This window comes from Sphingobium aquiterrae, from assembly GCF_037154135.1.
In the GTDB taxonomy this organism is placed as follows: Bacteria; Pseudomonadota; Alphaproteobacteria; order Sphingomonadales; family Sphingomonadaceae; genus Sphingobium; species Sphingobium aquiterrae.
The window spans coordinates 52,143-109,813 of record NZ_JBANFL010000008.1 but is presented as its reverse complement, the minus strand read 5'-3'; the positions used below and the strand labels follow the sequence as shown (position 1 = coordinate 109,813).

The 57,671-nt window shown below is 66.6% G+C and carries 39 protein-coding genes, 1 tRNA gene and 1 riboswitch (1 of these 41 only partly in view); of the genes, 16 read left to right on the top strand and 24 right to left on the bottom strand.

The genetic code is table 11. The features are described from left to right. The 5 genes in view from cobO to WFP78_RS10435 are tightly spaced (each overlapping or abutting the next) and all read right to left on the bottom strand, a layout consistent with a single transcriptional unit that may run on beyond the window. A protein-coding gene (gene cobO, locus WFP78_RS10455) for a cob(I)yrinic acid a,c-diamide adenosyltransferase (protein ID WP_336961537.1) crosses the window boundary here: on the bottom strand, window positions 1–396 show its 5' portion. The gene continues 210 nt to the left of window position 1, outside the view; only the first 396 of its 606 coding nucleotides appear in the window; the start codon lies at window positions 394–396; its stop codon lies off the left edge, out of view. Then, window positions 393–4,151 (bottom strand): cobaltochelatase subunit CobN, encoded by a 3,759-nt coding sequence (cobN, locus tag WFP78_RS10450; protein ID WP_336961534.1) that lies wholly within the window; start codon window positions 4,149–4,151, stop codon window positions 393–395. Before cobN ends, cobO begins: the two co-directional genes overlap by 4 nt. Next, window positions 4,151–5,200: a cobalamin biosynthesis protein CobW gene (gene cobW, locus WFP78_RS10445; RefSeq protein WP_336961531.1), complete on the bottom strand. Its 1,050-nt coding sequence runs from the start codon at window positions 5,198–5,200 to the stop codon at window positions 4,151–4,153. The genes cobN and cobW overlap by 1 nt, the downstream gene beginning before the upstream one ends. Continuing rightward, window positions 5,197–5,994, bottom strand: a complete 798-nt coding sequence (locus WFP78_RS10440; RefSeq protein ID WP_336961528.1) for an ABC transporter ATP-binding protein — start codon at window positions 5,992–5,994, stop codon at window positions 5,197–5,199. Before WFP78_RS10440 ends, cobW begins: the two co-directional genes overlap by 4 nt. Beyond that, window positions 5,987–7,042: a HoxN/HupN/NixA family nickel/cobalt transporter gene (locus WFP78_RS10435; RefSeq protein WP_336961525.1), complete on the bottom strand. Its 1,056-nt coding sequence runs from the start codon at window positions 7,040–7,042 to the stop codon at window positions 5,987–5,989. Before WFP78_RS10435 ends, WFP78_RS10440 begins: the two co-directional genes overlap by 8 nt. Window positions 7,043–7,312: 270 nt before the next feature. After that, a riboswitch (cobalamin riboswitch) is annotated at window positions 7,313–7,556 on the bottom strand. A gap of 206 nt (window positions 7,557–7,762) precedes the next feature. Between WFP78_RS10435 and WFP78_RS10430 the strand changes: the two genes are divergently transcribed. Together WFP78_RS10430 and WFP78_RS10425 are read left to right on the top strand one after the other, a co-directional pair. Continuing rightward, window positions 7,763–10,033 carry a TonB-dependent hemoglobin/transferrin/lactoferrin family receptor gene (locus tag WFP78_RS10430; protein ID WP_336961522.1) on the top strand — a complete coding sequence of 757 codons (2,271 nt, stop codon included), beginning with the start codon at window positions 7,763–7,765 and terminating at the stop codon, window positions 10,031–10,033. 9 nt (window positions 10,034–10,042) lie between these two features. After that, window positions 10,043–11,041 carry a DUF6607 family protein gene (locus WFP78_RS10425; RefSeq protein ID WP_336961519.1) on the top strand — a complete coding sequence of 333 codons (999 nt, stop codon included), beginning with the start codon at window positions 10,043–10,045 and terminating at the stop codon, window positions 11,039–11,041. Window positions 11,042–11,144: 103 nt separating this feature from the next. Here WFP78_RS10425 and WFP78_RS10420 read toward each other — a convergent pair whose 3' ends face one another. Further along, the gene (locus tag WFP78_RS10420; protein WP_336961516.1) at window positions 11,145–13,217 is read right to left on the bottom strand and encodes a TonB-dependent receptor plug domain-containing protein; all 2,073 of its coding nucleotides are present in this window, start codon (window positions 13,215–13,217) and stop codon (window positions 11,145–11,147) included. Between the two features lie 89 nt (window positions 13,218–13,306). Between WFP78_RS10420 and WFP78_RS10415 the strand changes: the two genes are divergently transcribed. Next, window positions 13,307–13,834, top strand: coding sequence for a homogentisate 1,2-dioxygenase (locus WFP78_RS10415; RefSeq protein WP_336961775.1), 528 nt, complete (start codon window positions 13,307–13,309; stop codon window positions 13,832–13,834). Between the two features lie 10 nt (window positions 13,835–13,844). Continuing rightward, entirely contained in the window at window positions 13,845–14,852 is a 1,008-nt protein-coding gene (locus tag WFP78_RS10410) for a cytochrome-c peroxidase (RefSeq protein WP_336961513.1), read from the top strand. A gap of 112 nt (window positions 14,853–14,964) precedes the next feature. On the opposite strand, the gene WFP78_RS10405 is transcribed toward WFP78_RS10410, so the two are convergent. From WFP78_RS10405 to WFP78_RS10390, 4 genes are all read right to left on the bottom strand, one after another. Next, window positions 14,965–15,366, bottom strand: a complete 402-nt coding sequence (locus WFP78_RS10405) for a winged helix-turn-helix domain-containing protein (RefSeq protein ID WP_336961510.1) — start codon at window positions 15,364–15,366, stop codon at window positions 14,965–14,967. A gap of 176 nt (window positions 15,367–15,542) precedes the next feature. Continuing rightward, window positions 15,543–16,577 carry an alcohol dehydrogenase AdhP gene (gene adhP / locus WFP78_RS10400; RefSeq protein WP_336961507.1) on the bottom strand — a complete coding sequence of 345 codons (1,035 nt, stop codon included), beginning with the start codon at window positions 16,575–16,577 and terminating at the stop codon, window positions 15,543–15,545. A gap of 49 nt (window positions 16,578–16,626) precedes the next feature. Beyond that, window positions 16,627–18,018: an NAD-dependent succinate-semialdehyde dehydrogenase gene (locus WFP78_RS10395; protein ID WP_336961504.1), complete on the bottom strand. Its 1,392-nt coding sequence runs from the start codon at window positions 18,016–18,018 to the stop codon at window positions 16,627–16,629. A gap of 239 nt (window positions 18,019–18,257) precedes the next feature. Then, window positions 18,258–19,235, bottom strand: coding sequence for a LysR family transcriptional regulator (locus tag WFP78_RS10390; RefSeq protein WP_336961502.1), 978 nt, complete (start codon window positions 19,233–19,235; stop codon window positions 18,258–18,260). A gap of 393 nt (window positions 19,236–19,628) precedes the next feature. On the opposite strand from WFP78_RS10390, the gene WFP78_RS10385 reads away from it, so the two are divergent. Further along, a complete protein-coding gene (locus WFP78_RS10385) occupies window positions 19,629–21,818 on the top strand; it encodes an FUSC family protein (RefSeq protein ID WP_336961500.1) in 2,190 nt (729 codons plus the stop codon). Between the two features lie 17 nt (window positions 21,819–21,835). Here the strand turns inward: WFP78_RS10385 and WFP78_RS10380 are convergent, their stop codons facing one another. Then, on the bottom strand, window positions 21,836–22,732 hold the full coding sequence (locus WFP78_RS10380) for a LysR family transcriptional regulator (protein WP_336961498.1): 897 nt from the start codon (window positions 22,730–22,732) through the stop codon (window positions 21,836–21,838). 354 nt (window positions 22,733–23,086) lie between these two features. Here WFP78_RS10380 and WFP78_RS10375 point away from each other — a divergent pair, with 354 nt between their 5' ends. The 11 genes from WFP78_RS10375 (at window position 23,087) to WFP78_RS10325 (ending at window position 34,038) form a co-directional block, all read left to right on the top strand. Beyond that, the gene (locus WFP78_RS10375; protein ID WP_336961773.1) at window positions 23,087–24,754 is read left to right on the top strand and encodes an electron transfer flavoprotein-ubiquinone oxidoreductase; all 1,668 of its coding nucleotides are present in this window, start codon (window positions 23,087–23,089) and stop codon (window positions 24,752–24,754) included. A 16-nt stretch (window positions 24,755–24,770) separates the two neighbouring features. Continuing rightward, window positions 24,771–27,041, top strand: a complete 2,271-nt coding sequence (locus tag WFP78_RS10370; RefSeq protein WP_336961496.1) for a 3-hydroxyacyl-CoA dehydrogenase NAD-binding domain-containing protein — start codon at window positions 24,771–24,773, stop codon at window positions 27,039–27,041. A 45-nt stretch (window positions 27,042–27,086) separates the two neighbouring features. Continuing rightward, window positions 27,087–28,856 (top strand): acyl-CoA dehydrogenase C-terminal domain-containing protein, encoded by a 1,770-nt coding sequence (locus WFP78_RS10365; protein WP_336961494.1) that lies wholly within the window; start codon window positions 27,087–27,089, stop codon window positions 28,854–28,856. A gap of 103 nt (window positions 28,857–28,959) precedes the next feature. Beyond that, the gene (locus WFP78_RS10360) at window positions 28,960–29,706 is read left to right on the top strand and encodes an electron transfer flavoprotein subunit beta/FixA family protein (protein ID WP_336961491.1); all 747 of its coding nucleotides are present in this window, start codon (window positions 28,960–28,962) and stop codon (window positions 29,704–29,706) included. A 24-nt stretch (window positions 29,707–29,730) separates the two neighbouring features. Then, window positions 29,731–30,666, top strand: a complete 936-nt coding sequence (locus WFP78_RS10355; RefSeq protein WP_336961489.1) for an electron transfer flavoprotein subunit alpha/FixB family protein — start codon at window positions 29,731–29,733, stop codon at window positions 30,664–30,666. A 37-nt stretch (window positions 30,667–30,703) separates the two neighbouring features. Next, window positions 30,704–31,354, top strand: a complete 651-nt coding sequence (locus tag WFP78_RS10350) for a CoA transferase subunit A (RefSeq protein ID WP_336961486.1) — start codon at window positions 30,704–30,706, stop codon at window positions 31,352–31,354. Then, window positions 31,351–32,013 (top strand): 3-oxoacid CoA-transferase subunit B, encoded by a 663-nt coding sequence (locus tag WFP78_RS10345; protein ID WP_336961483.1) that lies wholly within the window; start codon window positions 31,351–31,353, stop codon window positions 32,011–32,013. The genes WFP78_RS10350 and WFP78_RS10345 overlap by 4 nt, the downstream gene beginning before the upstream one ends. A 19-nt stretch (window positions 32,014–32,032) precedes the next feature. Next, the gene (locus tag WFP78_RS10340; protein WP_336961480.1) at window positions 32,033–32,770 is read left to right on the top strand and encodes an acetoacetate decarboxylase; all 738 of its coding nucleotides are present in this window, start codon (window positions 32,033–32,035) and stop codon (window positions 32,768–32,770) included. A gap of 290 nt (window positions 32,771–33,060) precedes the next feature. Next, entirely contained in the window at window positions 33,061–33,234 is a 174-nt protein-coding gene (locus WFP78_RS10335; RefSeq protein WP_336961478.1) for a hypothetical protein, read from the top strand. Between the two features lie 35 nt (window positions 33,235–33,269). After that, window positions 33,270–33,617, top strand: a complete 348-nt coding sequence (locus tag WFP78_RS10330) for a hypothetical protein (RefSeq protein WP_336961476.1) — start codon at window positions 33,270–33,272, stop codon at window positions 33,615–33,617. Window positions 33,618–33,831: 214 nt separating this feature from the next. Beyond that, window positions 33,832–34,038, top strand: a complete 207-nt coding sequence (locus WFP78_RS10325; protein WP_336961474.1) for a hypothetical protein — start codon at window positions 33,832–33,834, stop codon at window positions 34,036–34,038. 131 nt (window positions 34,039–34,169) lie between these two features. Here WFP78_RS10325 and WFP78_RS10320 read toward each other — a convergent pair. The 13 genes from WFP78_RS10320 to WFP78_RS10260 form a co-directional block, all read right to left on the bottom strand. Then, a tRNA-Gly gene (locus WFP78_RS10320) sits at window positions 34,170–34,243 on the bottom strand. A gap of 249 nt (window positions 34,244–34,492) precedes the next feature. Beyond that, window positions 34,493–36,397, bottom strand: a complete 1,905-nt coding sequence (locus tag WFP78_RS10315) for an HAD-IIIC family phosphatase (RefSeq protein WP_336961472.1) — start codon at window positions 36,395–36,397, stop codon at window positions 34,493–34,495. 1 nt (window position 36,398) lies between these two features. Next, window positions 36,399–36,644 carry an acyl carrier protein gene (locus WFP78_RS10310; protein ID WP_336961469.1) on the bottom strand — a complete coding sequence of 82 codons (246 nt, stop codon included), beginning with the start codon at window positions 36,642–36,644 and terminating at the stop codon, window positions 36,399–36,401. Between the two features lie 33 nt (window positions 36,645–36,677). Continuing rightward, a complete protein-coding gene (locus WFP78_RS10305; RefSeq protein ID WP_336961467.1) occupies window positions 36,678–37,862 on the bottom strand; it encodes a hypothetical protein in 1,185 nt (394 codons plus the stop codon). Between the two features lies 1 nt (window position 37,863). Then, window positions 37,864–39,432: an MBOAT family O-acyltransferase gene (locus tag WFP78_RS10300; protein WP_336961464.1), complete on the bottom strand. Its 1,569-nt coding sequence runs from the start codon at window positions 39,430–39,432 to the stop codon at window positions 37,864–37,866. Between the two features lie 390 nt (window positions 39,433–39,822). After that, on the bottom strand, window positions 39,823–41,607 hold the full coding sequence (locus tag WFP78_RS10295) for a hypothetical protein (protein ID WP_336961462.1): 1,785 nt from the start codon (window positions 41,605–41,607) through the stop codon (window positions 39,823–39,825). After that, entirely contained in the window at window positions 41,604–42,563 is a 960-nt protein-coding gene (locus WFP78_RS10290; RefSeq protein WP_336961460.1) for an alpha/beta hydrolase, read from the bottom strand. Before WFP78_RS10290 ends, WFP78_RS10295 begins: the two co-directional genes overlap by 4 nt. Then, window positions 42,560–45,817, bottom strand: a complete 3,258-nt coding sequence (locus tag WFP78_RS10285) for an ATP-grasp domain-containing protein (protein WP_336961458.1) — start codon at window positions 45,815–45,817, stop codon at window positions 42,560–42,562. The genes WFP78_RS10290 and WFP78_RS10285 overlap by 4 nt, the downstream gene beginning before the upstream one ends. 15 nt (window positions 45,818–45,832) lie before the next feature. Then, entirely contained in the window at window positions 45,833–50,605 is a 4,773-nt protein-coding gene (locus tag WFP78_RS10280; RefSeq protein WP_336961455.1) for a CapA family protein, read from the bottom strand. Window positions 50,606–50,659: 54 nt separating this feature from the next. Then, window positions 50,660–51,874 carry a beta-barrel domain-containing protein gene (locus WFP78_RS10275; protein WP_336961452.1) on the bottom strand — a complete coding sequence of 405 codons (1,215 nt, stop codon included), beginning with the start codon at window positions 51,872–51,874 and terminating at the stop codon, window positions 50,660–50,662. A 55-nt stretch (window positions 51,875–51,929) separates the two neighbouring features. Next, the gene (locus WFP78_RS10270; protein WP_336961449.1) at window positions 51,930–54,140 is read right to left on the bottom strand and encodes a type I secretion system permease/ATPase; all 2,211 of its coding nucleotides are present in this window, start codon (window positions 54,138–54,140) and stop codon (window positions 51,930–51,932) included. Next, window positions 54,137–55,465 (bottom strand): TolC family outer membrane protein, encoded by a 1,329-nt coding sequence (locus tag WFP78_RS10265; RefSeq protein WP_336961446.1) that lies wholly within the window; start codon window positions 55,463–55,465, stop codon window positions 54,137–54,139. The genes WFP78_RS10270 and WFP78_RS10265 overlap by 4 nt, the downstream gene beginning before the upstream one ends. Before the next feature lie 112 nt (window positions 55,466–55,577). Then, the gene (locus WFP78_RS10260; RefSeq protein ID WP_336961443.1) at window positions 55,578–57,500 is read right to left on the bottom strand and encodes a BapA/Bap/LapF family large adhesin; all 1,923 of its coding nucleotides are present in this window, start codon (window positions 57,498–57,500) and stop codon (window positions 55,578–55,580) included. Between the last annotated feature and the right edge of the window lie 171 nt (window positions 57,501–57,671).

Here is a 57,671-nt window from a genome sequence, read left to right as displayed (position 1 = left end):
GTCGGCCAGCACCATGTCATAGGCCGGATCGGCGATCATGCGCTTCACCTCGTCCCAGGCGGCGCGGGCCGCCGCGATGTCGCGCGTGCGATCCTGCGTGTCCCAGGTGAAGCCCTCGCCCATCGGCCGGAAATCGACATTGTCGGGAAAGGCATCGAACACGGCCTTTTCGCCCGTGCTCATCGCGCCCTTCACGAACTGGACGACGCCCACCTTCTTGCCATGGCCGATGGCGCGCACGACCATGCCGAGGGCGGCGGTCGTCTTGCCCTTGCCCTTGCCGGTATGGACGATGAGCAGGCCCTTTTCGACCGTCTTGGTCGCCATGATCTTTTCATGCGCGGCCTGTTTCTTCTTCATCTTTTCATTGTGCTGCTCGGGCGTGCGGTCCTTCATGGGTGCGTCTCCTTGAGTTCGGCGAGCAACAGGCCCGCGCTGTTCGACCGGGGTTTCCACAGGCCCCGCTCCAGGGCTTCGAGCAGGCGCGCGGCGGTTTCGCGCAGCGCCGCCGGGTTCGCCTGCGCCATGAAGGCGCGCACGGCCTCGTCCTCGATGAAGGCGGCGTGGACGGCATCGAAATGATGGTCCTTCACCGCATGGGTGGTGGCGGCGAAGGCGAAGAGATAATCGACCGAGGCCGCGATCTCGAACGCGCCCTTGTAGCCATGGCGCATGACCCCCGCGATCCATTTGGGATTGGTGACGCGGGCGCGGACGACCCGGCCGATCTCATCCTCCAGCGTGCGGATCACCGGGCGTTCCGGGCGGCTGTGGTCATTATGGTAGGACAGCGGCCTGCGCCCGGACAGATGCTCGACCGCCGCGGCGATGCCGCCTTCGAACTGATAATAATCGTCGCTGTCGAGCAGGTCGTGCTCGCGATTGTCCTGATTCTGCACCAGCGCGTCGGCCTGTACCAGGCGACGGGCGAACAGGGCGCGCTCGGCATCGCCTTCCACGCCGCCGCCATAGGCATAGCCGCCCCAGTCGAGATAGATTTCCGCAAGGTCGCCGCGCCCATGCCACAGCCGCTCGTCGATCATCGCCTGAAGCCCCGCGCCATAGGCGCCCGGCTTCGACCCGAAGACCCGCGCGCCCGCCCTGCGGCCCGCTACCCCGGCCTCCACGCCGTCGGCGACCAGCACGGCGGCTTCCATGCGGTGGCGCGCGGCGGCGGGATTGTCCTCCTCCGGCTCGTCCAGCGCCATCACCGCGCGCGCGGCGCTGTCCACCAGGTCGATCTGCTCGGGAAAGGCATCGCGGAAGAAGCCCGAGACGCGCAGGGTCACATCCACGCGCGGGCGGCCAAGCTCGGCGATCTTCATCACCTCGAACCCGATCACCCGGCCCGAAGCCCATTCCCAGCGGGGCCGCACCCCCATCAGCGCCAGCGCCTGGGCGATGTCGTCGCCACCGGTCCGCATATTGGCCGTGCCCCATGCCGACAGCGCGATGGCGCGGGGATAGGCGCCCTCGCGCTGGAAATAATCCTCGACCAGCAGCGCCGCCGATTGCTGCCCCAGATTCCAGGCGGTGACGGTCGGGACGGCGCGGGTGTCGACCGAATAGAAATTGCGGCCGGTGGGCAGCACATCGGGCCGCCCCCGCGTCGGCGCGCCGGACGGGCCGGGCAGCACGAACCGCCCGTCCAGCGCGGCCAGCAACGCCGCCCGCTCCGCCCCTCCGCAGGCGACGACACGCGGCAGCAGATCGTCGCGCATCGCGGAGAGCACGGCGGTGCTGGCGGGGCCGGGCGGATCGAAGGCCGTGCGCGCGAGCATATGGTCGGTCAACCGGATGGCCAGCCCCTCCAGCCGCTCCACCGTATCGCCATGGGTGCGCCAGGGATCGGCACTCACGGCGAGCAGCGCTTCAGGCCGCGCGCCCTGCCAGCGATCGCCGAGCCGGCAGTCGAGCGGATCGACATCCAGCCCCAGATCGGCGGCCAGCGCCCGCAGCAGCGATGCCTGCCCCGCGCTGTCGATGCCCCTGGGGCAGCGGGCCAGCGCGATCAGCAGGTCGCGGAGCAGCCCGCCCTCGGGCGAGCGGGTGAAGACATGCAGCCCGTCGCGGATCTGCATTTCCTTGAGTTCGCACAGATAATTGTCGATCGCGGCCAGCGCGTCGTCGTCATCGCCCGATGCGCCGGCATCCTTGTCCAGCCCCTGCGACGCCGCGAGGTCCAGGATGCTTCGGCGCAGCCCGTCCAGCCGGCGCGGGTCCATCCCAGCGGCGAGATAATATTCGTCCACCAGCGCTTCCAGTTCGCGCAGCGGGCCATAGCTTTCCGCGCGGGTCAGCGGCGGCGTCAGATGGTCGACGATGCATGCGCCGATGCGCCGCTTGGCCTGCGTGCCCTCGCCCGGATCGTTGACGATGAAGGGGTAGATTTGCGGGATCGGCCCGGCGCAGATTTCCGGAAAGCAATCGCGCGACAGGGCGATCGCCTTGCCCGGCAGCCATTCCAGATTGCCATGCTTGCCGACATGCACGACGGCCTGCGCCCCGAATGTCCCCGCCAGCCAGAGATGGAAGGCCAGATAGCCATGGGGCGGCGGCAGCGCCGGATCATGATAGCTGGTCTTGGGATCGATATGATAGCCGCGCGCCGGCTGCACCGCGAGGACGACATGGCCGAAGCGGTGGACGGCAAGGCGGAAAGCGCCCCGCCGCACGAAGGGGTCGTCCTCCGGCGCGCCCCAGCGGGCCAGCACCATGTCGCGCGCCGCCTGCGGCAGGGCCGCGAAGGCCGCATGATAATCGGCCAGCGGCAGGGCGATCTCGCCCGGCCGCTGGTCTGACGAACGATCCGGCGAGGCGAGATCGTTGGTGACGCCGCCGGTCATGCATCGCATCAGCGCCGCCCCGTCGCGCGGCGCATCCCCCACCGCATAGCTCGCCTCGGCCAGCGCATCGAGGATGGCCGCCGCGCTCGCCGGCGTGTCCAGCCCCACGCCATTGCCGATCCGCCCGTCGCGATTGGGATAGTTGGCCAGCACCAGCGCGACCCGACGCTGCGCCACCGGGGTGCGCCGCAGCCGCGCCCAGTTGGCGGCGAGCTTCGCCACGAAGGCCACCCGGTCGTCCAGCGCAGTGGGCACGACGATCGCGCATTGCGTCCGCGCGTCGAACCGGGCCGCCGCCTTGAAGGCGACGGCCCGGGAAAAGAGCCGCCCGTCCACCTCCGGCAGGGCGACGTTCATGGCGAGGTCACGCGGGCCAAGGCCGCGCGCGCTGGCCTGCCAGGCGTCCCGCTCGACGCTGGCGAAGCTCGTCTGCAGGATCGGGCAGTCGGGCAGTTCCAATATGCTCGCGCTGCGCCGCTCGCCGGGCGCGGAGGCGGCAAAGGCGGTCGCGTTCAGGATGACGTCCGGCGCCACCTCCCCGGTCAGCGCGCGCAGGACATCGACGGCGAAGGGCTCGCGCAGGGCGCGGACATGGACGGGAAGGACATTCATCCCCTCCGCCTCCAGTCCCGCGATCACCGCGTCGACCGCCTCCAGCGTGCCGGCCATCACCAGCGCGCGGTAGAATGTGAACAGCGCGACCGGCCGCCCCGCGACCCAGCGCGCCTTCACCTGGTCCAGCGTCGGGCGCGGCTCTCCGGCCAGATAGAGGCCGGCGTCCGCAATCGGCACCGGCGCCTGCGGATCGCCCGCGTCCCCACCCGCCAGCCGGGCGGCCAGCCGCAGGAAGCCCGCCGCATTGGCGACACCGCCCTGCCGCAGATAATCGTGCAGCTGTCTGCCCGTCTCCGGCGGCACCGTGGACGCCGCCGTCAATCCGGGGTCGTCGTCATTGCCATCGGGGATCGCGGCAAAGGCGATCCCCTTCTCGCGCGCCACGGCGGCGATTTCGTCGATGCCATAGGGCCAGTAGGATTTGCCGCCCAGCAGCACGACGCACACGAAGCGCGCCTTCGCGATCACCTTTTCGACATAGAGGTCGACCGAATAGGGATGGCGTAGCTGCAACAGGTTGGCGAGCCGCAGCTCCACCCCTTCCAGTCCGGGCAGGGCCGCCGCCCGGGCAAAACAGGCAAGGCTGCTGTCGGCGGTGGTGAGGATGACGATGTCGCCCGGCGTCTGGCCAAGGTCGATCGCCTCCTCTCCGCTGGAAACGGTGCCGGGCGTGGCGGCCAGCAGGTGCATCAGGCGGCCTGCGCCCCGGCCGCGGCCTGCAGCGCCATTGCGATTCCCGCGCGATCCAGCCCCTTCTGCCCGATGACCACCAGCCGGGAGGCCCGCGCCTCGCCCGGCAACCATGCCCGGTCGAAATGATGCTGGATGCGCGGCCCGACCGTCTGGATCAGCAGCCGCGCGGGCCGCCCGGCGACCGCCACGAAGCCCTTGATGCGCAGGATGCCATGGGCGGCGATGACATCGCCAAGCGGCCCCAGCAGCCCGTCGATCGCCTCGACTTCGCCCAGGTCGAGCACGAAACTGTCGAAATCGTCATGGTCATGCTCTTCGCCCTCGGCGTCATGATGCGACGGGCGGCTGTCCAGATCGTCCTCCGCGCCGGCATCCAGGCCCAGGAACAGCGCCGGGTCCACCCGGCCATGGGCGCTGCGGACGATGGCGACGCCGGGCCGCACGCGCGCGGCCAGACCCTGCTCCAGCGCGTCCAGCAGCTGCGGATCGACAAGGTCGGTCTTGCCCAGCAGCACCAGGTCGGCACAGGCGAGCTGATCCTCGAACAGTTCCTCGATCGGGCTGTCATGGTCCAGCGTCGGGTCCGCCGCGCGCGCGGCGGCCAGCGCCGCCTCGTCGCTGGCGAAGCGGCCGGCGGCAAGCGCATCCGCGTCGACCAGCGCGATCACGCCATCCACGGTCGCGCGCGTGCGGATCGCGGGCCATTGGAACGCCTTGAGCAGCGGCTTGGGCAATGCCAGGCCGGATGTCTCGATGATGATCCGGTCCGGCGGCAGGGGCCGGTCCAACAGGCGCTGCATGGTGGGCAGGAAATCATCGGCGACGGTGCAGCAGATGCAGCCATTGGCCAGTTCCACGATGTCCTCTTCCGCGCAGGCTTCATCGCCACAGCCCTTCACCAGATCGCCGTCGATGCCGACATCGCCGAACTCGTTGATGATGAGCGCAAGGCGGCGTCCGCCCGCATTTTCCAGCAGATGGCGGATCAGCGTGGTCTTGCCGGCGCCCAGAAAGCCGGTGATGACGGTTGCAGGCACCTTGCTCATGCGAAAATTCCTTCGGACAGGGGGATGGGGTCGAGAAAAGAGATAGCGTCCGCCTCGACCCGCACCGGCAGGTCGAACAGGCGGGACAGCGTGTCGGCGCACAGCACCGTGTCGGCCGGGCCAGCCGCGAGGATGCGGCCGCCGCGCATGGCGACCACCGCATCGGCAAAGCGCCGCACCAGCGTCAGGTCATGGATCGCCACGACGATGACGGCCCCCAGTCCGGCGCGGGCGCGCAGGCGGTGCATGCAGGCCATGGCGTGCAGGGGGTCGAGCCCCGCCGTCGGCTCGTCCGCGATCAGGATTCGTGGATCGGCGACCAGCGCCCGGGCCAGCATGGCGCGGGCCAGCTCGCCCCCCGACAGCGCGGTCGCGGGCCGGTCACGCAGGGCCAGCAGGTCGCATTCGGCGAGCACGCGGTCGACAGCCTCCCGCATGGCCGGCGAAAGCAGGCCGAAGGACGGGAGCGAGGGCGTGAGGCCGATCGCCACCAGCCGCTCGACGCTGATCGGCCAGCTCACCGCCGCACGCTGCGGCAGATAGGCGCGCTGCAACGCCAACATGCGCGGATCGATGTCGGCCATCGGCCTGTCGCCCAGCCGCACCATGCCCGATACCGGCTTCAGCACCCCGGCGGCCGCTTCGATCAGGCTGCTCTTGCCCGCGCCATTGGGGCCGATGACGGCGGTCAGCCGGCCCGGCGCGAACAGCGTGCTGGCATCGCTGACCGCAACCGTGCGCCCGCGCCGGACGGTAACGCCCTCCAGCGTCAGCGACAGGTCGCGCTCAGGCACGACCGGCCACCTCGATCTCGTCAAAGCCCTTCCAGCGGTAGATCGCCCAGCTGATGATCCAGCACACAGCGAACAGGCCGATGATCGCGAAGCCCAGGCTGTTGAAATGCGTGCCCAGATTCGCCGCCAGCGACCAGATGCCGCCGGAAAGGCCCAGCTTCTCGCCCAGCAGCGCGGCGGTTTCGATGCCCCCGATCATGATGGCGACGATGGCCGACACCAGCGTGATGGTGATGTTATAGTAGAGCTTGCGGATGGGTTTCACGAACGCCCATTGATAGGCGCCCATCATCATCGCGCCGTCCGCCGTATCGACCAGCGCCATGCCCGCCGCGAAGAGCAGCGGGAAGATCAGGGCCGTGCCGATCGAAAGCCCGTTCGCCGCCTGCCCCGCCGAAAGGCCGAGGATCGCGACCTCCGTCGCCGTGTCGAAGCCGAGGCCGAACAGGAAACCCAGCGGCGCCATATGCCAGCTGCGCGTCACCAGCCGGAACAGCGGCCGGAACAGGCGGGACAGGACACCGCGATTGCCCAGCAGCAGGTCCAGATCGTCCTCGCCATAGGGCTTGCCGGCGCGCACCTCGTTGAAGGTGCGCCAGACCGATCGCAGGATGAGAAGGTTCATGCCCGCAATCGCGAACAGGAAGGTCGCGGAGATGGCCGTGGCGATGACGCCGCCGACCGCGCCCACCGCCTCGATCCGGCTGACCGCGCTCGCCGCGAGCGCGATCGTGACCGCCGCGATCAGCACGATGGCGCTGTGCCCCAGCGCGAACCAGAAGCCGACCGTCAGCGGCCGCTGGCCATCCTGCATCAGCTTGCGCGTCACATTGTCGATCGCCGCGATATGATCGGCATCGACGGCATGGCGCAGGCCAAGGCTCCAGGCGAGCAGCGCCGTGCCGAGCATCACGGTGTTGCCGGGGAACAGCGCGAACGCCCACAGCCACAGCGCGACATTGGCGGCGATGAGCCCGCCGAACATGCCGATCATCCGCCGTCGCAGCGGCCTTTGCGGGGAAGACGGGGAAATCTGGGGCACGGTCATGCCGGGGCCTGCGGCGAAACGGGGCGGGGCTTGCGGCGATCGTGCGCGCGCGTTCGTGGGGCGGCGGCCGCCGTCGCCGGAAAACAGGCGATATTCATGGGTATTTCCCCGTCGGTGTCAGCGAAACCGGACGGGAGCCTCCGCGCGAACGGCCGGCATGCACTGCCGAACGGACACCCTGCAGCGCCCGGCACGCATGCCGGTGCGGCTCCCGCCGCACAAGCGTCGCTCAGACGGAGTACCGTGCCACGGCCATCCCCTGGACCAGGCAAGAGCGACCAGACGCCGGCAGGTCTCCTGGCTCACGGGTCATCGCACGATGCATGGCCTTCCCAGGCCCCGCATGACTTAGCGTCCGGCCCAGTGGCTGACCCCCCGATGATCCCGGAAGGTCGATATGCATCGCGCTCACCGCTTACAGTTGCAGGGACAGCTGCGGAATAGGATGCCAAGGCATCCGTACCGCATTCCCATTTTAAGCCCCTTTCGGGGCACCGGCGCGATCTTCGAAGGGCGGCTCATGCCGTCCTTCAACGCGGGGCATAGAGGCGCCTTGCCGAAAAGTGAAGATAAAAGCACGTCCGGCACGCCGCGCCCATCGGACGCTCATCGAACCGGGCGGTTCGTCGCGGTCCTCCTTTTGCACTTCATGTTGACGGAGGGCCTTCCCTGCCGATAAACAGCACATGAGAATCATTATCAATATTAAAGGGGGCTTCATTGGCCGTTTCCAAGCCGGATGCGCGGCGTCCGCAGCACATGATCCTGTCAGCGTCGATCCCGGCGCTGGCCGCCACCCTTGCCCTGGCCCCCGGCCTGGCGCGGGCGCAGGATGGCGACCCGCTTGTTACCTTCGACCAGCGCAACGCGATCACCGTGACCGCTACGCGCCTGCCGCAGGCCGTGATCGACGTGCCCGCGACGGTCTCGGTCATTTCGGATCGGCAGATCGCCGACCAGATGGTGTCCGACATCAAGGACCTCGTGCGGTTCGAGCCCGGCGTCAGCGTCCGGCGGGCGCCCACGCGCTTCGGGGCGGCGAGCGGCACGACAGGCCGGGACGGCAATGCCGGCTTCAACATCCGCGGCCTTGAAGGCAATCGCGTGCTGATCCAGGTCGACGGCGTGCGCGTGCCCGATGGTTTCGACTTCGGCGCGCAGTCGGCGGGACGCGGCGACTATGTCGATGTCGGCCTCATCAAGTCCGTCGAAATCCTGCGCGGCCCCGCTTCCGCGCTTTACGGCAGCGACGGCCTGGCCGGCGCGGTCAGCTTCGTCACCAGCGACCCCGAGGATTTCCTGCGCAAGGACCGCAATGTCGCGGGCCTCGTCCGCGCGGCCTATGATTCGGCGGACGACCAGTTTTCCGAGACCGCCATTCTGGCCGGGCGAAGCGGGGCATGGTCGGCTCTGGTCGCCTATACCCGCCGGGACGGGCATGAATTCGACAACAAGGGGACGAACGACGCGCCCAATGCCAACCGGACCACGCCCAATCCGCAGGACAGCCGCTCCAATGCCGTGCTGGGCAAGATCGTCTGGAACCCCGGCGAGGCGCATCGCGTCCGGCTGACCTTCGATCATCTGGACGACGACATGCGCACCAATGTGCTCAGCGGCATCGCCGCCGCGGCGACGAGCGCCACCAGCGTCATCGGCCTTACGGCGCACGACAAGACCCGCCGCGATCGCGTCAGCCTCGACTGGCGGTATCGCGGCACGGGCGCGATCGACGAGGCGCAACTGTCGCTCTGGTATCAGGATGGCGAGAACCGCCAGTTCAGCGCCGAGGACCGCAACACCGCCGCCGACCGCACCCGGCTCAACACCTTCGAGAACCGCGTCATCGGGGCCAGCGCCGAACTGCGGAGCGACCTGCGCACCGGCGCCATCGCCCACCGCGTCGTCTATGGCGGGGACATCAGCGTCACGCGGCAGAAGGGGCTGCGCGACGGCACCACGCCGACGCCTCCCGACACCTTCCCGACCCGCGCCTTCCCGATCACCGACTTCACGCTCGCCGGCGCCTATCTGGGCGACGAGATCGCGCTGGCGGACGGCATGTTCACCCTCTATCCGGTGCTGCGCTTCGACCATTACAAGCTCGATCCGAAGGACGATCCGCTGCTGCCGGTGTTCGATACGGCGGGCCAGAACGGATCGCGCCTCTCCCCCAAGATCGGCGGGGTCGTGAAACTGGGCGGCGTCAACCTGTTCGCCAACTATGCGCGCGGCTTCAAGGCGCCCTCCCCCACGCAGGTCAACCAGTTCTTCCAGAACCTCGCCCAGGGCTACACCTCGCTGCCCAATCCGAACCTGAAGCCGGAAACGAGCGAAACCTATGAAGGCGGCCTGCGCTTCGCCGAAGGGCTGGTGAGCGGCGGCGTGACCGGCTTTACCGGGCGCTATCGCAACTTCATCAGCCAGGAAGTGGTCGGCGGCGGGTTCACCCCTTCCAATCCCGCGATCTTCCAGTTCATCAACCTCAACCGGGTGCGCATCTCCGGCGCCGAGGGCCGGCTCGACCTGCGCATGAAGAGCGGCCTCTCCGGGCGCATGGCGATCAGCTATGCCAAGGGCACGGTGATCGACGGCGACGGCATCCGCTCGCCGCTGTCCACCATCGATCCGCTCAAGCTGGTGATGGGCATCGGCTACGATCATCCGGAGGGACGGTTCGGCGGCCAGATCATCGCCACCCATGCCGCGCAGAAGGAACTCGGCCGCACCACCTATGTCGACGCCAGCGGTGCCGCGACGGTCTGCAACGGCGCGCCCTGCTTCCGCCCCGGCGGGTTCACCATATTGGACGCGACCGCCTATGTCCGGGTCGGCAAGGCGGTGACGCTGCGTGCCGGCCTCTTCAACCTGCTCGACAAGAAATATGCCTGGTGGAGCGATGTCCGCGGCCTCGCCGCCACATCGACCGTCACCGACGCCTACACGCAGCCGGGACGCAATGCGAGCGTCTCGCTCACTGCCCGCTTCTAGGAGTTTCCCATGAAATCAACGCTTCTCTCATCCATCGCACTGGCGGCAGCCCTGTTCTCCGCCCCGCCCGCCCTTGCCGACGGCCCCGTGAAGGCGCGCTCGGCGGAGGTCGAGGCCGGCGCTTTCCAGGCCGATCGCGCCGCGATCCTCGCCATGGCGGGCAATTATAAAGTGACCTTCGACATGCGCGAGACCACGGCGTGGCGCCCGGACTATACGCCGATCCCGTCCAAGATCAGCGGCGGCCATGAAAGCGTGCGCATTGTCGAGGATAGCGGCCGCCACATCGTCCTCCAGCATCTGCTGGTCGTGAAGGACGATGCCGGCAAGGTCTTCGTCATCAAGCATTGGCGGCAGGACTGGACCTATGAGCCCGAAAGCGTCCTCGTCTATGCCGGCACGGGGCGCTGGAATGTCGAGGCCGTCCCGGCGGCCATGCGCGCGGGGCGCTGGTCCCAGACGGTGTGGCAGACCGACGATTCCCCGCGCTATGGCGGCTGGGGCCAGTGGACCGACGAAGGCGGCGTGCGACGCTGGCGCAGCAGCTGGACATGGCGCCCCCTCGCCCGGCGCGACGCCGTCCGCAAGCCGCCCTATGACCGCTATCTGGGGATCAACCGCCACTCGCCCACGCCCTCGGGCTGGGTCCATTGGCAGGATAATATCAAGATGGGACCGGAGCCGGGCACGACCGGCGGCAAGATCGTGCCCTTCGTCCAGGAATCCGTGCTCAACAGCTATGTCCACGCCGATGATTTCGATGTCGCGGCGGCGGACAGCTACTGGGCGGCGACCAGGGACTATTGGGCGGCGATCCGCAAGAGCTGGGACGAAACCATCGCAACGGACCATGGCCTTCATGTCGCCGAGGTCGCGGACACCGGCTCGGCGGGTGCGGCGCGCCTCATGACGCTGGCCGACGATATTCAGGCGCGGAAGATATCGGTGGCCAAGGCGATCGAGAGCGGTCGCGCGATCATCGCGGAGGTGACGGCGCAGCATGAATAGCCTCGTGCCCCGGAAGGCAAGGAGGACGATATCTAGCGCATGGGCGACGTCGGCATGGCCGACATCGCCCTCGCAACGCGATGGCCGCGCATCCCTGTTATCGTCAGTAGCGCGCCCGGATGCTCGCGAAGAGACTGCGCCCCTGTTCCGGGAAGCCGTCGCTGAGGACATAATAATCGTCGAACAGATTGCGCGCGCCGACGCCGATCTCGACGCCTTCGGTCAGGCTGTAGTCGATCCTCAGATTGGCGACGGCATAGCTGCCGGTGCGGTAATAGACCGGTAGCGCGGCGGTGGTCATCGTCGTGCGGTTGGAGGCGAGGTCGACATTGGGGACGATGTGCAGGCCGGCGACGGGCGACCAGTCGGCATAGGCGAACCCCTTGTGCGTCGGCACGTCGGTCAGGCGGAAGACCGGCACGACCGTGCCGTTGGTCTGCGGCGCGATGTCGAAGGCGCGATGGGTATAGGTATAGTTGGCGCCGACATTCAGCCCCGCCCCGAGCTGCGCGGCGAAGGACAGTTCCGCCCCATAATATTCGGCCGAGCCGAGATTCTGGCGCTGGGTCGTGTTCGCCGGGAAGCCGAGCGGGCGCACCGAGACGATGGCGTCGCTGATATCGCTGTAGAACACAGCACCTTCGAGCCGGACGGGCCCCAGGGTGCGGCTGCCGCCGATTTCATAATTGGTCGCCCGTTCGGCCTTCAGGCCCGGATTGGACGCGGCCGTGCCGAACTGGGTGCTGAACCGCTCGAAGATGGTCGGGAAGCGTACCCGCGACGAGATGCTGGCGTGGAGGCGCGTGTCGGCATCGGGCGTCCAGATCAGCTGGCCCTGCCCGTTGAACGCGCTGGCATTGCACAGCGGATAGCTGAAGATGCGCGCGGCCCCGCCACCGGGCGGCGTGCCATATTCCTCCGCGCGCTGGAGGTCGCGCCAGTCGAAGCTCGCGCCCAGCACCAGCGACAATGCAGGGGTGAACGCCAGCCGGTTTTCGCCGGCGATGCTGTATGTATCCTCGACATTGGTCTGCGGCGGCTCGGTAAGGCCGCTGGGGAAGCCCTGCTGATATTCGACATGCCTGTCGCGCCGGTAATAAGCCGCCAGGCTGAACCGGTCGGCATCGGTGAGGTCGACATCCAGCTGCGCGGACCCGCCCCACGCCTTGTCATGATAATAGCTGTTGAAGGCGCGCCCCAGCGTCTGGCTCGTCTGGCTGCGATTGTCGAAGGAGCGCAGCAGATTGTCGAAGCTGTTGCGATAGACCCGCGTCTTGAGCGTCGCCCGGTCGCCCAGCGCCGTGGTCGAGAGGAAATAGAAGCTCTCGATATTCCAATAGGGCCAGCTCCAGTTGCGCTGCGTCGCAACGCCATCGGTGATGTGCAGCGGCGCATTCTTCGCGCCTTCCTGCCGGGTGTAGCTCAGCGCATATTCGTCCGTCGCATTGGGGGTGAAGCCGATCTTCGCATTGACCCGCCAGTCGCGCGTCGCCGAGAAATCCCGCGCGCCGCCTTGTTCCGCCGAGGCCGGCGTGGGCGTGTAACCGCCCGCCAGATCCCAGTGATCGACGATATTGCGGGTGAAAGAACCCTGCGCATACCAGTTGTCCTGCTTCGTGCCGAGCAGGGCGAAGACATTATAGCCGGCATAATCGGCATCGCTGTCCAGATTGAGCGTGCCGCGCACCTCCGCCTCGATGGCCTTGGTCGGCTTGCGCGTCACCAGGTTGACCGCGCCGCCCATGGCGCCCGGACCGTCCAGCACCGAGGCATAGCCCTTGGCGACCTGCACCTCGGCAATGTCGGGGGTGAGGAAGCGGCCATAATCGAGCCGGTTGTCGGCGGGCAGATAGACGCGGATGCCGTCCAGCGACAAAGGCACCTGGAACCGGTCGAAGCCACGGACGAAGATCAGCCGTTCGTTGCGCGACCCGCCGCTGTTGGAAGAGGAGACGCCCGGCATCAGGTTCACCGCTTCGTCCAGAGTATTGCGGTTGAAGGTGTAGATCGCATCGGCCGACAGGGTCGTGCCGTCGATGGCGATGCCTTCGGTGCGCGGGGCCGTCACCACGATCTGCCCCAAAGTGAAGCTGCCGTCCTGCCGCTCAGGTTCGGCCGCATGGACAGATGTGCAGGCCAAGCCGGCAACACCGGCCAGCAACATGGATAAACGCATGATGATGATCCCCCCTCGAAAGCGATTGCCGCTGTGCGACTCGATATATATGGCCATATATAGAGATCGGTCTGAAGGAGAAGCCAGTGATGCTGCGCGGGATGATACTGGCTGGATGCGCGGCGGGATGCGCGATGCTGGCGCCGGCGTTGGCGCAGGTGGCGGCGGAAAGCTGCCCGCCTTCCAGCGCGGCGCCATTGCCCGCCGAACTTGCGGCATGGACGTCGCGCAGCCCGGCTGTCGCGGCGGCCGACAGCAAGGCGCTGGCCGGGGCCATGCTGTCGCCCGGCCGCGCCGTGGACGCGCGCCTTTCCCCGACGGGCAGCGTCACCTATGCCGTGCGCCCGGAAAAGCCGGGCGGCTCCGTCAGCCATGGCGGGCTGTTCGCCTTCACCGTCGCGCAGGCGGGCACCTATCGCGTCGCGCTGGGTTCGGGCGCGTGGATCGATCTTCTCAAGGGCAGGACGGTGATCGCATCGCGCGCCCATGGCCATGGGCCGGCCTGTTCCGGTATCCGCAAGATGGTGGATTTCCCCCTGAAGCCGGGCCGCTACATCCTGCAGATTGCGGGCAATGGCGACGCGGTGCTGCCGCTGATGGTCACGCGGCTCCCCTGAGCGCATCGGCGTGAAGGCGCTGGCCTGGCTGCTCCTGGTTCTGGCGCCCGTCTTCGCGGCGATGGCGATGCCGCCGGCAGCGCAGCCCTGGCGGTGGCGCCTGCCCAAGGGCCTGTCGCCGCCGCAGGTTCCGCCCGACAACCCGATGTCGGCCGCCAAGGTCGCGCTGGGCCGCCGCCTGTTCCACGATGCGGACCTGTCGATCGACGGCACCATGTCCTGCGCGTCCTGCCATGAGCAAAAGCGCGGCTTTGCCGACGGCAATGCGACGCGGCCCGGCGTGCATGGCGATCCGGGGCGGCGCAATGTGCCGGGCCTTGCCAATATCGCCTGGCTGCCGCGCCTGACCTGGGCCGATCCGGGGCTGACCACCCTGGAAGCGCAGGTCGCGGTGCCGGTGCTGGGGCTGCATCCGGTCGAGATGGGCATGGCGGGCAAGGAGGCGGAGATCGCGCGGCGGCTGGAGGCCGACGCCTGCTACCGGCGCATGTTCGGCGCGGCCTTTCCGGATCGGCGGGGCGCCATAAATCTCGCCACGGTCTCCGCCGCGCTTGCTGCGTTCGAAAGGACATTGCTGTCGTTCGACAGTCCCTATGACCATTATCTGCAGGGACGAAAGGCGGCGCTCTCGCCGGCGGCCCGGCGCGGTCGGGACAGCTTCTTCGGGGCGTCGGGATGCGCGGCCTGCCATGCCGGCCCCAACCTTACCGACGCGCGCTATCATGCGGTCCCGATCGCCCCCACGGCAGCGGACCGGGGTCTGGTCGAGAAGACCGGCAGGGCCGAGGATGACGGCAGGTTCCGGACGCCATCGCTCCGCAACGTGGCCGTGACCGGCCCATGGCTGCACGATGGCTCGGCGACGACGCTGGACGAGGCACTGCGCAGGCATCCCATGCCCGTTGCCGCCGGGGACAGGCCGGACCTGATCGCCTTCCTGCAGAGCCTGACCGATCCCGGCTTCCTGCGCGACAGGCGCTTTGCCTACCCGGATCGTGTCTGCGGGCGCGCATCGTGAAAAGCGTCGCCATGCGGGGCCGCATTGTATTGGGGATTTGCGCCGCATCGCGGATGGACCGGCATCCACGCCCCCGCCGGGGCCGAAGGGCGCGCGCGCCGACAGGGAAGGATCAGCCGGTTGGGCTGACCGATCGGTTGCCCGATTGCGCGGGCAATGGCTGTTCGCGCAGCAGCGTCCGCAATGTCTCCAGGGCATCGCCCTCGGCGGATCGCGCCATCTCCGCCTCGATTGCGCGATAGGCGCCGAGCACCGCGCGCCCGGTGTCGGTCAACCGCGCGCCGCGTTCCCTGCCGCCGCCCGGCAATGTCTCGACCAGCTTGTGCGTCCAGCAGCGGTTCATGCTGTCGACCAGCAGCCAGGTGCGCCGATAGCTCATGCCCAGCAGCCGCCCCGCGCCGGAGATCGAATGTTCCCGGTCGATCGCCTCCAGCAGGTTCGCCTTGCCCGGCCCCATGGCGAATTCATCCCCGCACAGGAGCTGCACCTTCACCTTGAGAATGCCGATCTGCATCGCTTGCCGCCTTCCAACACCGCCGGCATGGTTACGCCAGAGCGGCGCGAGCGGACAGAGGCATTTTGCGGCCCGCTCCCGATGCCATGCCCCACACAGCCTGACCGGCCATCAGCCTGAGCATCCAGAGCCGGTTCGCTCAGATCGAAGCGAAACCGGCTCTGAATCTGCCTGTCCTAGCCCGCCTGTTCGAAATCCACGACGATGCGTCCTTCGATCTCGCCGCGATGCATGCGGCCGAAGATGTCGTTGATATTCTCCAGTGTGTCCGTGGCCACGGTCGCATGGACCTTGCCTTCGCCGGCAAAGGCCAGCGCTTCCTGCAGGTCGAGCCGGGTGCCGACGATCGAGCCGCGAATGGTGATGCCGTTCAGCACCGTATCGAAGATCGAGATCGGGAAGTCGCCCGGCGGCAGGCCGTTGAGCGATACCGTGCCGCCCCGGCGCACCATGCCCATCGCCTGCTGGAACGCCTTGGGGCTGACGGCCGTCACCAGCACGCCCTGCGCGCCGCCGATCTCCTTCCTGATGAAGGCGGCGGGATCGACATTGCGGGCGTTGACGGTGAGCGCCGCGCCCAGCCGTTCGGCGAGCTTGAGCTTCTCATCGTCGATATCCACCGCCACGACGTTCAGCCCCATCGCCCTGGCATATTGCACGGCCATATGGCCCAGCCCGCCGATGCCGGAGATGGCGACCCAGTCGCCCGGCTTGGTATCCGTGACCTTCAGCCCCTTGTACACGGTCACGCCCGCGCACAGCACCGGCGCGATCTCCACGAAGCCGACATTCGCCGGCAGGTGGCCGACATAATTGGGATCGGCGATCACATATTCGGCGAAGCTGCCGTTCACCGAATAGCCGGTGTTCTGCTGGGTCTCGCACAGCGTCTCCCAGCCGCCAAGACAATGCACGCAATGCCCGCAGGCGGTGTAGAGCCAGGGCACGCCGACCCGGTCGCCTTCCTTCACATGGGTGACGCCCGCCCCCACCGCCACGACATGGCCAACGCCCTCATGCCCGGGGATGAAGGGCGGGTTGGGCTTGACCGGCCAGTCCCCCTCGGCGGCGTGAAGATCGGTATGGCAGACGCCGGTGGCGGCGATCTTGACCAGGATCTGGCCGGGGCCAGGCATGGGCACCGTCACTTCCTCGATGACGAGGGGCTTGCCGAATTCGCGGACGACCGCCGCTTTCATTGTCTTTTCCATGGATCTTGCCTCGTGCTTTTCAAAAACCGGATATGAACGCCGCCGCCGCTCAGAAGGGCGCGTCGATGTCCACGACGTCGATCAGCTTGTGGTTGACGAATTCCTTGATACCCAGGCCCAGCAATTCGCGGCCATAGCCCGAACGGCGGACGCCGCCGAACGGCAGGTCCGCCTTCACCATCGTGGGATGGTTCACGAACACCATGCCGGTGGAGATGCGCCGGGCGACCTGCGCGCCATGCGTCGTGTCCGACGTGAACACCGATCCGCCCAGCCCGAACGGCGAATCATTGGCGATCCGCACCGCGTCATCCTCGTCTTTGGCACGGAACAGCATGGAGACGGGGCCGAAAAACTCCCAATATCGTGCCGGATTGTCCTCGCCGATGTCGGTGAGGATGGTCGGCTGCACGAAGGCGCCCTGATTGGGGGCGTCGGGCCCCACCGGCGTGGCGGTGGCGCCATGTTCGACCGCCTGCCGGATCATCTCCTTCACATCGTCGGCTGCCTTTTGCGAGGAAAGCGGCGCAAGCGTGGTCGCGGGATCGAAGGGATCGCCCATGCGCAACCCGGCAACGCCCTGGGTGTAATGTTCGAGGAAGGCATCATACAGTTCGTCCACGACGATCATCCGCTTGGACGACACGCAGACCTGGCCGCCATTCCAGTGCCGGCCGAAGACCGCCCATTTCACCGTCTTCTCCAGATCGGCGTCGGCCAGCACGACAAAGGCATCGGCGCCGCCCAGCTCCATCGTGGACTTCTTGAGCGCCCGCCCCGCCTGCGCCGCGACCGTCGCGCCGGCATCCTCGGAACCGGTCAGCGCGACGCCATGAACGCGCGGATCGGCGATGATCATCTCGATCTGCGCGCGGGTGGCATAAAGGTTCGTGAACGCGCCGTCCGGCAGCCCGGCCTCGCGCATCAGCGCCTCGAACGCGGCGGCGCTCTGGGGCACGTTGGCGGCATGCTTCAACAGCATCGTGTTGCCCGCCGAAAGCTGGGGCGCGATGATCCGCGCGATCTGATAATAGGGGAAGTTCCAGGGCTCGATCGCGAGCAGCACGCCCAGCGGCTCATGCACCAGCGTCGCCTCGCCTTCGGCGGGATCGGCAACCGGCAGCGGCTCGGGCGCAAGCAGCCGTTCGGCATTGTCGGCATAATAATCGAGGATCGCCGCGGACAATTCCACCTCCGCCTGTGCCTCGGGCAGGAGCTTGCCCATTTCCAGCGTCAGGATGCGGGCATAGGCATCCATGTCCCGGCGCAGGAGGCGCGCGGCGTTGCGCATCACGGTCGCCCGCCCGGCGAACGGCACCTCGCGCCATGACCGAAAGGCACGATCGGCATTGTCGATGGCCTGCAGGACCTCGGCATCGGTCGCATCGGCAAAGGTCGCCACGATCTCGCCGGAATAGGGATTGGTGGTTGCATAGGTCATCGAACGATCCTTCTCAGCATGTGACGCGACACGCCGGACATGTGCCGCCCGAACGGGTGCGCCCCGAACCGGCGATCATGTCCTTCCGCGCAGTTCCTGCCCTCCGACGATGAAGGGCATTCTCGTTGCCCCTATTGGTCCCGCGCCGCCGTCCGCCCTATGCGGATTGTTACGTAGATCATTGTAACATTACGGAAACCCTCGCCCTGTAGGGCCGCCGCCGCGCCGGGGAATCCCGCTTATGGATCGTCCGGACATGGCGGGCCATCGCCCGTGGCGGCATCGGCCCCCGCCGCATGGAGCAATCCCGCCGACAAGGGCCAGCCCCATTCCCGGTAAAGCGACACATAGAGCGCCAGAAGCTGGCGCAACTCCACCGAGCCGTCATGCTTGCGGAACCGCATGATGAGCGGCACCATCACCGTTTCGCCGATGTCGAGGAAGGCGATATCGCTCCGGCCGTGACGCCGCACCGACTGGGGCACGATGCACACGCCCAGGTCGGCGGCCACCATGACCAGCGCGGTCTGCAGCTCACGCACTTCCTGCACCCGCTCCGGCACCAGCCCGCGCGCATGGAAGGCGGAAAGGACAAGGTCGGCGAAGCTGGGGCGCGGCTCGCGCGGATAGAGGATCAGCGGCAGCTGGCACAAAGCGGCCAGATCCACCGGGCGACCCGTCTGCGCGAAGGCGTGCCCCTTGGCCACCGCCACGACCAGCGGCTCATCGCGCGCCACGATATGCTGGATGCTGGGTTCCTCGATCACGACCCGGTCGAAGCCGATATCGATCCGGCCGTCGAGCAGCGCCGCCATCTGCTCCTGGCTGTCCATTTCCGACAGGCCGATATCCAGTTCGGGCGCGATCTGGCGGAAACGGCCGATGACCTCCGGCAAACGGGCATAGAGGGTGGATGGGACCAGCCCGAACACGAAACGCGGCGCCCGGGTCTCCACGAAACGGTGCATGGTCGCCTGCAGCTGCTGCATGCCGCGCACGATCATATGAGCCTGTTCATACAGGAGCTGGCCGGCGGGCGTCAGCCGCAGAGGCCTGCTTCCCCGTTCGAAAAGCGTGACGCCCAGCGCCGCTTCCAGCTCCTGGATGCGCTTGCTGAGCGGCGGCTGCGCCATGTTCAGCCGTTCCGCGCCACGGGTGAAGCTGCGCTCATCCGCGACGGCAAGGAAATAGCGCAACTGGCGGATGTCGATGTTCACAGACGGTTTCCAGTCCGAAATCATGGCTCAGGCGCATGTTCCGAGTCGCCGGGTGAAGGCATCAGGCTGGAAATGCGGAAAACAAAAGCTACAGCAAAGATACAGGGCAGCAAAACATGCCCGGTCGACGCCCTATGCGCAGGACCCGCCCGCAAGTCCATACCAAGCTGGTATGATAACGGACCCAGACGGTCCTTTTTATTGCCGGCGCGCAGGCGCAGGGACGGCGCGCCGGGCGGCCTTCCCCCTCTCCCAGCTGCCCGGCCCTGGAAGGGCTGTCGTCACCATGGCTTTCGCCAACACCGTCAGGCTCGACGCCCCCTACGCGACGCCCGACGGCGCGCCGACCGTTCGCATGCGCTGCAGAACCCGCAGGCGAACGACGTTACCGGCGTGACGGCAGACCCTTCCAGCCACGCCATGACGGCGCCTTCCCTGTCGCGCGGGCAAAGCGTCCGCCTGGCGGCGAAATCCCTTGCCCTTGGCGACAGGCCGGCCGGGGCGCTGCTCGCCGAAAGCCGCATGGGGGCAGCCGACGCCTTTTTCTCGCTCAAAACCTATGCGTCGGCGATCCTTGCCTATTATATCGCGCTGCGTATTGGCCTGCCGCGCCCCTATTGGTCGATCGTCACCTGTTACATTGTGGCCCAGCCGCTGGCCGGCGCGGTCTTCTCCAAGGCATTGTTCCGCATGATCGGCACGATCGTCGGCGCGCTGGTGGCGATCATCATCGTGCCCGAGTTGGTGAACGCGCCGGAGCTGCTTTCGGGCGCGCTGGGCCTGTGGCTGGCGCTATGCACCTATCTGGCGATGCTGGACCGCACGCCCCGCTCCTATGTCTTCCTGCTGGCGGGCTATACCGCCAGCATCATCGGCTTTCCCGCGGTGGACCAGCCCGGCACGGTGTTCGACATCGCCAGCCTGCGGGTGCAGGAGATCGTAATCGGCATTTCCGCCAGCGCCTTCGTGCATGCGCTGGTCTTTCCGCGCTCGGTCACGTCGCGGCTGGCGGAGCGGACGAGCGCCATCCTGCTGGATGCCGAGCGCTGGTCCCATGACGCCCTGGCCAGGACAGACCCCGGCATGCTGGATCGCGACCGCCGCCGGCTTGCGCTCGACCTGCACGAACTGCACCAGCTGGCCATCCACCTGCCCTTCGACGTCTCGCGCCTGGCCGTGCGGATCGCGGTGCTGCGCGTGCTCCAGGAACGGCTGTCGCTGCTGCTGCCGCTGGCCAGCGGCATAGAGGACCGCCTTGCCCAGCTGCGCGCGCTGGGCACCATGCGGGCCGAGCTTGCCCGCTTCGTCAGCGATGTCGCGCAATGGCTGGCGGAACTCCATGCCGACCCCCTGTCCATCGCCCGGGCCGACACGCTCATCGCCCGCGCCCGCGCGCTGGAGCCGCTTTACGACGCGCCCTGGAACTGGGAGGCCGCGCTGCGCCTCAGCCTGCTCGACCGGTTGCAGGACCTGATCCGCGTCCATCGCGACGCGCGCGAATTGCGGTCGATCATCATGACGCGCGGCGCCAGGGGATCGCAGGCGATCCAGGGCGCGATCGGCAGCGCCCGCGCCCAGCCGCTGCATCGCGACCATGGCCTTGCCCTGCGCGCGGCCTTCGCGACGCTGGGCACGCTGGGGATCGGCACGGCGATGTGGATCGCCACGGCCTGGCCCGAAGGCGGCAATGCCGTGGTGATCGCCTGCATCGTGTGCGCCCTCTACAGCAATCTGGACAATCCCGGCCCCACGGCGCACCGCGTGCTGTACGGCACGATCACCGCCGTGCCGATCGGCGCGATCTATGCCTTCGTCATCCTGCCGCGCACCGCCGATTTCCCGACGCTGGCGGCGCTGCTCGCCCCCGCGCTGCTGATCATCGGCAGCCTGCTGGCGCGCCCGAAGACCGCGCCCTATGCCATCGGCATCATGCTGACCCTGCCGGGCCTGCTCGGCCTGAACGATCGGTACGACGCCCATTTCCAGACCTTCGCCAATTCCGCCGTCGCCCAGATCGTCGGCGTGATGATCGCGGTCTTCATGCTCGACCTGTCCAGCGCCATCGGCGCGCGCTCCGGCGCGTTGCGGCTGGTGCGCGCCGGCTGGCGCGAGCTTGCGGCGATGGCCGCCGGGCGCGGCGACCTGGACCCCGGCGCCTGGATCGGCCGCATGCTCGACCGTGTCGCGATGCTCGCCCCGCGCCTCAAGACGCTGGCGCTCGACCCCACCCAGCCGCTGCTCGACATCCTGGCGGACACGCGCATCGGCATCGCGATCACCGACCTGCGCAAGTTCCAGGGCCGCGCGACGCCGCATGGCGCGAAACTCGTCGCGCTGCTGCTGCGCCATGTCCGCCGCCATTATGCCGCGCGCACCGATCAGGGACCGGCCGATCCCGACCCGGCGCTGATCCGCAACATCGACCGGCTCCTGCCACGGATCGCCGCGCTGGAAGACCCGGAACAGCGCCGGCTGGGCGTGCTGGCGCTGACCAGCCTTCGGCGGAACCTTGCCTCATCCGCGCTGCCGCCCGTCTGGCCGGAGCGCCCCGCGCCCGCCTCGCCCACGCCGCCCGAGGGTTGAACGTTCGGGCGTAAGCATCAGGGGCCGGGCGCGTTGCCGATCAGCCCCCTCGCCTCGCGCACGATCCAGTCCCGCACCAGCCGCACGCGCGGCGCCAATGTCTGGTTGGCCGGGCGGGTGACATAGAAGGGGATCGGGTCGAGCCGCGCATCGGGCAGCAGGCGCGTCAGCCGGCCCGCGCGGACATCCTCCTCCACCTGGAAATAGGCGAAGAGGCTGATGCCCATGCCCATCCGCACCGCCTCATGCTGGGCCAGGCTGCTGTTGGTGCGGTAGGTGCCCGAAACGCGCACCGGCTCGCCATCCACGCTCCAGATCTGGCTGGTCGCTCCATAGCTGAACAGCACGCAGTCATGCTGCTGAAGGTCCGCCCCGCAACCGGGCAGCGCGTGCTCCGCCAGATAGGCCGGCGCGGCCACCAGATAGCGGGGCACGTCGCCCAGATGCTTGGCGATGACCGTCGTCTCGCTGACCTGACCCGTGCGCATGGCGAGGTCCAGCCCATCCTCCACCATGTTGACGAAACCGTCACTCAATTGCATTTCGATGGTGACGCCGGGATAGGCCCGGTGGAACGCCGGCAACTGGCGCGCAAGATGGCAGCCGAAGGTGCTCGTCACGCCGATGCGCACATGGCCGACCGGCGCGCGGCCGCCACCATGCACTTCGGCCTCCAGCGCATCCACTTCGCGCAGGATGCGGCGGGCATGCTCCAGGAAAATGCGCCCTTCGTCCGTCAACGTCAGGGTGCGGGTGGAACGGCGCAGCAGCGTCATCCGGAAATGCGCCTCCAGCATCGAAATGCGGCGGCCGACCGTGACCTGGTTCGTCATCGCCTCCCGCGCGACGGCGGAGAATGATCCGCATTCCGCGACCCGGACAAACCATCGCATGCCTTCGACCAGCGGCGCCATTCATACAGCTTTCGTATAAGTGATGTTCCCTCTCAACCATTGTCCAAAAGCCTGTCAACGCATAAATCGCGCGCATGGCGAACAAGGTCACAAAAATGAAATTTCAATAATCCAGATCAAATTCCCCATTTTTTCGAATGATATCCGCAAAGAATTTCCATGACCCGATGATCGTGCATCTTCATTTTCCATAAAGCGATCATTTCCCTGAATAATATTCCGAATATCCGAAATCATTACTGATAAAATCCACACTTCCGACCCTGCATTGGACGGCATTCTTGCCCGATGCAGCCTCGGGCGCCGCACCCTCTTGTGCGCATTCCGTCGAAGGGACACTCTATGACCGCGCCTTTGTCGCCTCGCGAGGTGATGGCGTTCGACGTCGCCATCGTGGGCGCCGGTCCGGCCGGCCTCGCCGCCGCCATCCATCTGCGCCAGCTTGCCGGGAAATCGGGACGGGACATCTCCGTCGTCGTTGTCGAAAAAGGGTCGGAAGTCGGCGCCCATATCCTCTCCGGCGTGGTGGTCGACCCGATCGGGCTCGACACGCTGCTGCCCGACTGGCGTCTGCATGAAGACTGCCCGTTGACGACGACGGTCGCGGACGACCATTTCCTCTATCTGACCGAGCGCAAGGCCCGGCGCGTGCCGGGCGCGATGATGCCCAGGCTGCTCGACAATCACGGCAATTTCATCGGCTCGCTGGGCAATGTGACCCGCTTCCTGGCCGCCCGCGCCGAGGAATTGGGCGTGGAGATCTTCCCCGGCTTCGCCGCGACCGAACTGCTGTTCGAAAATGGCTGCGTGGTCGGCATCGCGACCGGCGACATGGGCGTCGACCGCACCGGCCAGCCACGCGACGATTTCGTGCGCGGCGTGGAATTGCGCGCCCGCTACACGCTGCTGGCCGAAGGCGCCCGTGGTTCGCTCAGCAAACAGGCCATCGCCCGCTTCGGGCTGGACAAGAACCGGGACGTCCAGAAATTCGGCCTCGGCATCAAGGAACTCTGGCAGGTGCAGCCCGAGCATTTCCGCCCCGGCCTGGTCCAGCACAGCTTCGGCTGGCCGCTCGACCGGGAGACGGGCGGCGGCTCCTTCCTCTATCATTTCGACGACAGTCTCGTCGCGGTCGGCTTCGTCGTCCATCTGAACTACAGCAATCCGACGCTTTCGCCCTTCCAGGAATTCCAGCGTTTCAAGACGCATCCGGCGATCCGCGATGTCTTCGAAGGCGGCAAGCGGATCGCCTATGGCGCCCGCGCGCTGACCGAAGGCGGATGGCAGTCCGTGCCCCGCCTCAGCTTTCCGGGCGGCGCGCTGCTGGGCTGTGCGGCCGGCTTCGTCAACGTGCCGCGGGTGAAGGGATCGCACAACGCCATCCTCTCCGGCATCCAGGCCGCCGATGCGGTCGCCGCCGAACTGGCCAGCGCATCCCCCCGCATCGAGCCGGTCGCCTATGAGGAGGGCTGGCGCGGCTCCGCCATCGGCCGCGACCTGAAGCCGGTGCGCAACGTCAAGCCGCTCTGGTCGAAATATGGCATGCCGATCGGCGTCATGCTGGGCGGCGTCGACATGTGGTGCAACCAGCTGCTGCGCTTTTCGCCCTTCGGCACGGTGCCGCACGGCAAGCCGGACAGCGCCTGCCTGAAGCCGCTGTCGCAGGTGACGCCGATCGCCTATCCCAAGCCCGACGGCGTCCTGACCTTCGACCGCCTGTCCTCGGTGTTCCTGTCGAACACCAACCATGCCGAAGACCAGCCCTGCCACCTGCATCTGCGCGATCCGCTGGTGCCCATCCGGCAGAACCTGCCGGTCTTCGGCGAGCCGGCCCAGCTCTACTGCCCCGCCGGCGTCTATGAGATTGTCTATGGCGACGAGGCGGGCAAGGCCGATCCGCGCTTCGTCATCAACGCGCAGAACTGCGTCCATTGCAAGACCTGCGACATCAAGGACCCGACCCAGAACATCAACTGGGTGCCGCCCGAGGGCGGCGGCGGCCCGAATTATCCGAACATGTAACCGAAGGAAATGTGGCGTGACCGATATCATCATCCGCAAGGCCGCCGTCATCGGCGCCGGCACCATGGGCGCGGGCATTGCCGCCCACCTCGCCAATGCCGGGCTGGAGGTCGTCCTGCTCGATCTCGACGCGGACATGGCGCGCGGCGGCATCGCGCGCCAGCTGAAGGCGGGCGGCTTCATGATGCCGGCCTTCGCCGATCGCGTGACGCCCGGATCGACGGGCGCGGACATCGGCCTGCTGGCGGACGCCGACTGGATCATCGAGGCGGTCGCCGAGCGGCTCGACATCAAGCACGCCCTGTTCGGCGCGATCGAGAAGGTGCGCAAGCCCGGATCGATCGTGGCCTCCAACACCTCCACCATCCCGCTCCATGCGCTGCTCGAACCCTTTTCGGACGATTTCGCCTCGCATTTCCTGATCGCGCATTTCTTCAATCCGCCGCGCCAGATGCGGCTGCTGGAACTGGTGAGCGGCCCGCGCACCCTGCCCGCCGTGACCGGGACGATCCGGCATTTCGCCGACGCCCGGCTGGGCAAGTCGGTGGTGCCCTGCAAGGACACGCCCGGATTCATCGGCAACCGCATCGGCTGCTACTGGCTGGCGGTCGGCCTGGACCAGGCGATCCGGGCGAACATTCCAGTCGAGGTCGCCGACGCCACGATCGGCAGGATTTTCGGTTTCCCCAAGACCGGCATCTTCGGCCTCTATGATCTGATCGGCAACGACCTGATGCCCAATCTGGTCCGCTCGCTGCAAAACACCCTGCCCGCTTCGGACGCCGTGCAGACGGTGGAGGCGGAGCCTGCGCTGTTGCACGCCATGATCGGGCAGGGACTGACCGGCCGCAAGGGCGGCGGCGGCTTCTATCGCCGGTCGCAGGACCGCAAGAGCAGCGAGACGATCGACCTGGCATCGGGCGCATTCCGGCCGACCGTGCCCGCCCTTTCGGACAGCCTGACCGCATCCCTCGGCGATCCCCGCGCGCTGCTGGAGCATGAGGGCGAGGCGGGCCGCTATGCCTGGGCCGTGCTCGCCCGCACCCTGGCCTATGCGGCGTCGCTCGTCCCGGAAATCGCCGACCGGCCCGATCTGGTCGATGAGGCGATGCGTATGGGCTATGGCTGGAAATATGGCCCGTTCGAACTGATCGACCGGATCGGCGCGCGCTGGTTCGCCGACAGGCTGGCCGCCCGGGGCGAGCCGGTGCCCCCGTTGCTGGCCGTCGCCGCCGATTTGGATGGCTTCTACCGTGTCGGCGGCGGCAAGCGCGAAGTGCTCGTGCCCGTGGACGGCCAGAGCCGCTATGCCGCCATCCCCGCGGCCGACGGCGTGATCTCCATCGCGGCGCTGCGCCTTTCCGGCACGCCGGTGGAAGAGAATGCCGCAGCCAGCCTGTGGGACATCGGCGACGGCGTCGGCCTGCTGGAATTCCACAGCAAGATGAACAGCTTCAGCGCCGGCCTGATCGCCGCCGTCACGCAGATGGTGGCGCTGGCGCCGGGCCGCTTCCGCGCGCTTGTGATCGGCAATGACGGCCCGGCCTTCAGCGCCGGCGCGGACCTTTCCGCCGTGCTGCAGATGTCGCGCGACGGCGACCGTGACGGGATAGAAAAGTTCATCCGCGCCGGCCTCAAGGCGTTCGATGCGGTGCGCGATTCAACCATTCCCATCGTCGGCGCGGGTTTCGGCGCGGCGCTGGGCGGCGGATGCGAGATATTGCTGCATTGCCATGCCATCGTCGCCCATGCGGAAATCGGCATCGGGCTGGTGGAACCCAAGGTGGGCCTGCTGCCCGGATGGGCGGGTCTCACCCAGTTGCTCGTCCGCCTGCAGGAGCGGGATGCCGATGCCGCCGCGACGGCCACAGCGGCGCTGCGCACGGTGCTGCCCGCCACCACCTCCGCCGGCGCCTTCGACGCCCGCGCCAAGGGCTTCCTGCGGGAGAGCGACGGGATCACGATGAACCGGGACCGGCTGATCGGCGATGCCAAGGCCCGCGCGCTGGCGCTGGCCGCCGACTTCACCCCGGCCCCGCGCGCCACCCTCTCGCTGCCCGCCCCGACCATGCTCACGCAGGCACTCGACACGCTCGTCGCCGCTCTCGGGCCGCATGATCTCGACATCGGCCATGCCATTGCCGGCGTCCTTAGCGGCCCCGCGATCATCACGGAAGCGGCGCTGACCGAACGCGCGGTCGACGCCTTTGTCGACCTCGCCCTCACCCAGCCCACCCGCGACCGGATCGAAGCGATGCTCCGCACCGGCAAGCCGCTGCGCAACTGACCCTCCGCCTTTTCCCCTCCCCATCCCAGTTCAACAGGAGCATTTATGCCTGATTATGTGGCCCCCATCGGGGATATGACCTTCCTCCTCCAGGACGTGTTCCAGGCGGAAAAGATATTGACCGGCCTGCCGGGCTATGAAGAGGTGTCGGACGATCTGGTCTCCAGCATCCTTGAGGAAGCGGGCCGCTTCTGCGCGGGCGTGCTGCGCCCGATCAACCAGAGCGGCGACGAGGAAGGCAGCCGTCTGGAAGACGGCGTCGTCTACACGCCCAAGGGCTTCAAGGAAGCGTTCAAGGCCTTTGTCGACGGCGGCTGGTCCAGCCTGTCCGCCCCGACGGCGTATGAGGGCCAGGGCCTGCCCCGCACGGTGCAGATCCTGGTGGACGAGATGCTGTCCGCCTCCAACCTCTCCTTCGGCCTGTTCCCCGGCCTCAGCCGCGGCGCCTGTGAGGCGATCGAAGCGCATGGCAGCGCGGCGCTGAAGGAAAAATATCTCCCCAGGATGATCGCGGGCCAGTGGACCGGCGCCATGGGCCTGACCGAAGGCACGGCGGGCTCGGACCTGGGCCTGCTCAAGGCGACGGCGAAGCCGCGCGACGACGGGTCCTACACCGTGTCCGGCTCGAAGATTTTCATCTCGTCGGGCGATCACGACATGGCCGAGAATGTCATCCATCTCGTCCTCGCCCGGCTGCCCGACGCACCTGCGGGCACCAAGGGCATCAGCCTGTTCCTCTGCCCGAAATATCTGGTGAACGCAGACGGCACGCTGGGCGCGCGCAACGCGGTGAATGTCGGATCGCTGGAGCACAAGATGGGCATCCACGCCCAGCCGACCTGCGTCATGAATTATGACGACTGTCAGGGCTGGCTGGTCGGCGAGCCCCATCGCGGCCTTGCGGCGATGTTCACGATGATGAATGCCGAGCGCCTGTTCGTCGGCGTCCAGGGCCTTGGCCTCGCCGACGCCTCCTACCAGACCGCCGCGACCTATGCGAAGGAACGCAAGCAGGGCCGCGCGCCGGGCGCCACGGAGTCCGGGATGATCATCGCGCATCCCGACGTGCGCAAGATGCTGCTCACCATGCTGTCCTTTGTCGAGGCGGCCCGCGCGCTGACCGTGTTCACCGCGCTGGAGATGGACAAGGAAACCCGGCACCCCGACGCCGATGTGCGCAAGCAGGCCGGTGGCCTCGTCGCGCTGCTGACCCCGGTCATCAAGGCGGCCTTCACCGATTTCGGGTTCGAGGCGACGGTGCTGGGCCAGCAGGTGCTGGGCGGCCATGGCTATATCCGCGAATGGGGCCAGGAACAGTTTGTGCGCGATGCCCGCATCGCCCAGATCTATGAAGGCACCAACGGCATCCAGGCGCAGGACCTCGTCGTCCGCAAGCTGACCCTGGACGGCGGCGCGCCCGTCGACACGCTGTTCGCCATGATCGCCGACACGGTCGCCGAGGCGAGCAAGGTGGCGGCGCTGCAGCCCACCGCCCTGGCCATCGCCGAAGCCCTGAAGAGGTTGCAAGCCGTCACCGCCCGCCTCACCACGGGCGACGCCGCCAATCCCCTTGAGCAGAATGCCGCCGCGACCGACTATCTGCGCATGTTCGCCCTCGTCACCTTCGGGTGGCTGTGGGTCCGCATGGGCCTCGCCGTCGTGGCGAAGGGCGATGCCGCGACGCCGAATGAAAAGCGCAAGATCGCGGTCGGCGCCTTCTTCGCCAGCCGCATCCTGCCGCAGACCGCCTCCCTTGCCAGCCAGATCGAGGCCGGATCGCCCACTGTGATGGCGGTCGCTGCCGACGCGTTCTGAGCTTCATCCCCTGGCTGCGTCGAGCCGCCCTGCGCTCCCCCCCTGCCCCCTTGCCCCCTCGTCGCAGGCGGCTCGGCCTAGCCTTCCCGAGAGATTGCCCTCCATGAAAATTCTCGTCCCCATCAAGCTCGCGATCGACGCCAACACCAAGGTCCGGGTGAAGCCCGACCGCAGCGGCGTCGACCTTTCGAACCTCAAGCTGTCCATCAATCCCTTCTGCGAGATCGCGGTCGAAGCGGCCGTGCGACTGAAGGAAGCCGGCAAGGCGAGCGAGGTCGTGGTCGTCTCCATCGGCGCGCCCAAGTCCGCCGATGCGATCCGCACTGCCCTCTCCATCGGCGCCGATCGCGGCATCCTGATCGAGGCCGAGGGCCGGGTCGAACCGCTGACCGTCGCCAAGCTGCTCGCCAGGGTGGTGGCGGAGGAACAGCCCGGACTGGTCATCACCGGCAAGCAGTCCATCGACGATGACAGCAACCAGACCGGCCAGATGCTCGCCGCCCTGCTCGACTGGCCGCAGGCGACGCTGGCATCGGCGGTCGTGCTGGATGGAGAGCATCTGAGCGTCACCCGCGAGGTGGATGGCGGCCTGCAGACGCTGGGCCTTTCCCTGCCCGCGGTCGTCACCACCGACCTGCGCCTCAACGAGCCGCGTTATCCCACGCTGCCCAACATCATGAAGGCCAAGAAGAAGCCCATCGAGACGCGCACCCCCGATGCCTATGGCGTGGACGTGACCCCGCGCCTCAGCATTGTCGAAGTGCGCGAGCCCGCCGCCCGCAAGGCCGGCATCAAGGTCGCATCGGCGCAGGAGCTGGTCAGCCAGCTCCGCTCCGCCGGCGTCCTCTGACCCAGAAATCATGCGAGAACAGCCATGAAAACCCTTCTCATCGCAGATCATGACAACCAGTCGGTCGCCGACGGCACCGCCCGCGCATTGACCGCCGCCCGCGCACTGGGCGGCGAGGTGGACATCCTCATCGCCGGCCTTGGCGCCGGGGCGGCCGCCAATGCGGCAGCGAAGCTCCAGGGCGTGAGCAAGGTGCTGCTCGCCGACGGCGAAGCCTTCGCGCACGCCCTGGCCGAGCCGCTGGCCGCGCTCGTCCTGTCGATTGCCGGCGGCTATGGCGCCATCGTCGCGCCCGCCTCCAGCTCCGGCAAGAATGTGCTGCCGCGCATCGCCGCGCGGCTCGACGTGATGCAGGTATCCGACGTCACCAGGGTCGCGGCGCCCGACATCTTCGAACATCCGATCTACGCCGGCAACGCGATCGAGGTGGTGAAGAACGATGAACCGGTGAAGCTGCTGACGATCCGCACCTCCGCCTTTGCCGCGACCTCTGCCGATGGCGCCGCGGCCCCGGTCGAAACCATCGCCGCCGCCATCGTGGAGGGCCGCGCCACCTTCGAGGGCGAGGCACTGGCCAAGAGCGACCGGCCGGAGCTGGGATCGGCGAAGATCGTCGTATCGGGTGGCCGGGCGCTGGGATCGCCGGAGAAGTTCGACGCGGTCATCCTGCCGCTCGCCGACAGGCTGCACGCCGCCGTCGGCGCATCGCGCGCGGCCGTGGACGCGGGCTATGCCCCCAATGACTTCCAGGTCGGGCAGACGGGCAAGATCGTCGCCCCCGACCTTTATGTCGCGCTCGGCATTTCAGGGGCGATCCAGCACCTGGCCGGCATGAAGGACAGCAAGGTCATCGTCGCGGTGAACAAGGATGAAGACGCGCCGATCTTCCAGGTCGCCGATTTCGGCCTGGTGGGCGACCTGTTCCAGCTGGTCCCCGAAATCGAGGCCGCGCTCGGCTGAGCGCGCGCCTCACCCCCCGTTTTGAAAGAACATCCCCATGCAAAAATGCCTTTCCGCTGAGGAAGCGGCCGCGCTGGTGCCCGATGGCGCGAAGATCATGATCGGCGGCTTCCTGGGCTGCGGCACCCCGCATCGCGTGATCGACGCGCTGCTCGATGCCGGCGTCGGCGACCTGACCCTGATCGCGAACGACACCGATCGCGCCAATACAGGCATCGGCAAGCTGATCCACGAACGCCGCGTCCGCCGGGTCGTGGCGACGCATATCGGCCTCAACCCCGAAACGCAGCAGGGCCTGCTGGAGGGCGGCTTCGAGGTCGACCTGGTGCCGCAGGGCACGCTGGCCGAACAGATCCGCGCGGGCGGCTATGGGCTGGGCGGTGTCCTCACCAAAACCGGCCTCGGCACGATCGCGGCGCGCGCCGGGCAGACGATGACGATCAATGGCGAGGAATGGCTCTACATGCCGCCGATCCGCGCCGATTTCGCCCTGATCTACGCCGACAGCGCCGATCAAGCGGGCAATCTCGCCTATCATTTCACCCAGCATAATTTCAATCCGTTGATGGCGATGGCCGGCGAGACGGTGATCTGCGAGGCGCGCGAGATCGTGCCCGTGGGCGTCATCGCGCCCGACCATGTGAAGACGCCCGGCGTCGTTGTCGACTATCTGGTCGGGAGTGCATGACCATGACCTATCAGGACATCATCCAGCGCCGTGTCGCGGCGGAACTGCGCCCGCACACGCTGGTCAACCTCGGCATCGGCCTGCCGACCGGCGTCGCCGCCTTCGTGAAGCCGCAGGACGGCATCTTCTTCCAGTCCGAAAACGGCCTGGTCGGCATGGGCGCGGCGGCAAGCCCGGAATTCGCCAACCCCACCCTTACCGATGCCGGCGGCAAGCCGATCACGCTGGTGCCCGGCGCCATGTCGATCGACAGCGCCCTCTCCTTCGGCCTCATCCGTGGCGGGCATGTCGACACGACGGTGCTGGGCGCGCTGCAGGTCGATGAAGCCGGCCGCCTCGCCAACTGGATGGTGCCGGGCAAGATGGTGCCCGGCATGGGCGGCGCGATGGACCTGGCGTCGGGCGCCAAACGCGTCATCATCGCCATGCAGCACACGGCCAAGGGCAAGCCGAAGATCGTGCCCAAATGCACCCTGCCGCTGACGGCGGACCGGCGCGTGACGCTGATCATCACCGAAATGGCGGTGATCGAGCCCACGGACGCGGGCCTCATCCTGCGCGAACGGGCGCCGGGCGTCACGCTCGCGCAGATCGTCGAGGCCACCGAGGCCCGGCTGATCTTCGAGGGCGACGTGCCCGAAATGATCCTGAACCCCTGAACCGGAAAGAAGACCAGCCATGAAGATCGAGCATATCCGGGACCGGGCGTTCGCCATCCCCTTCACCAGCCCTTCCTATCCGCGCGGCCCCTTCCGCTTCTACGACCGGGAGTTCGTGATCATCACCTATCGCACGGACATCGACGCCCTGCGCGCCGTGGTGCCCGAACCGCTGGAGGTGGTCGACCCGGTGGTGAAATATGAATTCATCCGCATGCCGGATTCGACGGGTTTCGGCGATTATACCGAAAGCGGCCAGGTGATCCCCGTCCGCTTCGACGGGCGCGAGGGGAATTATACCCACGCCATGTATCTGGACGCCGCCGCGCCCATCGTCGGCGGCCGGGAGATTTGGGGCTTCCCCAAGAAGCTGGCCAAGCCCACATTGCGGGTCGAGGGCGAGGTGCTGGTCGGCACGCTGGATTGCGGATCGATCCGCTGCGCCAATGCGACGATGGGCTACAAGCACGACATCCTGCCGCTCGAACCGATCATGGCGAGCCTGCAGCAGCCCAATTTCCTGCTGAAGACCATGCCGCATGTCGACGGCACGCCCCGCATCTGCGAACTGGTCGAATATCATCTGGAGGATATCGTGCTGAAGGGCGCCTGGGGCGGCCCGGCCAGCCTGCAGCTGTTCGACCATGTCCGCGCCGACGTCAGCCGGCTGCCGGTGCGCGAAGTGCTGTCCGCCGTGCATTTCGTGACGGATGTAACCCTGGGCCTGGGCACGGTGGTCCACGATTATCTCGCCTGAACGGCGCCTGGCGGATCATGGCCACCGCCCGGTTGCTTCGCCCGATGAGACGACGCATGGAGATTTCAAATCCGCCAGGCCCCGCGGGAAGGTTGCCGGGTGATGTGGTAGAAGATGAGGCAGGCGAGACAGCCGCATAGCGGTCCGCCGAACATGGCGATCAACATCTCGATGGCCTTCGGCATGCCGGCACGATCGTCCGCGCCATGGCCTGACGCTGGCAGTCATAGGCAATGCCGATCTTATTCCGGCGATTGCCGTCATCGTCCCGAGCGGCCATAGCGCTGCTCATGGATCACACTGTAAAAGATATGTTGCTCAAAGCCGTGACGCGCCTGCCCGACTGGGTCAGGCACGATCTTGCCGCCAGGGACAGCGGCGTTCGCCTGCGGGCAGAGGAAACGCTGGTGGCGATGATCGCCAATGCATTGGACGAGGGCACCGGCGAAGCGCCACGCGATTGACGCGGAAACGGCCCATGATCGGGAACGGTGCCCTTATGAGGAATCTCCCGTCCCTTCCCCCGGCGCGATCCGTCTGGCCGATCGCAGCGACGTTGGCGGTGCTGGCCGCCAGCGCTTCGGCCGCTGTCGACAAGGGCAGCGCGGCGGGCAAGCGGATATCCGTCAGCTGCGCGGCGGGGCGCGGCTTCGCAATCCAGCTGGACGACCGCCAGGCCATCGCGTTCGTGGATGGCCGACCGGTGCGATTGACGCGGCGGCCTTCGTCGCTGGGAATGCAATATCGCTCCGGGGACGCCGCGCTGATCATCGACGGGGATTTTGTCGCCTTCGTGCTGAAGGACGATCTGGCCTATGAGGACTGTCGCCTCGTGCCGCGGCAATGATCGGCGGATCGGCCTTTGGCCAGACCAGTGCCTGCCTTCCGCCTCGCTGGGCGCGGCGCCCTGCCCGGCGATGCCGGTGAAGCAGGGCCGCCCCTGTGAAGCCGGTCTTCTGCGGCTTTTGCCTATATGGGCGGGACGATGCCAGGGGCGATTTCCACGCGGACACCCATCTTGGCTCTGGACGCGCCCTGCCCGCGCTGGCTATCGGGCCGCGATGAGTATCATCGCCACCATCATGAACACCGCCACCGGCCAGCCCATCCAGAAGATGACATTCGGCCGGATGCCCAAGCCCTGGGCGACCTTCAACCTTGAAACCGGCGAACGGGTGACTGCCAGCCGCGTCCATGTCGGCAAGCCCGAACCGGGGAAATTCGCAGCGCCGGTGGAAGTGTGGGTCACGCTCAAGCCGAAGGATTGAGCGATCCGCCGGGTGCGCCTCCGGCCCGGACAGGCGCACCTCAAGGCCAGGGAAGATCGACGGGCAGTCCACGCACCGGCCGCCACGGAAGGCGGGACGGCTTCTAAAGCTGTCAGGACCGGTGGAGATGCTGGAGCGGGTAGCGGGGATCGAACCCGCATCACAAGCTTGGAAGGCTAGTGCTCTACCATTGAGCTATACCCGCAATCCCTGCGGAAATCAGTCACCTGGCAGAACGGCCTGAGGGGCGAGCCGCAGGCTGTTTCATGGTGCTGGTTCCGATGCGGTCCGCCAATGCCATTACAACGGCCGCTTCGTCAACATATGTTCTGCGATCCTGCGCCGACCATGCGCTCCTCTGTCGCGCAACCGGGCGATGACGCGCAGCCTGTCCGATGCCGGCTGGATCGAGCATGCGGCCGCCACGGCGACGGCCCGGGTTCCGCCCCTCCTGTCATCCCGGCGCGACCGCGACCGTCATGAACACAGGTTCGGGCGCGAAATCGCGCGTGGCGCATGTGAACCTGGCCTTGCCGTCCCCATCCGTTCCGTTCGGGAGAAAGCCCAGGCGGGGATAGAAATCCGCCACCATCGCATTGCGATCCGTCGGGATGTAGACGCCGCAGACATGATCGACGCCGGCGTGCCGGGCCGCCTCGAAGAGACTGTTCATGATGGCCTGCTCGACCCCGCGCTCCAGCACGCGGCAGGATTGCAGCCAGCTGTCGATCTGCCAGCAGGGGTCATCCTTCCGCACGATGACGACGCCGATCATGCCATGCTGGGCAAAGCGGTCTTCCAGCCGCACCTGCCACCCCATCAGCCCGCGATCGGCCTGGATCGCCTTCACCTCCTCCTCATTATAGCGGCGGGTGGTCAGGTTGAACTGGTTGGACTTGTTGATAAGCTGCGTGATCCGCGCGCGCCCGACATCATCGAAGGGAGCGATCGTCATCCGCATGTCCAGCGACTTCAGATAGTCTTCGTAATTGCCGATGCGCGCGCGCACCTCCGCGGCGGCGGCGCGGCCGCCATAGCTGTCCGCCCGCGCCATATCCTCCGCATTCAGGGGGCCATGGCTGAACACCCCCGATCGGGCGACGCGGTCGATGAAGAAAGACGGGTCCTCGCCGATCTCGATCGTGGAGACCAGCGGCAATGCCTGGCGCACGCGGGCCCGCTCGGCGGGATTGTCATCGACAAAGGCAAGCGATTCCAGCCCCAGGCACAGCGTTTGCGCAATGGAGCGGATGTTCGTCGCCTTGTCCTGCCAATTGGCCTGGAACAGCGCGACATGATGCTCCTTCAGCAGCATGTCGGGATGGTTGCGAAAGGGCTCGCGCGCGATGGCATCCTCATTCTTCGAGCAGACGGCCAGAACCACGCCCCGTTCGCGCAACTGGAGCACGAAGCGCTGGAAAGCGACAAAGGCTTCGCCCTCCGCCGAATTCTGGCCGATGCGGATGCCGGACAGGCCGTCATCGCCGATCACGCCGCCCCAGAGCGTATTATCGAGATCGAGCACCAGGGCGCGCGCGGCCTTGCCCTTCAGGGCGGCAAGCAGGGCCGAGAGCGAATCCGCCGCCAGCGGACAGGCACTGAGGCTGAACGGGATCTTCGCCGCATGATAGAGCGCGGGATCGAACCACTGGTCGAGGCCCATGCGGCCGGCCAGCGCGGCCTGATCCCAGATCAGCCAGCGTCCGCGCGCCGCGCCGTCGGCGATCAGCAGGTTGAGCCGGTGCCGGAACCGCGCGCTGGAGCCCGGCGTGGCAAGATCGCCCGCCCCGATCTGCGTCGTGGGCGGCAGCGTGGCGAAGATGGCGGGACACCCGGTCTTGTCCCCGGCCGCCTGTGCCAGCGCCGCAAGCAATGTTTCGGCATCGGCCAGCGCCCCGTCCTCCGCCGCGAGGTCCAGCAGCGGCCGCGCGCCGGCAAAGGCGCTTTCGTCCAGGACCACCAGCAGCGCGTCCAGCGCTCCGAAGACGTTGGCGGACGAGAAGGCAAAGCTAGCGATCGCGTCATAAGGCGCTTCCGGCGCGGAGATGAGGAGGCCGCGCGCCAATCCCGCCGCGCCGAGCGGCGCGGGGAGATAGCTCAGCGTCCGGCTGCCGAGCAGGCCCAGCCGGACACGCGTGAAACCGTCGGCACCGGCCCGGCCGGCCCTGTCGAGCGCCTTTGCCAGCCGTTCGGCTCGCAACTGCTCGCGCACGCCCAGTTGCTGGTTCGCCAGCGCGCGGGCCGCGACAGGATCGATGGCGCCACCGCCCATGACCGTCGTTTCCAGGACGCTGCATTGCGCGGCCCAATCGGCATCCAGCGGCGCGCGCCATGGAAAGGGAGAGGCCACCCCGGCCATGTCAGCCGCTCTGCCTGACGGTGGCATCGACCAGATCGCCGAGATTTTTGAACCCCTGCATTTCCGACGTGCTGAACCGCACGCCCAGCTCCATTTCGATCATCACCATCAACCGCACATGCGAAAGGCTGTCCCATTGAGGCACCTCGCGGGCGGTCGTCTCCAGCGTGACCGGCCCTTCATATTCGTCGAACAGGTCCCGCATGATGTCGGTAATCCTGGAGAGCATTTCATCCTGCCTGATCATGAGGCCGACTCCCTGTCATAATGGCTTCCCGGTTCAGATGTCCGGAAGGCTCCTGGTGCCCAGACTGGCGAGATGGCTGTTGCGGACCCGGTAATGCTGCACCGCCGTCCGGATCTCCCGCACATAATTGTCGACGCTGGCGGCAGTGAGCTGGTCCTTGCCCGTGACGATCCCGGCGACGAAGCGGCGCAGGATGACGGGGTTGTAGACATGGCCGGGATCGCGGAAATTGGCGAGGTCGCCGGCGATCTCCGGGTTGCCGTCCAGCGCGAAGACGCGGATGCCGGGAAGATGCGCCACCGCCAGCACCAGGCAGCGACGCGCGATCATCTGCTCGTCCAGCATGGTCGGCCCGATATCCGTCTGGCGCGCGTAATAATCCGCATAGGAGATGACGGGCATGAGGATATCCACCTTCACCCCCCGCGCCGAGAAGGCGCGCAGATTGGGCAGCAGCTGTTCGTGGATGGCGCCGAAGCTGGCGCAGGTCTTGCCGCTCGACGCGCCGATGGTGGCGCGACGCTGGTCGATCAGCCGCTGGAGCCTGGCCATCTGCGACGGGCGCTGGAAGCGGCGATACTGGTCGCGGACATAGCGGGCATAATTGCGGTCGTCCGGATTATTGTAGCTGAGGTCGCCGCTCAGCAGGTCGATGGCATCGTCGATCGCCTCCAGATTCACCATCCGCATGTCGTTCATATGATGGTTGTCGTAGAGGAAGGTCGGGAAATTCCTGTTCGCGACGGTCGGGCCGCGAATATACATCCAGTCGAACGTCAGGATGACGCGGCGGACGTGCGGGTTCTTCTTCAGCCGGTCGAGGATCATGTCGCGATCCTTGGGGCGCGGGCCGCCATAGCTCAGATTATAGACGACAGCCTGCGGCCCCAGCAGCGCGCGCATATAGGAAGGCGAATACATGGCGGTGACGGAGCTGCCGACGAGGAAGGTGTTGATCTTCGGATTCTTGGTGGCGACGTCGATCCATTCGACCACCTCGTCCCGCGGCGTGTCGCTCAGTTCGAGGGGTGGCCGCTTGCCCCAGCGATAGATGTCATAGGGATCGGCGGCCACCACAAGCGTGACCAGCAGCAGATAGACCGAACCGATAAAGGCAAAGGCCAGCAACATCGGCAGGGCCGCCCGCGCCCGAACGGTTTGCAGGGACGGCCTGGCTGGCCCCGGCGGTGGCGTCACGCTGTCTCCCGTCTCCACCATGTCAAAATCCCTGATAGAGGAAGGGGGGCTGGCGGGAGACATAATAGAGGGACGAGAAGACGAGCACCGTCACCAGCCCCGCCTGCCCCCAGCCGGGCCGCCAGCGTCCACGCAGGAAGGCCAGGCCATAGCTTTGATTGTCATAGGTCATGATCGCCGGGCGATAGCGGCGCATCAGCTCGACGCTGTTGGGGCAGGCGTAGATGATGAAGAAGGCCGCGGCCAGGATCAGCACCGGCTGCTGCATGTCGAATGCCGAGGGGGTTTCGGGCGAGGCGCCGAACATCTGCGCATAGAGATGGAAGGCGCCGCCGACGCTTTCGGAGCGGAACATGGCCAGGCTGAGGCAGAGCGGCAGGAAGAAGATGAGACGCTCCACCATGGCGCGGAGCGCCGGCGCCATGGCCGTTCGTCTTGCCTTGTACCATTTCGACGCGCGCACTTCGGTTTCCAGCGCATACCAGAAGCCGTGCATCAGCCCGAAGACGGCGAACGTCCACAGCGCCCCGTGCCACAACCCGATGATCTGGAAGTTGATCAGCATCGGCAGCCACAGGCTGAGGAGATGGAAGGGGATCGGGCCGAGCCTGCGGACCATGGCATAGCGCGTGCCCGCGACGGACAGGGGGGTATAGAGGAAGCGGGCGATGACGCGCGTCAGCGTCATGTGCCAGCGACGATAATAGTCGATGATGCCGGTTGCCTTGAAGGGCGAGAAGAAGTTGATCGGATAGCGCAGCCCGAACATGCGGGCGAGCCCCAGCGCCATGTCGGAATAGCCCGAAAAGTCGAAATACAGCTGCGCCATATAGGCGAGCGCGCCGATCCATGCCTGCACGGGCAGGATGGGCGCGCCCGCGCCGGCGCTGGTGAAGACGATATCGACCGTGGGCGCCAGATTGTCGGCGATCACGACCTTCTTGAACATCCCGATCGAGATATAGCTCAGGCCGACGGCAAGGTTGATCGGATCGAATTGCAGGAATTTGCGGGACTTCACCTGGGGATGGAATTCGCTGAGATAGGTGATCGGGCCGATGATGAGCTGGGGAAAGAAGGCGACGAACGCACCGTAGCGGCAGAATGCGGCCAGCCCTTTCCGAAGGGAACCGAGATTGCCCAGGAACTCGGTGACATTCTTCTCGCGGGCATAGGCATCCGCCAGGAACGCCGCCTGATGGAAGGTGTAGAAGGAAATGCCCGCAGGGATCGCCAGCCCGGCAATGTCGACCAGCAGGCCGCTGCCCGGCCCCAGCAGGAGGGTGACGATCTTGTACTTGAAATAACACAGCGTCGCGCCGTTGTAGAACTGGCCGAGCAGATAGATCCGCCGGCGCTGCCTGTTGCCCGTTTCCATCCGCGTGATGACGAGCGCGACCGAAAAATTCACGATCAACGCCAGGATCAGCAGCACCGTCGAGAACCAGCTGTGCGGGATGTAGAAAATCACGGAGGACAGGAACAGGATGATCAATGCCGGCGTGCGGCCATAGATCAGCAGGGCCGTATAGAAAGCGACCAGCGTGACCGGCAGGAAGACGAACAGGAACAGGGGATCTGTGAAGATCACGGCCGCCTCGCTCGCGCGTCCATAGGATGACCAGCATGTTGCAGCTGGCATAAGACAAAGGGCATGCCACCTCCCGGCCCGATCGTTTCGGCTGCAGCCGGCATTCCGGCCGTTCAACCCGTTATGGCTTAGGTTATCGGCTTCGTACCGGGCGAGGAATAGGCGCATAAGGATAGCCGCTGGGCGTTCCGGTCTATCCTATTGGGGTATCGGGCGCTGAGAGATCGTTTGGGAAAGCCGGAAGAGCGCAACGGCTTTCCGATTCGTCGATGCCTGTCCCGAGCCGATCGAGGTGCGTCCGTTCCGCTGGCCTCCGCCCGGGCCGGTGGAGGCCATTGCCGCGTTCCAGCCGTCCGGCAGCGATACCGTCACGCGACCGGCGCGAATGGATCATGGCATCGCGATCTGCGCGTCGGGCATGCATTGTCTGGCGCAGAAACCGGCCATGCCCTCATGGAGGGCGCCGACCAGCGTCAACGCCGCGGCATAGTCCCTGGCAGCATGGAAGCGCTCGAACTCATAGAGCGCCGACACATAATGCGCCTGTGCGGCGGTCATCCGGGACAACGTCCCCCGCGCCCGGCTGGCGCCTGCCAACGCGGCCTCGAGTTGCGTCAGGGACTCGGCCGTCACCGGCCAGCCGGCGCCGACCGGTTCCCAACGCCAGCGGCTCCAGTTGCACATGACCGCGCCCTTGTCTCCGCCGCTCGCCATCCTCCTTCGACCGAGCATGGGCAGGACCAGCTGTCGCGGCAGCCGACCCAGCATGTTCAGGATATCGGGCCAGCGACCCTCCATCTCCTGGCAGCGCCCGGCCCCCGGACGCGACGAGGAGAAGAGTTGAAGATGGCGCCAGTCCACGGCTTGGAGACGCTGGGACAAATGCGGCCTGCCCCGATCGTAACGCGCGACGACGGTTTCGGGGAGGTCGCAGGCGAGCAGTTGCGCCCGCAGCCCCCGCATCGAGGCGGCGCGATCGCGGGCGGACATCCACTGCATGGCCGCATTCCAGCCGAATATCAGGCAGGAATGCCCCGCCACGCCCTGCGCGCCCAGAAATGGCGGGGCCGGCCAGGAGGCGGAGGCGACCTGCAATATCTCCCTTTCATGCGCGGCAAGATCCTGCTGCGATTGATGGAAGAGCTTGAGCAGGAATGACTGCGCCTGCGTGCCGACCAGCCCCGTCGCCGTGATATAGACGACCCTGCCATTCTCGACGGGATGGCAATGCACGTCGAACGCGTCGCAGAGGGAGGCATGATATTGCCTGAGCAGCGCGTCGATCCAGTGCTTGCGCTGGTCCGCCGCCAGCAAGGCATGGAAATCGCCATCGACCCGCGCCCTGGGGTGCCATGGCGTCCGGGCGTCGAACAACGCGCTGACCTTCGCCTTCTGATGGTTGAGCAGCAGAAGATCCCGATAGGCCGCGGCAACGAACAGCAGGGCCTGCCTGACCAGCAGGACGGAGATGAACGCCGTCGTCAGCCCCGGGAGATTGCCCTGCCAATAATCGTTGATGGCCCAGCCCACCATGTAAAGGAAGCCGCCGCCCCACCATGTCTTCACGACCAGATCGGTCGGCAACCGGTATTTCGACAAGGATCGGCTGGCGCGCCAGCAATAGGCCGCCGCCATTCCCGCGCAGAGATAGATCACGAACCCGAGCAGCAGCGAGGGATAGGCCCATGCAAGCCAGCACAGGATCATCGCGCAGCATATCGCCACGGCCAGCAGCCGCAGCAGGCGGCGATAATAGCGCGCGGCCTGCTCGCGATGCCTGTCGAACAGCCCGATTTTCTGATTCCGGCTGAGAACCGTCTCGACAGCACGGTCACAGATGTGACGGACGCCGATTTCCGAAATGATATGGAGCAGGAAGAACCCCAACGCACCGGCGCTCAGGATGGGGACAAGCTCTCTCGCATCATATTTCAACAGGAAGGCGGGCAATGTCCTTGGGATTCTGTTCGCGCCGACGATGATCAGTATCTTCCACGGCAGCAGCAGCGCGACGACCAGGGTGATCTGCGACGCCACATAAAGGAGCACATAGGCGATCACATATCGCAGCGTGGCTGAAAATATCGGGCCATAGACGGCCAGCACGCCGCCCAACCGGTGCTGGGTGCCGCCATCCGTCGCCTGGCGGCGGCCCTGGCGCGTTGGAACGCTCATGCGCCTCCCCTGGCGCAGCGGGCAGCCATCGCCAGCCCGATCGAATCCTTGAGGTCGTGATAGTCCGGCGCGAGGGCCGCATGGTCGATCAGGCGGACCCGGTGCCCTTGCCGGCGCAGGGCATCCGCAAATTTCTTCTGCAGGGGAAAGGGCGTGACGCGATCCTTTTCATTGCCGATCACCAGCACCATCCGTGCAGGGTCCCGCACGATGCCTTCCACATGATCCAGCGGATCATAGGGGGATGGCAGGCCCGTCAGGTCCAGCCCCGGCTGCACCGCCCGCCCCTCCTCCTCGCTCACGATCCGGGCGCGTTCGAGCAGGGAAAACGCACCGGACGTCAGCACCGCGCAGACAATATCCCTGCGCCCCATGGTCAGCAGCGCGGCGGCGGCGGTGGCCCCGCCGCTGTGGCCGAGCAGGACGAACCACCCGATACGATAGCGCGCGCGGATTTCGTCCAGAGCCGCGTTCAAGGCCAGAAACTCGCTCGGCTGCCGGCGCCGGAAATGGTTTCCGCTGGAACCATAGGTTCCCGGCCGCGCGACCACGAGGACGGGCAGGCCGACGCGCTGCGCGGTCCGCTCGGCAATCGCCTCCTGCTCGCGCGCCGTATTTCCGTGGATATCTTCCGGCCGGCGACCGATCAGGCCGCTGCGATCCCCGTGGAAGATGACGATCGCGACCGGCGCGCGTTCCACATCGCCCCCAGAGAAATAGCGGATGCAGTCCTGGCCCCGCGCATAGTCCACCCACACGGCGTCCGACGATAGCGGGCAGTTCTGCTTGTCGGCCCGCGCGTTCCACAGCAGCGGCCTGGCCTTGTCCTCCGCCGGCCCTGCCGCGCCGCAGACCAGCAGCAGCAGCGACGCGATGAGGCGCGATGCCCCCCGGCCACTCCCCGGGAAGCTGGATGAGGGCGCGCACCCTTTCCCGGAGCCGTCGCGGCGCGTCATGCGCGCAGGATCTCGAAACCCTCGGGAACATCGCCCGCGAACACCGATGTCAGAGCCTGGCTCACCGGCATCGTCCGCGACCCGGCGGTGCAGGCCCTGACCATGTCGTCGACCGCATTGGCCGGCCCGGAGACGATCACCTCCACCCCGGTTTCCGACCGCGCGCAGACCGTTCCGCTGAGCGCGCGCAGATGCGCGTGGCGCCAGATGCGTTGCATCAGCGCCTCCACATCGCCTTTGGCCACAGCGAAGATCTTCACGGATTTCCGCTTCCCGCGCCGCGCCGTGGCCGTTCCGGGAAACAGCGCCTCGACAAGAGCGCCGGCGGTATCGCGAGGGGTGCCTTCGGTGACGAAATGGTGCAGGCCCATGTCGGGATTGGCGTTCACCTCGATCACCACCCACCGCTGGTCGTCGGGCGATCTGGCGATGTCCTCGGCGATCAGGTCGAAGCCGATGTGCAGCGGGTCGAAGACGGCCTTGCGCGTCCGGACGGCAATGTCCGTCCACCCCGGATGGACATGCTCCGACACGTCCAGGCTTTCCCCGCCCGAACCGATATTCGCGACGCTGTGCAGCTGGAGATACTGCCCGGCCGCAAGCACGGTGCCACCGTCCATGTTCCGTTCCGCAAGGTTGCGGACCATCATCGGCGTCAGCTTGATCGGCTTCGAGCCGTCGTGCGGACTGTGTCTGCGCTTCTCGTTCTTGATCGCGATCAGCGCGTCGACAGTATGCACGCCATCGCCGACCAGATGGGCCGGGATACGCTGGGTGGCGGCCCGGATGGCGTTGCCGATCACCAGCACCCGATAGTCCCGGCCGCCATGATGGTCCTCGACCATGATGGTCGGTGAACCGGTGGCCGCCGCCTCCCGCCATGCCTGGTCGAAATGCGCGAAGGATGAGATTTCGGTGGCGACGCCGGCCCCTCCGGAGCCGGTCATCGGCTTGATGACGACCGGCGCCTCCAGCGACTGCGCGAAGGCCCAGGCGTCCGCCATGGCATCGGCCTGGAACATAGCCCCTCGCGGGGTTCTGACCCCCGCTTCCCGAAGCAGGTTCTTCGTCCATTCCTTGTTGTTGGAAGCGGCACGGGACACTGCCCGGGTTCGATCCGACATGCCCTGGAAGAAAGCCGCATGCATCTTGTGATCGGAAAGGATGGTCACGTCCTGGCTCAGGATGTCGACCCGCAGGTTTCGCGCATATGCCGCCTGGCGGATCAGGCGCATCTGGGTCGAGTAATCGCGCCTGAAGGAATCGCCCCCGCATGCGGCATGATAGGGTGCGGCCGGAATGACGGCCGGTATCCGACCTTCCGTGCTGTCCCGTTCCGCCGCCCGTGCCTTGCGGTAGCCACAGTCCAGCAGCGCGCGGGGCAGATCGGATGCCGGCGGCCCGAAGGCGGCGAAACAGGGCGTGGCAATCGCCGGATTGGAATTGATCTCGATGATGCAGATATTGCCGTCGCTGTCCGCGTCCGCCGCAAAATCCTTCACCAGGATATCGAGACCGAGCAATATCGCGCCGGGGACCGCTCTTGCCGCCTTCTCCGCCAAGGCGACGATCGAGGGGTGCAATCGATCGATGACGCTGACGCTCTCGCCGCCCATCGCGACATTGGACACCGTGGAGAGACGCACGCGTTCGCCCTTCGAGGGGATGTCCGATATCGCCCTGCCGTCAAGTTCGAGCTGATCGAAGCTCTTGACCGGGTAGAGCTTCAACAGCGGGTTTTCCCGGCGCGCCGCGTTCTTCCGGGCAACCAGGTCCCCGATCGTGCGCACCCCGTCGCCGATGACATGGGCCGGAACGCGGCAGATGGCAGCGGCCAGCCTGCCGCCGATCGTGATGATCCTGACCTCGTCGCCCGCAACGAAATCTTCAACGATCACGCGCGCGCCAAGGGCAGCAGCCTTTTGCCATGCCGACGCGAAGGTGGGCTCGTCCATGACCCCGGCCGTCACCCCATGGCCGCCGGCGCCGGCCGCCGGCTTCACGACCTGCGCCACGGTGCGCGTGCGGAAATAGGCCAGCGCCCTGCCCTGGTCGGTAAAGACCCGCCCGGCGGGCACCGCAAGCCCGTTCCGGGCCAGCAGTGCCTTGGTCACGACCTTGTTCAGGGTGATGCGGCTCGCGCTGACGGAGATATCGGGCGCATTCTGCTGGAAGATGATGTCGCGGTTGCGCCTGGACACGCGATAGGCCAGCGTCCTCACCGGTTCGACCGCAAAGCCCTGTGCGCGAGCAACATCGCCGATCAGATGCCGCGCGATATCGCCCCGGCGCCCGTGATAGTCGGACGCGGAGAAATCATTGGCGCCGCCCGCGACGATCGCGTCGATGATCCGGGCGTTGGTGCGCTCGCCAAAGGAAGGCCTTGTCCTTGCCGCCTGTCCCTGCGCGCGTGCGGCAGCGTGGTTCGCGCCGTCTCCGATCCGTCCCCCTCCCACGGCCCTTGCCGCCTGCCGGCCCGTCAGCCCGTGGAGTTCCTCGGCGATATTGATCCTGGGCGGACGATAGTCTTCGATCTCCCCCCGTGCGACGCGCCGCTCCAGCGCATCGAGGAAGCCGTGGATATCGGTCACGTCCAGCCCCGCCAGATCGCGCACATGATATCGCCACCACGCCACGTCGAGGATGCGCGCGATCGTGGCCTGGTCGAAACGATATCGGATCACCTTCGCCGGAGCGCCGCCGACGATGGCGAAGGGCGGCACATCCTTGACGACCAGCGCGCCGGCGGCAACGACCGCGCCATGGCCGATGGTGATCCCCCGCCGGATCAACGCCGCATTGCCGATCCAGACGTCGTTCCCGACGATCAGGGGGCCGCGATCGGTCTCCTCGAAGGGGGAAACCTGGCTCGATATCTTGAGACGCCGCTCCATCCATCCGGTATAATAATCCCGGCAGGCGAAGGGGTGCGTGCTGATGCGGTCCAGCGGATGCTCATTGCCGATCAGCCGCGAATAGGGTGCGATGCTGCAATATCGCCCGACATCGGCGCCCCCGCCAAAGGCCGAATGCATGTAGGAAAACGCCCCGCAATTGCTGAAGCCCTTTCGACCCGACATGGACGAGAACGGCTCGACCATGATGGGCGACCTGAGCGTCACCACATCGCCTTCCCTGTATATACCCCTCGTCTTGAAAGGGTGGAGAAGATAGATGCTCTTCTTCACGAAGAAGTCCTCTATCGCCTTGCTCCATGCGAATGCATATGGATATGTCACAGCTTCTTCGCTCATGCCTGTCGTTCCATATCATTCAACCGGAGCGGCAGCGCCCGCGGGCGCTTCCGAAAGCGCGGTCAGCAGCCGGCAGACCTCCCCGAAATCGGAATCCCGGCGCGATCCCTTCAGGAGGACGAGATCGCCGGCCCGCAATTCGTCGTGGAGATAGGCGGCAAGCGCGGCGGCAGACGAGAAATGGGGGCCAAGCACATGCTCGGGCAGGACCGCTCGCAAGGAATGCATTTCCTCGCCATGCGTCACGACGCTGTCGGGCGATGCCGCCAGCAAAGGCGCCGCCAGGCTTTCATGCAGCGCCCGGCTGAGGTCGCCCAGATGGACGATCCTGCCCAGCACCGCGATCCTGCGCCCCTCGCCGGCGGCCGGCATGTTGGCGAACACGGCGATCGCATTCAGCATCGAGCTGACCGTCGCGTTCCAGCTGTCGTCGATGATGTCGGCCGTGCCTTGCGGGCGAACCGGAAGCGTCAGGCGCCGGAGGCGGCCTTCCTCCGGCGCGATGCCCGTCAGCGCATGGGTGCCGGCTTCGAGGTCGCGCCCCATGGCATAGAGCACGCTCATCGCGGCGAGGGCGTTGTTGGCCATGCCCGGTCCGGGGAGCGGGACGTCGAACGCGATCGTTGTACCCTCCGGCGTCCCGATGCGGATTCGGCTCCCATGCGCGCCATAGGTCCGCTCAAGGATGCGCAGGGTCGCGCGATCGCTCTCGCCGAATGTGACGACCCTTTTGGCATGAGCCTGCGCCGCGGCCATCACCATCTCGAAATGGGCAAGATGCTCACCGACGATGGCGATGGCGGCGCCGGTCAGACCGTCGAAAATCCGTGATTTCCATTTTGCCGTATCCTCGACCGATGCGCCTCGCCTGTCGGTCTGCGACAGGCCGATCTCGGTGATCAGCGCGATCGTCGGCCGCAACAGCCGCGTGATCGGCCCGCGCTTCATCCACAGGGCGCTTTGCGCGACCTCGATGATCGCAGCCTCATGATCGGGCGACAGATTGGCCATCACCGCGGGCGCGCCGACGCGCGAATTATAATTGCCGAAGCTCGCGAGCGCGGGGGTCTTGCCGCCCAGCAGGTGGCGCAACATACCGACGGTGGTCGATTTCCCGGCCGTGCCCGTGACCGCGACCACCTCATGATCGAAGCGCTGGCGCGCGGCGAGCCCGAGTTCGATGAGCGCGCGCACCGGATCGTCCACCTGCAGCACGGGGAAATCCTTGGGCAACCCGGCCACCGGCTTCGCCACGATCGCGCCGGCGAGCAGGCCGGCGCGGCGCTTGAGCGATCCGTGCGTGTCCCAGCGCCTGCCCGGCGTGCTGTACTGTTCATGCAGCGCAAGCGTGTCATAGTCGGATGCGACATAGAGAATGGGGCCCTCCACCAGCTCGACATGGGCGAAGCCGCGGATCACCGAGCGCACATGCCATCCCGGCGGCGGGCGCACCAGCCAGGTCCCGCCGGTCACGGCCGCCAGCTGATCGGCAGTCCAGGTTTCGCCCGGCACGCCGTGGCGGACGATATCGGGGAATTGGGTGCGATAGGAGCGTGCCGCCGCGCCGGCACCGGGCAATGCCGCCTTTGGCAGCGCAAGCGTGACGATATGCGGCAGCGCCACCGGCGACACCGCATATGCCTCCGAAACGATGCCGACGGTCAGCTGGAGGTCGACATTCACCCAGTCCTTCAGATAGGGCGGACGCAGGCCATAATAGTCGCGATAGACCTGTCCCGGTTTCCAGCGGGTCGTCGGCAGCAGCCAGTCGCACGGATCATGGTCCATCCCGGCGCCCCATGGTTTCATCGAGGTGGGCGCGACCGGCACGCCGCGGATATCGAGCCGGATGTCCTCATCGACGGCGGCATCCGCCCGCCAGAAGGTTTCGACCCACAACATGCGCCGGCGCCTGATGCTGCCCGGCTTCACGCGCACGCCGAGCAGCGTCAGGGGGCCGAGCCGGACGGGCGCGATACGCGCGTCGTCCGGCACCTCGTCCGCCAGCCATCGCCCGTCCACATCGGCCACGCCGCCCGCAATATCCTCCGGCCGCAGCGGCGTGGCGTGCATGACCGGCATCGCGGGCACCCGCCCGGCCGGCCGCGGCGGCGGCGAGAGGCCGATCGTCCCGGCGCCGCTGGCTGTCAGGGCAAGTCCGGTTCCCATGTTTCGGCACAGCGCGGCGAAGCGGCGCGTGGCGGCGGCCGCATCCACGCCTTCGCGCTGCCGGCTGTGACCGAACCCGCCGCCGATCGGCGTGAACGTCACCCGCTCGACCCCGTTTGCGCTGAGTTCCAGCGAAAACAGTCCGCTATCGCTCAACGTGCCGCGCATGGAATCGAACAACAGGTCGCCGGCATCATGGATGATGGGCCTGCCCCGATGGAGTTCGATGCCCTGCAGCACATGGGCCGACGAGCCGAGAACGCCATCCGCGCCGGCGTCGATCAACGCCCGGCCCACCGCCACCTCGTCGGCATCGGGCGCGGCCGCCAGATTCTCGCCCCAATGCACCGCAACCAGCACGACCTGCGCCCTGGCGCGGGCCGCCGCGATGCGGGGCGCAAGCATCTCCCGCCACAGGGCGGGGTCGTTCAGCGGCAGATGGGCGGACCCCGGCCGGTCGGCGGTTGCGGCGAATCCGGGCTGGGTGGCGTCCAGGGCGAAGATCGCCACGTTCAGATCCCCGGCCCGCCTGATGACAGGCGTGAGGGCGGCCTCCAGGTCTTTTCCGCTGCCGGTGTGGCCGATGCCCGCGGCATCCAGCCAGCGCCCCTGTTCGAGCAGCGCTTCGGGCCCATAATCCCCGCTATGGTTGTTCGCCGTGACCACCACGTCGATGCCGGCCTGCGCCAGCACGCGCAGCATCTCCGGGCGGGCGCGGTAATAATAGGGGCCCTCCTCCCCCTTGCGCACGCCCTGCTCGCCGCCTGTCGCGACGACGCATTCCAGATTGACGATGCGCAGATCGGCGGCCCGAAGCGCCGGAACGCGCAGGATATTCTCCACGCCCAGCCGGGCGGTGCGATAATGCTGCCTGCGGCCGAGATTGACGTCGCCGCCCCATGCCACGACGGGGCCATCGGCAACCGGATCGGGCACCAGTGCGGCCTCATCGACCCCGCGCTGCACCAGAAATTTCCAATAGGCCACATAGCCCGACAGATAATGCTCGACATCGTCGATGCGCACGCGGAAGCCGTGATGGCGGATGAAGAAGCTGCCCAGGATGTCGCCGGGCTTTTCGAAATACATCGCCAGCTCCGGCCAGAAATGGCCGTTCAGCATGTGATGGGCGCGCTTGTGCAGCGCATGGTGGAATTTGTCCAGGTCGACGCCGGCCAGCAGCGCGTCGCGATCGGGGTGGTCCTGCAGCCGGCCGATCATCTGCTCGGCCGCCATCATCAATTCCAGCAGGGTCGGGAACGTGGTGATCCGTTCGATCACGAAATCCAGATAGGTCGCGAAATTGCGGATGCCGAATTCGAAATAGGCGCGCTCCGGCCGATGGCGGGTCAGTTCGTTGACGCAATAGCTCAGCCAGTGATCATGGGCGTTCCAGTGCTTCTGCCGGATGAAATGCCCGAACGCCCGCTCCACCGCCGCGATCCAGCGCGGATCGCCGGTGAGGTCGAAGAGGCGCATCAGGCCAAAGGCCGCCTCGCCATCATAATAGATGATCCGGAACGCGTCCTTCACCGCAAGCGACGGGTGATGCAGCACATGGACGAAGGCACCGCTCTCCTCGTCCTGCATCGAGAGGATGCCGGTCGCCAGTTCCTCAAGCAGCGGCAGATATTGGCGGTCGCCGGTCAGCTCGGTATATTTGACGAGCGCCAGCAGGCAGACGGCGTTGCCGCCCAGCTTGATCTCGTCCCGCTCGTCGACCAGGAAGGCGGCGCGCACGCCCGAGGCCAGCGCCGTCCGCACGATCAGGCTTTGCGTCAGATAGGTCAGCCCCCGGTCGATCGCGGCCTTGACCTGCGGGTCGCCGGTCACGTCCCAGGCTTCGATCAGGGCATAGAGCGAACTGGCATGGCGCAGGCCGTTATAGGCGTCGATGGCACGGCCGAAACAGGGATGCCAGCCATAATGGAACCGGCCGTTCGCGCCGATCTGGCGCCCCAGATAGCGGCTGCTGTCATCGATCAGGCGATGCACGTCGTCCGCGCGCATCTCCGCGATGGCACGGCGGCCCGCATCGGGGCCCGGCCCATGGAGCCGATGGACCTGCGCCTCCCCGTCCGCCACGAAGAGGCCGCGCGAGGAGAAGAGCCAGACAGGCGCATCGTCCGCCAGGTCGACCTGGCCAAGGCCGTGCCGCAACCGGGCATAGCGGCGGACATTCTTCTCGTTGACGATGCAATGGTCGATCTTCGGGCCGCCATAAAGCATCGCATTGGCGTTGATCTCGGTTTCGAGGAAGCCGTGCCGGCACTCGGCGTCGAGCGCGATCCCAAGGCGGAAATAGTTGCGCTTGGTCCTGGCCAACAGCTCCCTGAGCATCCCCCAGGTCGTGGCCTCCATGGCATCGACATGATCGACCCGAAGCCAGCGGACATCCATCTGCCGGTTCCGGGCAAGATGGCGGACACGCTCGCCGCCGCGCCGCCAGGCTTCCGAAAGGCTCGCCCCCTGGACGGTGACGACGCTCGCCCTGCCCTGCCCGTCGCTGATCGAGAAGAACAGGATATGGGCGCGGCTGCGCCCTTCCAAAGCGACGGCTGTCTCCTTGAGCGATGGATAGAGGGACCGCAAAAGCCCGGTAAGCCTGTCTTCAGCCAAAGAATGCACCTCCCACAAATATCATCACAGTCACGGTCCTCCCCGCCGGAGACATCATCGTTCGCGCAGCGCTTCCCGCGCCCGGTTGAGCGGCTTGACGAGATATTGGAGAACCGTCTTGCTGCCGGTGTGGATATCGACCGTCGCGATCATGCCGGGGACGATCGGGAACCGCTTGCCCGCCTTGTTGACCAGGGCGTTGGAACTGGTCCGCACGAACACGCGATAATAATAGACGTCGGGCTTGGCTTCGTCCTGGATGGTGTCGGGCGAGATCGTCGCGACCTTGCCTTCCAGCCCGCCATAGATCGCATAGTCATAGGCCGTGATCTTGACGCTGGCCCGCTGGTCGGGATGGATGAAGGCGATGTCGCGCGGCGAAATGCGCGCCTCGACCAGAAGCTGGTCGTCCAGCGGGATGATCTCCATCAGCTTGCCGTTGGGCGGGATGACGCCGCCCACGGTCGACACCTCGATATTCTTGACGATCCCGCGCACGGGCGAGCGCAGCGTCAGGCGGGAGAGGGAATCCGCGCGGCCCTTGATGACGGAGGACAATGTGTCGACCTCCGCATTGGCCTTGGCGAGGTCTTCGCGGGCCTGCACCATATATTCCGATGTCAGGTCCGCCTTGCGCAATTCCAGCTCGGCGACCTTCTGGCGCAGGCGCAGCACCTCCACATTGCTGGCGGCCCCGACCGAGATCAGCGACTCTCCGATCGAAAGCTCGGCGCGAAGCTGCTTGAGGGATTCACGGACCCAGCCCAGCGACTGGTCCAGGCTGTCGCGACGGGATGCGTAGAGGCGCGTCTCGGACGCCTTGAGGTCCGGAAAACCGTCTAGCTCGGCGGGGAATGTAAGGGGGGTCTGATTCACCTCGGCGGTGAGGCGCGCCACGCTGGCCAGCGCGGCGCGATATTTCGCGGTGCTCTCCCCGACATTGGACTCGGTCATCGTAGGGTCGAGCCGCGCCAGGATCTGTCCGGGCTGGACGATGTCGTCCTGCCGCACCTCCATCCGGGTGAGGATTCCGCCCTCAAGCGACTGGATGACCTGTTCCCGCATGGTCGGCACCACCCGCCCCGTCCCCGTCGACACCTCATCCAGATCGGCGAAGAACGCCCACAGCAGCATCGCGGCGAAGAACGCCACGATGACGACGACGATGCGGGAGGAACGCACGAGCTTCACATCGTCGGTCTCGCCGAAAACCCAGCTTTCATCCTTCACGCCCGCTTTCAACCCGTTTGCCACGTCTGTCTTTCCCATCAGAATTGCTGTCGTCCGCGCACCCATCTCCCGCCCTCCGTCCGGGGCCCGCCCGTCAGCCCTCCTCTCCCCCGGAGGCGGGCCTGCCGCGCTGCTGAAGGGCGCCCAGCACCTCCGATTTGGCGCCGTCGCGGATGATCGTGCCGTTTTCGACCACGACCATGCGGTCGACCAGGTCGAGCACCCGCATGCGATGGGTGGCGACGATCACCGTGCGTTCGGCGCTCCAGGCCCGAAAACGCGCGATGAAATGCCGCTCCGTGGTCTCGTCCATCGACGCCGTGGGCTCGTCGAGCAGAACCACCGACGGTTGCCGGACGATCAGCCGCGCAAGCAGCAGGGCCTGCTTCTGCCCGCCCGACAAGCCATGCCCCCCTTCGAGCACGACATGGTCGAGGCCCCTTGGCAGCCGCTTGATGAGATCGTCGGCGCCTACCATCGCGAGCACGCCGAGCATCTCCTCTTCCGAGGCATGGGGCGCGCCCAGCAGGATATTGTCGCGCAATGTGCCGTGGAACAGCCGGGCATTCTGGGTCAGAAGGCCGATGTCGCGGCGCACGTCGGCGGGATCGATCTGCCGCAGCGCGATATCGTCCAGCAGCACCTCGCCGGAGGATGGCTCAAGCAAGCCCGACAGGGCCTGAAGCAATGTCGACTTGCCCGCCCCGTTCCGCCCCAGCACGGCGATCTTCTCCCCCGGCCTTATCCCCAGTTCACGCACCGCCAGCGCCACCGGAGAGGCGTCGTCCCCATAGCGGAACACCGCCGATTTGAACCGGTATGCGCCCGCGATCCTCGGCTTGTGAATCCGGCTTTCCCGCTCGGGATGGTCGACCGGCATGCGCATGATCTGATTGAGGCTCCGCATGGCGACCCGCGCCTGCTGGAAACGGCTCATGATCTGCGTGACATGCGCCAGCGGCGCCATCATGCGGGAGCCCAGCACGGACAGGCCGACCAGCGTGCCGGTGGTGATGTCGCCGGCCATGACGATAGGCGCCCCGAAAAAGATCACCGAGGCGAAGACGCCGTTCTGCACATTGTGCGTCCAGACCGACAGGCCGTTGGTGAGCGCGCGCAGCTTGAGCTGCGATTCCCCGGTGACGGCGTTGAAATGATTCCACTGCTGCTGGAAGCGATCCTCCGCCTGCAGCATCTTGATGTCCTCTATCCCCTGCACCGCTTCGACCAGCATCGCGTTGCGCAACGAGGATTCCCGCATCGATTCATTGGCATGGGCGCGCAGCTTGCGCTGGACCAGCAGGCCGGGCGCAACAAGCAGCAGCAGCGCGCCCAGCGGCACGAGCACCAGGGGGCCGCCCAGGAACCAGAAGACGACAAGGAACATCAGGAAGAAAGGGATGTCCGCGATCGCGGTCACGGTCGTCGACGTCAGAAGCTCGCGCACATGCTCCAGATCGCGCAATTGCGCGATGAACGTGCCGGTCGATGTCGGCCTGACGCGGTTGCGGACACGCAGGGCATGTCCGAACACCTGGTCCGACATGCGCAGATCGGCGCGCTTGCCCAGCAGGTCGGTGATACCGGTGCGCAACCGGCGCATGATGAAATCGAACGCGATCGCGAGCAGCACGCCCCCGAAGAGAATGTAGAGCGTGGGATAGGATTCGGCCGGGACGACGCGATCATAGACCTGCATCGAGAACAGCGTGCCCGCAAGGGTAAGGGCATTGGCGAGCAGCGACGCCAGGAGGATATGGACATAGGGGCGCAGGTCGCGCAACACGATCCGCCGGAGCCAGTGCCCGTCAAAGGGCTCGATATAGGCGTCGACGCGGGCATCGGGCGCCGAGCGCGCGGGCCGCGGGATGACGATCCGCCGGACGGCGCCCATGAGATCGTCGACCGGGAGGCTGGTCAAAAGCCCCTCATCGCCCACAAGCTGCACATTGGCCTCGCCCGCGCCGCTCAGGCCCGTGACGACGGCGACCTGGCCGTTCCGCAGCTCGAGGATCAGCGGCAGCCGCCAGCCCGATGCGGCCAGGTCGAAACCGTCCGGTTCCGCGACCTTGATGCGCAGGCCCAGGCTGCGGGCAAGATTGTGAAGCCGCGCCGCATCCTGCTCGGCATCGTCCCATCGCGCCGTGTTGGACGCAGCCTGCATGGACAGCGACAGGCGATAATGACGCGCGACAAGGCGCAGCGCCTCCAGCCAGGGCGCAACCTGGAACCGGCCGGCGGCGCCCGCCGCGATGGCCTCCACATCGACCTGGTCGACATCCGCCTGTCCCGGTCGCTTGCTCACAGCGTCACGCCCCGCAGGGTCATGCCGGTCAGGGCAAAGGAATCGCGCGTCGATCCGCTGTTGTAGAGGCAGTCGGTATTGAGCCGACGCACGTCATGGATGGCGTTCACCTGATCGAAGCGCACCTGATGCAGCTCCTGTTCCGCATTGAGGAGGTCGAGCAGCGTTCTGGTTCCCATTTCGAAATATTGAAGCCGATAGAGCTTGCCGGTCTCGCGCATCATCTCCTGCCGCAGCCCCAGCGTAGCGATCATGTCCATGAGGCTGGAAATCTGTTCGCGCGCCTCCCCCAGATTGCGGCCGACCTCGACCCGTGTCGCGGCCAGCGCCGCCTCCGCCGTCTGCAACGCATAGCGCGCGCCGTCCCGACGCGCCCGTGTCGCTCCGCCCTGATAGAGGCTGCTGGAAAGCGTGAAGCCGACGGTCACTTCGCTGCGGTTGGAGAAAGGGTCCCGCACATCGGCGCCGACATCGGCGCCCAGGGAAAGGGTGGGCATGCTGTCGGCCTTGCTGCGGTTATAGCGCGCCAGCGCCTCTTCGCGCTGCGCCTCATATTGCATCATGGCAGGCACCCGTTCCCAGTCGGGCGTCGCCGCCGAGCATGCCTGGCCATACCATCCCGGCACATCCTCCGTCACATCGACCGGGCGGTCGCTGCCGACGAGATGGCGCAGATTGCTTTCCCAGCGGTGCAGTTCCGCCGTGATCTGCAGGATCGTCGCTTCTGCCGACTGGACGCGGGCCTCGGCCTGGAGGGCATCCGATCGCGTGCTGGCACCGCGCTCGGTGCGATAATGGACCAGCTTGTCGATGGCCCGCAGGCTTGTAAGCTGATCCCGCGCGACCGCGAGCAGCGCCCGGTTGCGCTGCACCTCGACCACGGCATAGGCGGTGTTGCGGACAAGATTGTCGACCGCGACCAGCAATTGCGCGCGGCTGACCCGGACACTGGCCTCGGCGGTCGCGACCGAGCTGGCCACCTTGCCGAAATCGTAAATCATCTGCGATCCGGAAAGCGTCGTGCGCGGCCGCCAGCTGCTGCCGCCCGAAATCTCCAGATTGGAGCCGACGCCGCCGCTGATCTGCGGGGAATAGCCGGCCCTGGCTTCCTTGACGTCTTCTCCGCGCTCGTTGAGGCCGCCAATGGCCTGGTCCACGGAGGGATGCCAGGCCACGGCCTTTCGCACGGCGCTTTCCAGGGTCAATGCCGCCACGTCGGCATCGCTGGCCGCCACGGGGTCCGCGGCGGCCAGATGGCTGCTCATCATTGCGGCACCCAGGATCGCGGACAGCATCAACGGTCTGCGCAGGTTCGATCCCTGCATCTTTATTCACTCCTGGTGTTCGCGTGCGCGCAATCATCGGTCGGAAAAATGTTGAGTGCCGGACGGTGGCTGTTTTGGGTTTCGTCCGGCACTCAACGACATTCCATCGCTGTCAGATGGCAGCGACGGAATGCTGCGCCCATTGATCGTGAAGCGGGTCCTCGACGGTCGTCGGCAGATAGTCGACGAGGACATCAAGGGTCACCGGTTCAGCAGCGTCGTGCAATACGCTGCCGGCTTCATTGTCGTTGGACACATCCGGCAGGTCGACCGTGCCGTCAGCCGCCCCATCGCCGGAATCCAGCAGTCCTTCGGGCATCTCGACCTCATGCGATGGCGGTCCGGCTTCGAAGTCGGTGCCATCGTGCGAGGCATGGGATGCATCCGTTTCGTCGGCAGCCAGATGATCGAGCGGCACCACATCGTCCGACGCGATGGCGGCATGATCCGTCGCCGATCCACCGTCATCCACGCTGAGGAGCGACAGCGGCGCGATGTCGCCCATATCCTCGGCGATGGTGATGACCAGATCCGCCGTGACCGTGTCCCCATTGGGATGCACGAGCTGGTAACTGAACGTATCGCTCTGGCCGATGCCGGCAAGGTCGGCATTGGGCTCATAGTGATAGGTCCCGTCGGCTTCGATCGTCAGCACGCCATGGGCACCGGTGACCTGCACGCCGGACGGCGTCGCCACCACATAGTCGGTGCCGTCGAACACCCGCAAATAGGTGTATTCGGAACCGAGCGTGTCGTTGCCGGTGATGACATTGCCGTCAACGCCGGTCAGGTCGCCAGGCACATTCTCGGTCAGGTGCGTGGTCTCGAACGTCACATCGCCTGTGATGGTCGTGAGCAGCCCAAGGCCGGAATTGCTGACTTCCAGCCGGTACAGGCCCGCCGCCAGACCGTCGACATTGGCCTGGATGGCATCGGCGCCGATGCCGATGATATCCAGCAGGCCGCCGTCGCTGCCATTTGCGATCTCCACCCAGTTGCCGTCCACCTGCTGCTGCAGCGAGAAGTTCAGCGACGTGGCCAGATTTGCCAGGCCCGACGACGTGATGTCGAACGCGGCATTGGTGACGGTGTCCGCCGCGACCGTGAAGTCGTAGGTATCGGACCCTCCGAAGAGCAATATGGAGGTATACTGGATGGCATTGTCCACGGACTCCGACGTGACGAGGTTGACGACCTCGATCTGCGCCTGGCCGGCATCGTCGTTCGCCACCATCACTTCGGCCGGGGCCGAAAGGTCGGTGTCGTTCCAGACCGTCGCGGCATCCGGACTGTCGATGCGGATATAGAGGCTGGCATCCGCTTCATCGCCGTTCGGATGGACGAGCCTGTAGTCGAACTCGTCCACTTCGCCGACAGCCGTCGGATCGCCGTCCACCTGATAGCTGTAGCTGCCATCGGCGTTGATGGTGAGCGTGCCATGCTCGCCCTCTACGACCATACCATCGGTGACGGTGATAAAATTGCCCGAGCCATCGTCGATCTGCAGCACCGCCAGATCATCGGGACCGCGCGAGTCCGTCTGATTGTCGGGGCTGGCGTCGGTGAGCACATTGCCCTCGATCGCCGGGCCCGCAATGCCGGTGAAGTCCGTCAGGCTGGTATCGGTGAATGCCGCCTGCCAGTCCACGGTCGTCCCAAGGGACAGAAGGCCGCCACCGCCATAGGTGAGGCGATAGTCGCCGGCCTGCAGATCCTCCGCCGTGATGGTCACGCCCTCGCCGAAGATCCCCAGCAGATCCAGAAAACCGCCAGCCGACGAATTGCCGACCTCGACCCACTGACCATTTTCGAACCGTTCGAGCGTGGCCGAAGCGCTGTCCAGAACGCTGAGCAGGTCATTGGCCTGAACCGCGAATGTCAGATCCGACGTCACGCCCGGCGCAACCGAGAATTCGGTCGTCCAGCTGGTCGAACCAATCCCGATCAACGCGAAGTCGCTGCCGCTATCCGCATGTGACGTGATCAGCGGCTCAATGTCGACCGAAGCGTGGTCCACATTGTCATAGGCTGTCACGTCGGCATCGGCATCCGCGTCTGCGTCGGCGTCGGCGTCCGCATCGGCGTCGGCATCAGCATCAGCGTCAGCGTCCGCATCGGCATCCGCGTCGGCATCAGCATCAGCATCAGCATCAGCATCAGCATCAGCATCAGCATCAGCATCAGCATCAGCATCAGCATCAGCATC

Bases quoted from the DNA above. Each gene is read 5' to 3' on its own strand.
- WFP78_RS10395 (WP_336961504.1), bottom strand. From the start codon at position 18,018: ATGACCTATGCAACCACCAATCCCTATTCCGGCGAGATCGTGGCGACC.
- WFP78_RS10290 (WP_336961460.1), bottom strand. From the start codon at position 42,563: ATGACGCGCCGCGACGGCTCCGGGAAAGGGTGCGCGCCCTCATCCAGC.
- WFP78_RS10380 (WP_336961498.1), bottom strand. From the start codon at position 22,732: ATGGCGCCGCTGGTCGAAGGCATGCGATGGTTTGTCCGGGTCGCGGAA.
- WFP78_RS10425 (WP_336961519.1), top strand. From the start codon at position 10,043: ATGAAATCAACGCTTCTCTCATCCATCGCACTGGCGGCAGCCCTGTTC.
- cobN (WP_336961534.1), bottom strand. From the start codon at position 4,151: ATGCACCTGCTGGCCGCCACGCCCGGCACCGTTTCCAGCGGAGAGGAG.
- adhP (WP_336961507.1), bottom strand. From the start codon at position 16,577: ATGGAAAAGACAATGAAAGCGGCGGTCGTCCGCGAATTCGGCAAGCCC.
- WFP78_RS10420 (WP_336961516.1), bottom strand. From the start codon at position 13,217: ATGCGTTTATCCATGTTGCTGGCCGGTGTTGCCGGCTTGGCCTGCACA.
- WFP78_RS10415 (WP_336961775.1), top strand. From the start codon at position 13,307: ATGCTGCGCGGGATGATACTGGCTGGATGCGCGGCGGGATGCGCGATG.
- WFP78_RS10305 (WP_336961467.1), bottom strand. From the start codon at position 37,862: ATGGTGGAGACGGGAGACAGCGTGACGCCACCGCCGGGGCCAGCCAGG.
- WFP78_RS10325 (WP_336961474.1), top strand. From the start codon at position 33,832: ATGAGTATCATCGCCACCATCATGAACACCGCCACCGGCCAGCCCATC.
- WFP78_RS10360 (WP_336961491.1), top strand. From the start codon at position 28,960: ATGAAAATTCTCGTCCCCATCAAGCTCGCGATCGACGCCAACACCAAG.
- WFP78_RS10365 (WP_336961494.1), top strand. From the start codon at position 27,087: ATGCCTGATTATGTGGCCCCCATCGGGGATATGACCTTCCTCCTCCAG.
- WFP78_RS10435 (WP_336961525.1), bottom strand. From the start codon at position 7,042: ATGACCGTGCCCCAGATTTCCCCGTCTTCCCCGCAAAGGCCGCTGCGA.
- WFP78_RS10335 (WP_336961478.1), top strand. From the start codon at position 33,061: ATGGATCACACTGTAAAAGATATGTTGCTCAAAGCCGTGACGCGCCTG.
- WFP78_RS10340 (WP_336961480.1), top strand. From the start codon at position 32,033: ATGAAGATCGAGCATATCCGGGACCGGGCGTTCGCCATCCCCTTCACC.
- WFP78_RS10265 (WP_336961446.1), bottom strand. From the start codon at position 55,465: ATGCAGGGATCGAACCTGCGCAGACCGTTGATGCTGTCCGCGATCCTG.
- WFP78_RS10295 (WP_336961462.1), bottom strand. From the start codon at position 41,607: ATGAGCGTTCCAACGCGCCAGGGCCGCCGCCAGGCGACGGATGGCGGC.
- WFP78_RS10275 (WP_336961452.1), bottom strand. From the start codon at position 51,874: ATGGGAAAGACAGACGTGGCAAACGGGTTGAAAGCGGGCGTGAAGGAT.
- WFP78_RS10405 (WP_336961510.1), bottom strand. From the start codon at position 15,366: ATGCAGATCGGCATTCTCAAGGTGAAGGTGCAGCTCCTGTGCGGGGAT.
- WFP78_RS10315 (WP_336961472.1), bottom strand. From the start codon at position 36,397: ATGGCCGGGGTGGCCTCTCCCTTTCCATGGCGCGCGCCGCTGGATGCC.
- WFP78_RS10355 (WP_336961489.1), top strand. From the start codon at position 29,731: ATGAAAACCCTTCTCATCGCAGATCATGACAACCAGTCGGTCGCCGAC.
- WFP78_RS10345 (WP_336961483.1), top strand. From the start codon at position 31,351: ATGACCATGACCTATCAGGACATCATCCAGCGCCGTGTCGCGGCGGAA.
- WFP78_RS10285 (WP_336961458.1), bottom strand. From the start codon at position 45,817: ATGAGCGAAGAAGCTGTGACATATCCATATGCATTCGCATGGAGCAAG.
- WFP78_RS10310 (WP_336961469.1), bottom strand. From the start codon at position 36,644: ATGATCAGGCAGGATGAAATGCTCTCCAGGATTACCGACATCATGCGG.
- WFP78_RS10330 (WP_336961476.1), top strand. From the start codon at position 33,270: ATGAGGAATCTCCCGTCCCTTCCCCCGGCGCGATCCGTCTGGCCGATC.
- WFP78_RS10350 (WP_336961486.1), top strand. From the start codon at position 30,704: ATGCAAAAATGCCTTTCCGCTGAGGAAGCGGCCGCGCTGGTGCCCGAT.
- cobW (WP_336961531.1), bottom strand. From the start codon at position 5,200: ATGAGCAAGGTGCCTGCAACCGTCATCACCGGCTTTCTGGGCGCCGGC.